This window comes from Pseudoalteromonas sp. SWYJ118 (assembly GCF_015864505.1).
Lineage (GTDB): Bacteria > Pseudomonadota > Gammaproteobacteria > Enterobacterales > Alteromonadaceae > Pseudoalteromonas > Pseudoalteromonas arctica.
In genome coordinates this window covers 56,200-103,841 of record NZ_JADYXC010000017.1, presented here as the reverse complement: position 1 = coordinate 103,841, position 47,642 = coordinate 56,200, and the positions used below count along the sequence as shown (strand labels likewise).

The following is a 47,642-nucleotide window of genomic DNA, read 5'->3' as shown; positions in this document are numbered from 1 at the left end:
CATCACATTGAGATAATGCTTTTTCAACAGCTTGAACTTTAAATTCTTGTGTAAATCGACGTCTCATTTTATCTGCCTCTATTAAAAGTTAGAGGCGACAACTATCCTGACACAGGGGGTTGTGAATAAATCACTTATACAGGCTTTGCTTGTCACGCTAACAAGACAACCGTAAATCTATACCTTGGGCGGTAGAAGCAGAGCTTGCTCGCGTGAGAAGCGCTGCTTCTAATCACTATATTAGGTAATTACTTAGCTTTGTATTTAACCATGCTCTTTTCGACTTCGTTTAGACGCAGGTAATTTACTACTTAATATAGCCAAACATAAAATAGTCATAAACAACATTGAGTTTGCACCGGCTTGCAAAGAATAATCTACCAACGAGTGCAGCAGCATATCTATAATTGCAATGGCACAACCAAAGGCAACACCCTGAAACAGCGCTGTTTTACGTTTTCGCATAGTAGCAATACATAACCATAAACAATAAAGTATAAGTGAGCCCAGTGCGGCTGTAGTGGGTATCCCAAGCTCTACTGCAAACTGCACGTAATCGTTATGGGCGTTATCGTAGTAACCAGAATAAGGCTCAGACTGATACGCCGGAAACGCAGTATAAAATGTACCACCACCAGAGCCCAATAAAGGCTTATCTAAAATGAGGGGTATTGAATCACGAACAACTTCGTCGCGGGTTTCTGATGAAATACTGGTTTCGCTAATACGCTGTTTAACTTTTTCTACATCAAATATAGCGCCAATAATAATTAAATCGATTATAAAAAAACTAACTATAAGTAGTTTAAACGCTTTAGGTTTTTGCCTGTAAATAAAAAACGCGAGTAAGCTAACAACCATTAATGCAATAAAAAATGCCGAGTTACCCATACGGCTACGCGTTAAAATTAACGCAACAATAATAATAATTAACGAAATACGTAAAATTATTTTTGAGCTTAAAAGTATTTCAGCCCACGCACGAAGCGTTTGCTTTAATGTTTGTTTGTAATCGCTAGTAGAACGCTTTAATTCGCTAACTAAAACACCAATACCTAAACATAAACATAAAGCTAAAAAGTTAGCCAAAAAGTTAGAGTAAGTAAACGTGCCAATAGCACGGTCGGTATGTTTATAGCCAAATAACGGGCTAATTATATCTGGCGATAAATTTAAATAAGTCGCATATAAAGCTTGAAACACGCCGGCACTTATAATTGCATATATTAAATTTTTAATACGCTTTTCGCTATTGCAATAAATAAGCACAAGCCAACAAAATAAAATCATAAAACTTGTTTTAATAAGCATTTGTTTAGTTTGAAACGGGTCAACACTTACGGTAAATATTTGTACTGCGCATACGCCCGCAACTATACCGAGTACAGTAAATAAGGGCCAAGAATATAAAGGAGGGTATAAAGGGTGCTCGTTATTAATACTGCTGTAAACTAAATGGATAAAAAAGGTAGCACTAATTAATATCCCCATTGCTAAAATTGCCCAAGGGCGGTAACTACCTAATGGTAAGGGCAGCAAAAATAAAATTGCGCAGAGTAAAAAAAATATAAAACGATTCACAGGATTCTCTAAACTAAGAGCCTAAAAAGAAGGGCTAAAAAAATAAGCCATATAAAATAAAACGCAGCCAAAAGGCTGCGTTTTTATTATTTTATTAACGGTTAGTTACCGACTTCAGATATACCTTCATCGCCACCTGTGCCGCCGGCACCTTGTGGTACTGGAGTTGTTGGTAAAGTAACAATTACCGGGGCTACAGGAGTTGGAGCGCCACCTGGGCCAGCTGCTGTTGCTTCAGAGGCAACAGTGGCATCAACGCCAGCGGTAATAGCAGCAAGTGTAACGGTATCGCTGTCAACGCCAGCGGCTACAAGTGCAGCTAAAAAATCAGCAATAAGTGGGCTATCAGCACCAATAGCGTCTACAACTACAGTCATCATAGAATCAACTTGGGCAGCAGTACAATTTGTACATACGCCGTTAATAGCCGCTACTAAGTCTGCTTTAAGCTGATCTGGAGCTGTTTCAGCGGTTACGCTATTTAAAACGTTGACTAAATTAGTCATGCCTTCAGTTTGTACGACTGCATCAGTATCCGTTTGTGCATAACTTGGTAAAACTGTAAGTGCAGATGCACCAGCGATTAAGCTGGCCAATATAAATGATTTCATCTCTTGTCCCTTGGTAGAGTATTAATTACAAAATTTTAGCGCATCGGTGCAAAAAGTAAACTCTTTATTTGCGCCATTATCATTAGTTTTTATTATTTTGGTTGGCGGCATTATTAAATTGCCCTGTACGCCATCGCAACCTAAACCTTCAAGTACCTTTAAAGTTTCAGGTTTTTCAATTAAACAAGCTAAAACTTTAATACCAAAGCCATGACAAATATTATTAACTGTTTGAATAAAAAATTGGCTTTGGGTGTTATCTAATAAATCTTGAATATAGCTACCATCTATTTTTATATATTCAATATCTAACCCTTGTAAGTATCTAAACGAGGTTAAACTAGTGCCAAAGTGTTCAACACACACACTTATGCCAATATCTTTTATTGTATCTATATGTAAAGAGGCAACATGTACGTTATAAAGCAAGCTAATTTCATGCAATTCAAAAACCAAGTTTGTTTTAATAATTGGTTTAGTGTGAGCATAAAGAGTAAGCCATTCAATAAAGTCAGTTGAATACAACGAAGCTTTACTAATATTTAACGCAAATGTATCGTCTGGGTGTTGCTCTTTAACGTTTACAAAGTTACGAATTATTTTTTTGTCTAACTCTTCGGTTAAGTTAAGCTTTTCGGCCATAGCAAATAAATGGCCATTATTAACCTTTTCGCCTTCATGCGTAAAATGAGCAAACACCTCAAAGTAGCACTGCTTGTTTTCTGATTTAGTGCGCTTGACTGGCTGCACCGAAAAGCTAACCTCACCAGTAGCAATAATTGACTGAATAAGCGAACGCCACTCTTTAACACTAAACAAAGTATCTTTATCTACTTTATTTACAGCCGAATCGCCAATAGTACAGCCAGTATCAAGCGCCGAAAGCACACTCCCAATAGATGAGCCATTATCAACACTTACTAACGCTAAGTTAGCAAAACCATTTACGTGTAAGCTGTTTTTCTTTTTACTAAAGGCATCATTTATATCGAGGCGTGTTCTACTTAAAAATTGCATATCGAATGGGACTAAAGCAATAAAAGTACTACCGTTAAGTCTAAATATTTTAGAGTTGGTCAAAGCACCAAACACATTTTGCAAAGTAACGCTTACATCATGTACGTGCTCGTCACCATCTTGGTAACTTACAGTTTGGTTAATATTAGCAAGTGAGGGGAGAGTAACCATCATTGCAGTGATTGGAGTGTCGCTAGTAATGGTGTCAACCACTGAGTTAAAGTGGTTCTCAAACGAACGGCGGTTACCCAGCCCAGTGAGTGAGTCTACATATACTTCATCGGTAAGTGCTTGTGTTTGCTTTGTTAAAGAGTCGAAGGTGCTTTGTAGGTTCATTACCATATTATTTATGGCTTTAGTTACAGTACGCAGCTCGCGCGCAACAGGTATTTCGTCGTTTAATGTAAAGCGTTTACGCGTTACCAGGTGAGCTTGGTTCTCTACTGCTTTTAAAGGTTTAAATACAGCACGTAATATCAAATATGCTACAGCAAGCGACGCTACCAATAATAATAAAGAACCATAAAAGCTGCGTTTAGTATGTTCCCATAGCGTTAAATACGATTGCCCAACATGGCTTGTTACTTCAAGCACTCCAGCCATAATCCAGCCATTGTTTAATTCTGATTGCATAGTCGGGGCTTTAAGCTTTACTGCTGTAATAAACCAATTAGGTACAGACTCAACGCGTTTTGGGCTTGTTAGGTTAAATACCACGTTACTATCGGCGTTAGTAAATTTTATTTGTTTGTAATAACCTGAGTCGAAAATAGCGGTTGCCATGGTTTGAGCAATCATTAAGCTATCTTCTTCAAGGTAGGGTGAAATAGAAAGCCCTAAGCTTGTTGCTGTATCTTGCGCGTGGCTACCCATTTGTGTTTGTAAGTATTGGCGAGTGGTATCAACGTCAGTAATTACGCGTACAAAAAACGAAAGTACCGAAATCAATATAATAAGGCCATATACTTGGGTTTTTAAACTTAATCCATTTTTAAAAAGTCGAGACATAACTCGGTGTTCCTTTATCACTTTTGGCGGGCGCAAGCTCACCTTGTTCAATTCGCTCTAGCATGGTGTTCCAGGCAGAAACACCACGGCTATTTTTTACTTTATTGCCTAACCCTTTTGATTTGGCTAACCATAAACCTTGGCCATTAAAACTATATATAGGTGTTAAATCAGAGCGTTTATTAGCGGGCAGTAGTTTAGTATTAAAGTTACCTAAAACAAAGGGGATTTGATTAGGAGTTTCAATATATATAAGCACCATGTGAGGTTGATTAACTGTTTTTTGACGTACATACATTAAACGTACTTTATCTTCGGGTACGCCAAGCGCTATTAACGTAAAGTATTTGGCAATTACGTAGTCTTCACAATCACCCATACCCACGCCTAAGCTTTCAAGCGGGGTAGCCCAATAATCTTTTTGGTGCCAAAGCTCATCATCGGTTTTGTATTTAATGTGCTTATTAAAAAAGTCATTCACTAAATGGATTTTTTGCCATTCACTTTTGTCAGCCGATTCATCTATAAAACTTAGCCAGTTTTTAATGCGTTTGTGGCCCTCATCACCATACTGTTTTTGAGCGCGCGCAATTATATCGCTATTGCGTAAATACAAAAGCATATCTTGTGCGCATACAAAAAAAGACACTAATAATAAAATGCAAAACCCTAAACGCACAAATGTTCCTTTAAGTCTGTTTTTCCAAATAACCAAACAAGCTAAGCCTAGTATAGTATTGCTAGCTTTGAAAAGGTAGATCACCAAAAAGTATGGGAGTACTAGAATAGTGTGATGAAATCGAATTTCATGCAACATAAATTTAACAAAAAAACAATCAAAAAGTACTCTTTAATTATTGAGTGCATTATTGTGTTGTGTATAATAGCAATCTCACACGGCATGTGAAGCGCTTGAAAAGGGATTTTAGCTTAGTAATTTCTTTTTTTGTTGTTTAGCAAAATAATGAAAGGAATTAAAGTGAAAGTTTTAAAAGCAGTTTTACCTGTAGCTGGCCTTGGTACACGCATGTTACCAGCCACTAAAGCTATCCCTAAAGAAATGCTCTCTCTGGTAGATAAACCTTTAATTCAATACGTAGTTAACGAAGCTGTAGCAGCAGGCATTAAAGAAATTGTGCTTGTTACACACGCTTCAAAAAACTCAATCGAAAATCACTTTGATACAAGCTTTGAGCTAGAAGCCACACTAGAAGCACGCGTAAAACGTAGCCTGCTAGAAGAGGTTCGCTCAATAGTACCAACCGATGTAACGGTAATTTCTGTGCGTCAATCAGCACCACTAGGCTTAGGCCACGCGGTATTAGCAGCGCGTCCAATTGTTGGTAATAACCCATTTGCGATAATGCTACCCGATGTAATTATCGATAAATATAAATCAAATTCAAAAACTGACAATTTAAGCCAAATGATCGACCGATTCGATAAAACAGGCTACAACCAAGTAATGGTAGAGCCCGTACCGCAAGAACAAGTGCATCAATATGGTGTGGTTGATTTAGCCGGTAAAAAAATAAATGCAGGCGAAAATGCTGCAATTAAAAACATGGTCGAAAAACCTAATAACGACGAAGCGCCAAGTAATTTAGCTATTACAGGGCGCTATGTTGTATCTACCGCTATTTGGGATTTACTTGAGTACACCCCACCAGGTGCGGGCGGTGAAATACAGCTTACTGATGCATTATTACAATTACGCCATTTGGAAACTCTAGAAGCATACCATCTAAGAGGTAAGTCACATGATTGTGGTTCGAAGCTAGGTTATATGCTTGCTAATGTCGAATATGCAATGCAATCGAGTCAAATGGGTCAGGAATTTACCCAGCAAGTTAAAAAGCTATTTGCTGTAAGCAACTAATAGATTGAATTATTCAAATTAAGGAAAGTCATGGCTATTAAGATATTGAGCATATTTGGTACGCGTCCTGAGGCTATTAAAATGGCGCCATTGGTAAAAGCATTAAACTTAGCTGATGGTATTGAAGCTAAAGTATGCGTTACCGCGCAGCATAGAGAAATGCTAGACCAAGTTTTAGACTTATTCGAAATTGTACCAGAATACGACTTAAACATAATGAAGCCAGGCCAAAGCTTATACGATGTAACTACAAACATCCTTTTAGGTTTAAAACCTATTTTGGAAGAGTTTAAGCCAGACCTAATACTTGTTCATGGCGATACAAGTACAACACTTTCAGCAAGCCTTGCTGCATTTTATCAACAAATTCCGGTAGGGCATGTAGAAGCAGGCTTACGCACAGGTAATTTAGCATCTCCTTGGCCAGAAGAAGGAAATCGTAAATTAACAGGTGCAATTACAAAACTTCACTTTGCACCAACCGATACTTCACAGCAAAACTTACTTAACGAAGGTGTTAATTTAAGCGACATAGTTATAACGGGTAACACCGTAATAGATGCACTATTACAAGTTGTTGATAAAGTAAAAACAGATGAAGTATTAATAAGTACACTAAAAGCAAAGTTTCCAGAATTAGACGAAAGTAAAAAGTTAATTTTAGTAACAGGCCACAGACGAGAAAGTTTTGGTGGTGGTTTTGAACGTATTTGCGAAGCACTAGCAGAAATAGCACTTGCACATCCAGAGGCGCAAGTACTTTACCCTATGCATTTAAACCCAAATGTACGTGAGCCTGTAAATCGTATTTTAAAAGACGTTAAAAACGTACAGCTTATAGAACCTCAAGACTACTTGCCATTTGTATACCTGATGAGTAAAGCCCACATAATAGTAACTGACTCAGGCGGCGTACAAGAAGAAGCGCCAAGCTTAGGTAAACCTGTTTTAGTAATGCGCGATACAACTGAGCGCCCAGAAGCAGTTGCTGCAGGCACAGTTAAATTAGTAGGCACCGATAAAAATCGAATTATAGATGAAGTTAAAAACCTACTAACAAATCAAGCTGATTACCAAACAATGAGCCGAGCTCATAACCCATATGGTGATGGTAAAGCATGTGAGCGTATTATTTCAAAAATTAAACAACACTTTAACGTGCAATAAAAAGTTTTTTAAAGGATTTTGTAATGACAATTAAAACAGTATCAGTAGTAGGTTTAGGCTACATAGGGTTACCAACAGCAGCTGTAATAGCCTCAAGAGGGATTAACGTTATTGGTTTAGATGTAAATCAAAAAGCGGTTGATACAATTAATGCTGGTGAAATACATATTGTAGAGCCTGATTTAGATATTATTGTACGCGGTGTTGTTTCTACAGGTAACTTACGAGCAACAACGGTTCCAGAAAAAGCTGATGTATTTATGGTTGCAGTACCAACACCATTTATCCATAGCGAAAGCGGTGATCATAAAGCAGATCTAAGCTACATAGAATCTGCAGCTAAAACTATTGCCCCAGTACTCGAAAAAGGCAATTTAGTCATTTTAGAATCAACCTCACCAGTAGGTGCAACAGAGCAGCTAGCACAATGGCTAAGTGAAGCTCGCCCTGATTTATCGTTCCCGCAAGATAAAGGCGATGCAGCCGACATTAACGTCGCACATTGCCCTGAACGCGTATTACCAGGTTATGTACTACAAGAACTGGTATCTAACGACCGTGTTATCGGTGGGATGAGTAAAACGTGTAGCGAAAAAGCAGTAAAATTATATGAAACATTTGTGCGTGGTGAATGCATCGTAACAAACGCACGTACAGCTGAAATGGCAAAACTAACAGAGAATTCATTTCGTGATGTAAACATAGCATTTGCTAATGAATTATCTGTAATTTGTGACAAGCTTAAAATTAACGTATGGGAATTAGTTAAATTAGCTAATCGCCACCCTCGCGTAAATATACTTAACCCAGGCCCGGGTGTAGGCGGGCATTGTATTGCTGTTGACCCTTGGTTTATTGTTGCTAGCTGCCCAGACGAAGCAAAAATAATTAAACAAGCGCGTTTAACAAATGATGCAAAACCGCATTACGTAATAAATAAAATAGCAAAAGCCGCCGACGAATTTAAACGCCCAGTAATAGCGTGCCTAGGTTTAGCATTTAAAGCTGACATTGACGACTTGCGTGAAAGTCCTGCTCTTCAAATAGTACAAGAGCTAGCCACACAAAACGTAGGTGAAATTTTAGCGGTAGAACCTAATATACAAGAATTACCTGAAAAGCTTTCGTCAAAAGGTGTCGAGCTTACAACATTAGAAACCGCACTAGAGCAAGCTAATATTATAGTAGTGCTAGTAGATCACAAACAATTTAAAGCAGCAGATAAAACAGAATTTGCCTCAAAAGTTGTTATAGATACGCGCGGGATAATGTAAGTTAATATGATTATCAGTAAGTTAAATGAAAGTAATATATATGGATGCTCTTCATGCAATTTAAGTCTTTTATTTATAATAAATTTAGCAGTATGTTTTAAAAAGAAGAGCTATGCCTAAACAACATGTAGTGTTAATTATGCCCCTCTCAACTTATGAGTGGGGTACAGAAAATTGTGGTGGAGTCGATAGTGTTTGCCAAATGTTTGCCGAATATTTGGTTAATCATTCCGATACGAATTTTAGGTTTACTATTATTGGGCTCGATCCTCAAAGTAAAACATCCTACACAGGTGAAGTTATTAACTTAGCCGATAACGTGGATTTTATTTGGTTACCAGCATCTAGTAAGCAAACTGGTTTAAAAATTCCAGGTATTCTTTGGCAAAATTGGCATATTCGTAAGTTATTAAAAAAATTGAAACCTGATTTAGTCCATACGCATTTTTGGAGTACATTAATTGGAAGTGGTTTTACAGGTAAAACAGTTGTTACAGTTCATAGTTATAAAAAAATAGCTCGTCGTAATGTTGGGTTTTTTAATAACTTTTTATATGAGAAAGTCATCCCACTAATTTTAAAAGCACGGAGTGACTTTGTTGTTGTCGTAGGTCAGCAGTTAGAGAAAGCATTATTTGAGGATGGCTTCAAACCGAAAGTAATTCATAATCCAATTGATCAGAAATATTTTGAAGCTGGCTATATAAAACGTGAACGAAAAGAAATAAAGTTTGTGACCTGTGCATTATTGACACCAAGAAAGAAGATCGAAGATTCTATCGTTTTATTTAATAAATTAGTCAAAAGTGGACTTGGGTCGTCTCTAATTATTATCGGGCCAGCTGCCGACAGATTATATACTGAGCAACTTAAAAAGCAGGTGACTTCTTTGGGCTTACAAGGAAAAGTGAGTTTTTTAGGTAAGCTAAACAAAAACCAAATTGTTGAACAATACCTTGATGCTGATTTAGGTGTTTTTACTTCTAGCGAAGAGACTTTTGGCTTAGCTCCTTTAGAAATGCTAGCCGTTGGTTTGCCTCTAGTTGCTACTGAGGTTGGCATACTTGAAGATGAAAAAGCTTTCTTTAAAAAAATGGGGGTTTTATATTTCTCAGACTCGCTGAGCCCCGACAGAATTAATAATCTTGTTGTAAAGCATAACGTTGACTACTCGAAACGCGCTCTCGAAACTAAATTCAACATTAAATCGATTTTTAGCCAATATAGTAATTTATATGTAAGAATTTTAGATGAAGTACAATAATGCTTAAATCATTACTCAAATATGCGCCAGTACAAATTTTTGCAGCGATCAGTGTTTTTGCCTTAATTAGCATACATACAAAGTTATTAACGACGACGGAATACGGTATGTTGGCACTAATGCTGCTCACTGTAGAAGTTGTTAGGGCAGTGGCTGCTCAGTGGGTTAATTCTAGTATGCTGCGTTTACTCCCTAGTAAAAAAGAAGAAGAGTATGAGCACTTTGCTGCTATAGCCACTTCAATTATTTTTTGCTGTACGTTACCTGCACTAGCATTAGTCATTTTAGGTTTGTATTTAACTGATTTATTAACGTTTTACACTTTTATAGCTACATTTTTACTATTTTTAACGAAAGCTTTTTATCTGTTCTATTTAGAATTAGCACGAGTTATGGAACGTTTAAATCAATATAGGGTGGCTGTACTAACTCAGTCCATAATGGCTATTGTATTTACAGGAGGGTTGTTGTTTTTTTATCCTGATACATTGTCTGCACTGTGTGCCTTATTTTTAAGTTATATTGCTGCGGGTTCAATCGTATTTAAACCTTTAAAGTTTAGTATAAGTAAACTTAGAACTGCTGACGCTCAGGCTATTTTTTCATATGGTTTACCATTAATGGCAAGTGGGTTGGTAGCAGCCATATCAAGTCGGTTAGATCGTTACTTTATTGCAGATCATCTTAACTTAGCACAAACAGGTATTTACGCCGCTATTTCAAATATTTTACTTGGTATTGGTGCACTTATTTTTATGGTTGTAGCTTTACCTAGTTACCCTGAACTAACAAAAAAAATTAATAATAAGGCTGAATTATATAAAGCTCATGGCGAGTACTTAACTTTATTATGTTTAATTGCATTGCCAGCATTAGTTGGTTTTTGTCTATTAGCAGAACCGATAATGCAACTATTACTTAGTGAAGAATACTTATCGCAAGGTTCAACAATCATTTATATTTTATGTGCAGGAGTATTTGTTGTAAATTTAAAAGCACATTATATAGACCATGGTTTACAGTTTTCCTTAAATACCAAGTACCTCCCAAGAATTAGTGTTTTTTCTTTAGTCGTTAACCTTACTTTATTAATTACCTTAATACCTATTTACGGTTTAATCGGCGCTGCAAGTGCTTTTTTTATCGCGAGTCTGATCTCATTTAGCGTGGCTTTATTTTTATCTATTAAAAAAGGATATAGGTACTCTGTACCACTGCAGGTATATAAAATTATTATTTCAACGGTATGTATGGCTATTTTCCTACCTGAGCTTCGTACCTATAAATTTTTAGTAATGAATATACCGATTTTAAATATTATTTTTGATGTGGTTATTGGTTTATTTTTATTTTTATTGGTACTTACCTCGCTTAATTACAAAAAATGTAAAATATGGATATTAAATAAATGAATAGCCAAACTATATACAAAGTAATGTTTTTTGTTTTTATATCTTCTTTTATATTAGGAGGATACTTATTAGAAAATTTAGGCATAAAATATGTGTCGGAAGGTGGGAACCCTTTAGTAAAAATTCATATTTATAGTTATGTGTTATTATTATCTGTTGCATTTCTTACGCTAAAAAAAGGTATTAGTAAACCGCTAGATAATTTAAGAGAATTAAAAACAGTATGGCTGATAAGCACCATCAGTGTTTTTATTGTAATTATGTATGGATTATATCGATTTGGTACATCAGGGATGGCATACTTAATAGATACAATAGTGTCTGCACTGTTTGCTATATATCTTTTAAGCCAATTAACAAACGAACATAAAGACAAGCTATTAAAATTAGTGGCTTATTTGTTATTCATTAATGCCGTAATTGCTATCTTAGAATTTATATTAGGCAAAACTTTGGTTGAGGCAAGCTTTTTAGGCTTTTCCCATTTTCGTTCAACGGCATTATTAACACACCCATTAAATAATGCATTAATCACTGCTTCTTTAGCTTTATTATTAGTAAATAAAATAAAGGTCCCTGTATTTATTTATTTTACAGCTGTATTAATCTCGCTATTTGCTTTTGGTGGAAGAGGAGCCGCAGGCATGTTTTTAGTTGGTTTCGCCATAATTACTTTACCAAAATCGATACGCTTTTTCACAACAGGTATTAAAATATCAAAACTTAAGTTTGCATTAGGGCAAGCATTTTTTTTACTTACGTTAATAGCAATAATTTTAATTCTTACACTTACACCAGTGGGTGAGCGGATTATAAGTAAACTGTATATAGATGGCAGTGCACAAGCGCGTTTTGATGTGTTTATTATTTTAGAACAATTAAGTATCAGCGAATGGCTGCTAGGTGCTTCAGCTTCAATTATGAATAATATAGAGTTTTATATTGGTATTAATGTAATAGAAAACTATGTAATAGGATGGGTAGTCAGCTTTGGTTTGTTTGGCACTATTTTACTTCTTTTTTCTAGTTTTTTAATATCAATAAAAATGGTTTGGAAAAATGATATTTACATGCAAGTTTCACTACTCATTTTATTCGCTGTATCGTTAACAAACAACGCACTGACCACTAAAACTCCTGTCATTATGTTATTTATTTCGTGTTTATATTTAGTTTATTCAAGGAAGTACAAAAATGATGTTGTATAAAATAGGCTCTTGGTTTTATAAAAATAAAATCCCACTTTTGCCAAGGTTTTTTAATGCTTTAATCCGTTTTTTTCACAACAGTGCTGTTTTTTCAGAGTGTGAAATTGGAAGTAACACTATATTCGCTTATGGTGGAATAGGGGTAGTAATACATAAAAGGTCCATTATAGGCAAAAACTGTGTCATAGGTTCTAATGTCACTATTGGGGGGGAATCTAAATCGATAAACGTTCCTATTATTGGTGATAATTGCTATATAGCAACAGGCGCTAAAATTTTGGGAGATATTACAATTGGAAATAACTGTGTTATAGGTGCAAATTGTGTTGTTGTTAAAGACATTCCAGATAATAGTGCTGTGGCTGGTATTCCAGGTGAAGTTATAAAGTCAAATATTAACCCAAAGAATTATTACTAATGTTTAACAGTAAATTGTATCAAGCGAGTCCTGTTTTTATTCAAAATATAATGCTCAGTGTTAGGGCGTTTATAAGAAAAAAAATGCGGGAAAATAAAAAATGTAACGAACTTACGAATACTCTTATTACACATGAGTATGATGCTGATGCACTGAATAAGTATACAAAAGCCGCGCTTAGTCATGTGATAAAAGAAGCAACTAAAAATGTATCTTTTTACACGTCTGAATTTAGTCAGATAAAAGACTTTCCTTATATAGATAAAGCTATAGTTAATAAGCATAAAAAAGAATTTGTATCCTCTAAAAGAAGTGGACTAGTTATACAAGGCGCAACAAGCGGGACAACAGGGACTCCTTTGTCTATACCACAAAATATGGAGTCTGTAATTGCTGAACAAGCTTTTGTTAATAGAATGATGACATGGGCTGGTTTGGAGTCAGGTGATAAAAAAGCTTGGATAAGAGGGGATATGATTGTTCCCTTAGAACAAAAAAAACCTCCATTTTGGCGATATTCTTATTTTGAAGATACTATTATTTTATCATCTTTTCATATGTTACAAAAAAACTTAGATAGTTATATTAAAGCTATTTATGATTTCAATGTGCAAGTTATTCAAGCTTACCCGTCTTCTATTGTGGCATTGGCAAAATATTTAGAGTCAAATAATAGGTATTACCTAGGTGAGTTAAAATCGATAATCACTTCCTCTGAATCCTTAACCCAAGAAGATAAAGAGCTTGTTGAAAAAAGGTTTAAATGTACGGTATTTGATTGGTATGGTCTTTTCGAGCGTGTAGCTGCAATTGGTAGTTGTGAACATGGGCGATATCATATTTTAGCCGATTACTCTCATGTTGAATTACTGGATGCAGGCGAAGGTCGTCACGAAATTGTAGGCACTAATTTTAATAATGAGTTATATCCTCTCGTACGTTATCGTACTGGAGATCACGTTTATTTATCTGATGAAGAATCGTGCCCCTGTGGTCGGGTATTCCCGATTGTAGACAGAATTGAAGGGCGAGTAGGAGATTATCTTGTTGGTGAGGATGGACAAAAAATCCATATTCTTAATCATATTCCTAAAGGCGTAGAAGGTTTGTTAGCTACACAATTCATACAAAGCTCACATTATGAAATAAAAGTACTTGTTGTGGTTATCCCGTCTTTATTTACCGAAGCTCAACAAGAGAAACTTATTAACAATACAAAAAAACGTTTAGGTAAAAGTATTGCGGTTTCAGTTGAAATAATAGACGCAATTCCTCGTACTAAAAATGGCAAAGTACGGCAGGCTATTTGCTCAATTTAGTTGGAATGCACGAAAAATCACGAAACTATTTTTATTTTTAGTACTAATAATCATAAGGAATTCTAATTACTCTTACTTAATTATAAATACTAACTTCGGCTATTTATATTAAGAATTTAACAAAGAGAATTAGTTCACGGGAGAATCTCATTGAGTAAGAAACATAACTTGACAATAGCTACAGACCTACGTGGTAAAGGAGGTGTGTCGAGTGTTATTAATGTATTGAAAGACGAAGGATTCCTTGCGCGCACCAACTCTAAATTACTAGTTAGCCATGCTAACTTTAATAATTTTAGCGTAGTAAGCCAATTGTTTGTTTTTTCTATATGCGTGATTAGGTTATTGCTTAACTTAATATTTCAAAGCATAGGTGTTGTCCATATTCATATGTCCTCTAGAGGAAGTTATATGCGTAAATCAATACTAATTAGAATTGCTAAATTTTTTAAAGTGAAGGTGATCCTTCATCTTCATAGCGGTGAATTTAAAGATTTTTATAATGATGAATGTAATACACAAAAAAAAGAACATATCCGTAATACATTTAACATGGCTGATAAAGTAATTGTTTTATCCACTCAGTGGCTTAGCTGGTTAAACACTATTTTAAAAGATAAAGGTAAAGGTATTGTTGTTCACAACGCAGTTTCAATTAAACCCATTGAACCTGCACAACGGAGCGAGTTTTTTAATTTTGTATTTTTAGGAAGGTTAAGTGACAGAAAGGGAGTTACTGATTTAATTATTGCCTTTTCTAATGTTCTAAAGCGTTACCCACACTCTCGTTTATTACTAGGTGGTGATGGAGAACTTCAAAAGTTTAAAAGCTTAGTTATAGAGTTGAACTTAAGTCCTTATGTAGAGTTTTTGGGTTGGATATCTGGTGAGGAAAAATTTAATCTACTAAAAAGAGCTGATTCTTATGTACTGCCTAGCTATAACGAAGGCTTTCCAATGGGGATTTTAGAGGCTATGTCTTGCAAGGTTCCAATTATAGCTACGATCGTTGGCGGTATACCAGATGCAATTACATCAGACGAAGAAGGTGTTCTTATCAAGGCCGGCGACGTCGATGAACTCACTCAAGCGATGCTATTTTCAATTGAGTCACCACTTGAGATAAAACGCATGCAATTAAACGCTAAAAGTAAATATCTTTCTAAATTTAGCCCTGAGATTATTATCCCTCAATTAATTACTATTTATGAAGACTTAGATGTAATTTAATGTTCAAACAGAGGGGCTAAAGAAATCATCAGGCAGAGTTAAAAAATAATGATAATATTTTTAGAAACATAAATATTATCATTTACTCACCTAAAAATAGATAGCTCTATGAATATAAGAACTTTTGTAGAACACACTATAATTTTTATCATTATTTAACCAGTTATCGTACAAATCGGCGCTTTAAATATTACAGATAATTGACTAGTAAAAATCAAAAGTAATTAATTATACTATTAATTTACAGAGATAATTTTAGCTGATTGAAGGGTTGCTATTACTCAAAATGATATATTAGTAATAGATATAAATATTATGTTTTAGATTGACCATACACAGGCTAGAGAGGGTGATTTGAAAATTTTTTGTTAGTGGCGAACTGAATTTTTAACAAAAAATAGCAGTTTTAAAAGCTGTCTTATGAGTGAGGAAACCTCAGTTGTAAGGCTAAGGTGTGAAAGGCTGAGTAGGTATGCCTTTACCCCTAATAAATTCGAAAATGAGATTGTATAATTGAACTTCGTACCTAATAATACTAAAATTTAAATTGTAATAATTAATGTGTGTACTATAAAGGATTATAATGAAATTTTTCACTTTTTTTAAGCATAAGTTAATTGAAAATGTAAGATGTTTATACTTAATTAACTTTAATTATAGATATAAAAGTAATATGCATCGCTATAGGTTATCTAAAAATACAAAAAGTAAAGTAGTAATAAATTTTGAAATGAAAGAATTAAAAAGACACTGGGGTTGTTACCCTCTTCAGTATTTTAATCATGACTTTTATTTGAAAGATTGCACGCTTAGCATCGAAGAGATGAAACAATTTATTCCTAGCTACTACTTTTATAGGATCATATTTCCACAATATGATGATTCAAAAGCATTACTTAATATTGTAGAAGATAAAATAGTAATGGATGTTTTGTTTGATGGTATGAATTTTCCAACGGCAAGCGTTATAGCGAAGAAAAAGACTCACTATATTTTTAATTCAAAAGGTATTTCACTTAATAACAACAGTTTTGCAGAATTATTAAGCTTCTCCCATAGTGCTAAATTATTTATTAAACCTGCCAATGGGCGTGGCGGTAGCGGAATTTTAATTGCTAAAAAGCAAGATGGTATATATAAAATTAAAGACTCGGATTTAGAGTTAAACTTTAATTATGTTAGTAAGTTGAAAGGTGATTTTGTTATTGAAGAAGCCATTACTCAACATTTGGATATTGCTGCCGTCTATGCCCACAGTGTAAACACTCTTAGAGTTATTACAAAAAGAAATGCTCAAGGGCAAGTAGAGATAATAGCTACGACGCTTAGGATGGGTTCGAAAGGGAGTGAAATAGACAATACATCTGCAGGAGGGCTTGTTATAGGTGTTGATCTATTGACCGGTTGCGCCTTTAGAGATTATGCGACTCATGAATATGGCCTAGAGCGTTTTTATGAGCACCCAGACTCTGGTTTTAAATTTAAAGATTTAGCAATTCCTAATTGGTTAAATATCCATAATGAAATATTAGAACTTGCGAATAAAAATATAATTATGAATTTAACTGGTTGGGATATTGCTATAACGCATGATGGTATTGTAGTTATTGAAATCAATACATTATTTGGTATTGATGGATTGCAGTCAGCTTTAGGTGGCCTAGAAAAAAAATTCTCTGAAAATAGAACTGTTAAAATGTGAGGAATTAAATTGAAGAGTAAAGTATTGGTAATTAGTGTGTCAAATAAAGGGGCGGGTGGTGTAGCTAGTGTTGTTAGCACATTTATGGAGAATGAATTTTTAAACTCAAAGTATAAAATTAGCTATTTTTTTACAAATAGACCAGGGAGTAATGCTAGTAAATTTATAAGTACGTTGTTTGCTTTTATTTATTTTCCCTTTTTATTAATTTTTAATAGTTATGAAGTGGCTCATATTCATGGCGGCAGTGTGCTCCGTAAAAGCTATTATGCACTTTGGTTAAAGCTTTTTAAAATACCAACTATATATCAAAACCACGCTGCTAACCTTGATACATACTATAAAGGTGCAACAGGTATTAAAAGAGCATATATGGATTATATTTTTAACCTTTATGACCTTCGATTATGTTTAGGTAGTTATTGGAAGCAAACGTTAGGCAAGGTTATGGGAACAAAGTGGGAAGTCCTATATAACCCTGTCCCTGAATTACTATTAAAAAAATCACACCATAATACGTGTAATTTTACATTTATGGGCGAGCTTAGTTCACGAAAAGGGGTTAAAGATTTAATACATGCATTTGCAAAAGCAGAAAACAAAAATGCGCGATTGCTAGTTGCGGGTAACGGTGATGTTGAATGCTTAGCTTTACTCTGCAGCGAACTTGGCATTTCTGAAAAGGTAGAATTCTTGGGGTGGATTAACAAAGAGCAAAAGCTTGATTTGTTAGCGCGAACAGATGTTGTAGTGCTACCAAGTTTTGCAGAGGGCCTACCAATGAGTATTCTTGAAGCTATGTCTGTTGGTTTAGCTGTTATAACGACACCTGTTGGTGCAGTAGAAGATGCTATCACACATAATGTTCATGGCTTATTAGTGCAGCCTGGCAACATCGAACAGATTTCTGATGCGTTGAGTGAGCTGGCGCAGAACTCAGATAAGCGAACTAAATTTGGTGAAGCAGCTAAAGCTAAGTTTTTAGAGTGTTTTCAAGATGATGTAGTAGGTAATACGTTATCGGGTTATTACCAGCAACTAATTGCCAAGGCCAATAAATGAGCAGTCAGATTAACTTAATAACAAAAACCATGTTCAGTAAGGCAAAAAGTAATAGCTATGCAGGCCAAGACCCGTTTGATGGTCTAAACAGTAAACTATTTGAATTATTTCCTCGGTTTAAGAAAGGCATTATAGGGCTTGCTTGGATACAACTTCATAAACGTTTAGCAATTAACTTGCGGCCATTATGTGCTGTGCCCCAAAAGCGCAACCCTAAAGGAATTGGTTTATTTATTTTAGGTTTACTGGAAGACTATAAAGCAACGAACGAGCAACTTTATTTAAATGAAGCGATAGAACTAGCTGATTGGTTGCTAACTCAGCAAAGTGATAAAGCTACTTGGTTGCATAGTTGTTGGGGTTACCACTTTGACTGGAATGCACGCGCTTTTTTTGTACCTAAAGGAAAGCCGAATGTAATTACTACTATTTATGTAGCACAAGCTTTGTACGCATTAAGTGAAATAACCGGCGATAATAAATATAGAGAGCCTGCGCTTGATAGTGCTCACTTTATAGTAAATACGTTATACAAAGAATATGATGGTAAGCAGTTTTTTGGCTACATTCCAGGTGAAAATACATTTGTGCATAACGCAAGTTTGTGGGGCGCTGCATGGGTTGCAAAAGTGGCAACACTTACAAATAATGAACCTTATAAACAGCTTGCTTTAAATGCTGCGCGTCAGTCAGTAAAAGGTCAGGGAGCTGATGGCTCTTGGGTTTATGGAGCTCGCCATCATCATCAGTTTATAGATGGCTTTCACACAGGTTACAATTTAGAAGCATTACGCTTATTGAGTAACGCTCTGGATACAGATGAATTTGAAGAATCTATTAAACTAGGTTTGCAATATTATAAAAAGCATTTATTTGAAGAGGACGGCACATCTAAATATTATCATAATAACCGCTACCCACTTGATATGCATAGTGTATCCCAAGCTGTATTTACCTTATTAAAAGTAGGTAAAACAAAGGATGATTTTGCTATGGCAGAGAAGATAATTGATCGTTCTATTCAAACCCTATATATGCCTAAAAAGCAGCGTTTTATTTATCAAAAAAATAAGTACTTTACTAATAAGGTTGATTACATACGTTGGACTCAAGCATGGGTTTATTATTCATTTGCTTATTTTAATCGTCAAAAAATGAACAGCACAAAAAGTGCGGCTATTGAACAACTTTAAAAACGGACACAGCAATGAAACGTATTGAATTTTTAAAAGCGCCTATGGATATAGCAACAATGGAAGAAACAGTTTCTTTTATTGAAAGTAGAATTGAACAAAAGCAATTTTTGCAGCATGTAGTGGTTAATGTGGCAAAAATTGTAAATATGCAAAAAGATCTTGTTTTAGCTGATTCAGTTAAAGCGTGCGATTTAATAAATATTGATGGTATGGGTGTTGTATTTGGCGCACGTTTTTTAGGGCACAATGTAGCAGAACGTGTTGCTGGTGTTGATTTATTCCATGAACTATTAGCCATGAGTGCAAAGCGAGACTTCCCTGTTTTTTTACTCGGTGCTACCGAAGAGGTTGTAAGCAAAACAGTAGAAAAAGTTAAAGCACAAAATCCAAATTTAAATATAGCTGGATACCATGATGGCTACTTCTTTGGAAATAAAGAGGGGAATGACGAAGAGGCCGTTGTTAATAAAATACGTAAATCTGGTGCAAAGTTATTATTTGTGGCAATTACCTCACCCAAAAAAGAAAACTTTATCAATAAATGGCAAGACAAGCTTGGCGTTGACTTTGTTATGGGGGTAGGCGGCACATTTGATGTGGTTGCCGGTAAAGTAAAACGTGCACCACAGTGGATGCAAAAAGCAGGGCTTGAATGGCTTTATAGAGTAATACAAGAACCAGGTAGAATGTGGAAGCGCTATTTAAAAACAAATACAAAGTTTTTAATACTTTTATTAAGTGAAAAATTTAAAGCTAAAAAAGGAAGTTAGTATGTTTAATGTTATTAATAAAGATAGGGTGACTTATCTCTATAATGAATTTATTGTCAAAATGCTTCACGATAAGGAAAGGAAGCCATTATTACAACAAGTTAAAGAGCTTTACTTGTTGGCGCGAGCGATAAAATATTGGCCTCATAATTATTTTAAATATGATGGATACAAAAAAGGTAAAGGTTTAGACGAAGTTAAACTATATTCAACCGGATTACTTTTTGGTGACTTTAGACAAAAATACTTAAATGATAGCAGGTATACAGTATTTGCTGACGATAAGTTTTTATTTCATAAGTTGATGGCTGATTCTAATATACCAACGGCTAAGTTAATAAATGTAATTTCCCATAATACATATACAAATGAGTCAATAGGTCTCAATGGCGCGAATGCTAAAGATGTTTTAGACGCTATCATTACGCCTGCGATTGTTATTAAACCTGTAATTGATTCATCCCAAGGTGTTGGAGTTAATGTAATTAATGTAAATATAAATGCTATAAAAAAGTTTGAAATGTCGGGTGTTACTTATACCTCAGTAGAGTTATTAGAAAAAATATTCTCTGAATCGCCTTGTAGTTATTTAATTGAAGAAAAGATACAGCAGCATTCATTTAACCAGAGCCTTTATCCTGAGTCAGTAAATACAGTAAGAGTAGATTCCTTACTTTCAAAAGCAGGTGAAGCGATTATCAATTCAGCCTATTTACGCATAGGCAGGAATGGCCGTAAGGTCGATAATTGGTCTGGGAAGTCTGGTGGAATAGGCGTAAATGTTAATACTGAGACTGGAGAATTAAGTTCATTAGGTATCGACTATTGTAAGAATCTATATTCAGAGCACCCAAATACAGGCGCTGTCTTTTCTGGTCTAACGGTTCCATATTGGGATGAAATTATTAATATTGTTAAAAAAGCTGCTTTACAGTTTCCAAACCTTAAATCATTAGGTTGGGATATTGCTTTAACTGAAAATGGCCCTCTAATATTAGAGGTAAATGCCGATTATGATATTTTAGCGCAACAGACTTGCACGCAGGCTTTTGGGGGGAATAGTGTATTTTATTCTGAGCTGATTAGCTACACTGAAAATACTAAATACTTAAAGCATTATATATTTAGTCGCTAATGATAGTGGTACGAAAAATTAATTTTAAGTAAAATTTTATTTTATCTATAAAAACATAGAACAATAGAGGTTATATTTAAACATATACGCTTAAATTTTCTCTCAGGTATGTTGAGTGTTATATCTAAACTAAATTTATACTGTAAAAAGGGCTAGGAATTGTTTTTGTCTTGGCCCTACCTTGAATTTTCGTCTTTATTGCATTTAGTATTTTCAATCCTCCTTCACGCATATATTATTTGTTACCTTATTTGTAATCCGTTTTTTTGATTTTGAAAAAGAGAGTCAAAAGCTATATGTTTGTGTTTGACAACTTTTAACTTCACGTAGATCGTGCTGCTGGTGATATTAATTTAAAAGGTTTGTATAGTGTCGGCTATAACCGCTAACCTAGCTGGTTAAATAGTAATACTTATCACTCAATTACTATCAAGTGAATGTTGGCTTTTTTATTGTTTATATTAATAAAATTATATAACGTTTTTATATTTTAAGAATAAGTAAGGTTTACATTTGTCGAAATTAAAAGCAGATCCAACTATCCGTAGTTTACTAAATCGTATGCCTAGTGATGTGCAAGATAGCTTTACTGAAGATCAGCTAGCTCATTTAAAAGTGGCAATAGGTGCAAGGCAGTGGGGTAAGCATGCTGTTGATTGCAGAGGGGTATTCAAGTTTTTTAAATACAGATACTATTTTGTTATACTGGCTGGTCGAAACAGGCGAGAACTTAGTAAAAAAGAGCAAAAAATAGCAGCTATATCGCAGGCCATCACCGTATCTATATTTAGTTTATTTGTTATTACAATTTTTCTGCTTATTATTTATTTAGTTAAGTCGGCTTTAGGTATTGATATATTTAGTAATTACTCATTTGGAGTATGGGCGTGGTTTAAGGAGCTGTTTAAATAAAAATAATATGCTTCTGTTTAGGGGTGGTTTGCAAATGTTTACTGAAGTTTATATGAGTTTATATTTGTTTTTTTGTGTGTCAGCTCCTCGCTACTTAAAGACATTTTGCATACTATTGCTATATAAATTCATCCTTAAAGTTGAATACTTTAGTATGATGCTGTAACATTTGCCGCATAGTTTTGTGGAGCTAAGTTCACTTTTAAAGATAGCTATAGGGAATTCATAGTATGACATCTTCAAGGACGTTTAAGCCCAATGGCTCGTCGGATGCAAATTTTTATCGTTTGTTCGATATTTTTGCACTGTTTTTAGCCTTTCAATGCTCAGCTTTGTTCTACAGTTTTGAGCTCACTCCTATTTATATGGTTTCAGTCTTAACCGTTGCTTTAAGCTTTTTATACTGTGCTGAAATATTCTCCGCTTATCGCTCCTGGCGTGCTGGTAAATTTAGAACTATGGTGCTTTGTGCTTGGGGCTCCTTATTTGCTGCATTTTTTGTTTTATTAGTTATATCGTTTGCATTTAAGTTTACTGAGTCGCTTTCGCGTATTGGCCTAGGATTGTGGTTTTTGTTAAGTGTAACTTTTTTATATGCTTGGCGCCTTGCTGCATACTTATTTAAAAGAAGTAGACGTAAACTAGGGTTAAATTTGCGCAATGTTGCCATTGTTGGCGCTACCGAGTCAGCAGTACATTTATATAACGAGATTACTAAAAATGACGAACTTGGCTTTAATTTTTTAGGTTTTTATGACGACAGGCAACCAGAACGCCTTTTTGAAAACTCCACAAAACACGATGTTGCAGGACGTATTCAAGATGCGGTTAATGCAGCGCGTAATGGTGAAATAGGCGTGTTGTATATTGCATTGCCAATGAAGGCTGATAAACGCATTGCCGATATTTTATTACAGTTAGGTGATACAACGGTTGATGTGCATATAATTCCTGACTTTTTAATATCTAACTTAATACATGCTCGTATAGAGCATGTGGGGGATGTTGACACATTAAGTGTGTTTGAATCACCGTTTATAGGTGCTCGTGAATTTATAAAGCGTACTGAAGATATAGTTGTTGCCTCTATTATTTTAATGCTGATTTCTCCTGTACTTGTTGCAATTGCGTTTGCTGTTAAATTTACCTCAAAAGGCCCTGTGATTTTTAAGCAAGACCGGTACGGGCTTGATGGACGTAAAATTAAAGTATGGAAGTTTCGTTCAATGAGTGTTACCGAAAACAGTGCAGTGGTAACGCAAGCCACAAAAAATGATGTGCGTATTACACCTTTAGGTGGCTTTTTACGCCGCACAAGCCTTGACGAATTACCGCAATTTATAAATGTTTTAAAAGGCGATATGTCGATAGTTGGGCCAAGGCCTCATGCGGTTGCCCATAATGAGGAATACCGTAAAAAAGTAGAGTTTTATATGTTTAGGCATAAAACAAAGCCAGGTATAACAGGCTGGGCTCAAATTAACGGATGGCGCGGCGAAACTGATACGCTGAACAAAATGGAAAAACGTGTTGAATTTGACTTACATTATATTAAGCACTGGTCGTTATGGTTTGATATAAAAATTATTTTTATGACAATTTTTAAAGGATTTAAGAATGCGAATGCATACTAAAACACTTGCACCTATATTTGCTTTGTTAAGTGTAGGGGTTGCAGCACCTGCAGCTGCTAATTTAAAACCAGGTAGTTTTATAACTAAAGATGGCGCCGAAATCACGCCAACGTTACAAACGGGTATAAGCAGTAATAATAACTTTTTTAGCACTCCAGAAAATGAAGAGTCGCGTACAATTTGGACCATTACGCCTAATATAAAGGCAGCTATTGAAGACGGCCCCGATAGTTATAACCTTGATTTAGGTACGAGTAGTTCGTTACATAATAAAGATTCTGACGATAATTTTACTCAAGTTAATATAGGAGCTGGTGTACATAAGGAGTTTACTAGTCAACATCGTTTAGATGTTAATGGCAAAGCCGACTGGCTTTATGAACCGCGTGGTAGTGGTTTAACTGAAGGTCTTGGCGATACAGTCAATGAGCTTGTGAAATATCAGCAGCAAAATTTTATAGCACGCTACGAATACGGTGCGCTAAGCTCAAAAGCGCAAGTTGCTTTAAATGCTGGCTTTTATAGTAAAAAATATCAAAATTTTAGAGCCGTGTCGCAGTTTCGTGATTACGATAAATCATTAATTGGTATTACTGGTTATTATAATACTCAAGCTGCTACACGTACCTTTTTAGAAGTTAAGCAAGAAAATTACCGTTACGACTTTTTAGCTAGCAGCGGTATATCACGTGACTCAGATGACGTAAAAGTGTTAATTGGTATGGAATGGGAAGCAACCGCACTTACCTCAGGTTCATTTAAATTGGGTTATCAAAATAAAGATTTTAGCGCCAATGAGCGAGAAGGCTTTAGTGGTTTAAGCTGGGAAGCCGGGGTTAACTGGCAGCCACTTAGTTATTCTACAGTGCAATTAACAACAAGTCGCTCAGCTAAAGATCCGCTAGTACAGGGCGATTATATTAAAGAAAGTACTTACGGTATTAATTGGACACATAGCTGGAGCGATTATTTAAGCTCACTTGCGGGTATTAATTACATTGATGAGCAATATACGGGTGATATTGGCCGTAAGGATAAAACTAAAAGCGCACGCTTAGGGTTAAACTATGTTGCGAGTAACTTTGGTATGGTTTCTACTTATGTAGATTTTATTGATAAAGACTCTACCCAATCTGCTATTGAGTTTGACCGAGTAGTTGTAGGTATTAATTTTACGTTTGCTTTAAAGGCTAATTAATGAAGTTTATTTTTAGTTTAACGCTGCTATTTTTAAGCAGCGTATGTTTTGCTCAATCTGCGCAAAGTTATGTAATAGGCGCAGGAGATAAGGTTGAAATTAAAGTGTTTGGTCAGCCCGATCTAGAGGTAACTGCACTTTTAGGTAATAGCGGAGAAGTTAACTACCCATTTTTAGGTAAAGTAAAACTTGCGGGGCTTAATACGTCTGAGATTGAGCAAGTTATAACGCAAGGCTTAAAGCCTGAGTATTTAATAAATCCCAATGTATATGTTCAGGTTATTGAGTACCGCCCTTTTTATATTCATGGTGAAGTTAAAGAGCCTGGCGCTTATCCTTATCAACCCGCGATGACAGTTAATCAAGCGATTGCGCTTGCCGGTGGTTTAACTGAGCGCGCCTCGATTGATAAAATATACATATTTAAAGAGCAAACTAAACAGCAGCAACAAAAAGGGAATTTAAATAGCCAAATTGCAGCGGGCGATACCATAAAAATAGAACAACGCTTGTTTTAAGCAGTTAACAAGGCAGTAATTAATGAACCAAACAAATGAAAACCTGAGCAATAATGAAGAAATTATTGATTTAGGATCTTACCTCAATGTAATTAAACGTGCCAAATGGCGTATTTTGGGTTTTGCGACTGTAGTTACCTTACTAACTATAATGGTAGCCCTCACGTTAATACCTAAATATGTAGCGACGGCTACTTTACTTATCGAAGCGGAGCAAACTAAGGCAGTAAGTTTTGATGAAATTTATGGGCTAGATTCGACTAAAAAAGAATACTACCTTACTCAGTTTGAGGTTATTAAATCTGACAGTATTGCTCGTGAAGTAATTACTAAGCTTAATTTAAAAGCGCATACAGACTTTATAGCAAAACCCTCTCTTTTAAGTGAGCTTAAAGCTACAGTAAAAGAGCAACTGCCTTTTTTAAATAAAAAAGAAGTAACTGTATACGCCCCTGAAGAGCAAGCTGAGCGCGAAATGTTAGATTTGCTGGCTGCCTTTAAATCGCGTCTTTCGATATCTCCTATCACTAAAACTCAATTAGTAAGAGTGGGCTTTGAGTCGAGCGACCCTAAATTAGCAGCACTTGTGGCTAATACTATTGGTGAAGTGTATATAGAAAGCCAAATGCGCGCAAAAATGGGGATTACCCAACAAGCTTCTAGTTGGTTAAATACACGCTTATCGCAATTACGCATTCAGCTTGATGACTCCGAGGTACGTTTACAAGAATACCGAGAGCAGCAAAAATTAGTTGATATTGAGGGGATAGCAGGGCTAGCCACGCAAGAGCTTGAGCAAATATCTCAGCAGTTAATTGTTGCCCGTAACGAAAAAAATAACCTTGAAAGCATTAACCGTGTAATAAGAGAGTATGGAAATAATAATTTAGAGCTTTTAGGCAGTATGCCAGAGATTACATCGCATAGAGTAATACAGGACGTAAAACGTGAAGTTATATTAGTTGAGCGTAAGTTAAGTGACTTAGGCGAAGTATATGGCCCTAAGCATCCTCGTATGATTTCCGCTAATGCTGAGCTTGCTACTGTAAAAAATAACTTAAATAAGCAAATTAAGGGACTTATTACCGGTATTGAAAAAGAGCTAAACCGTATAACACGTACGGTTAGTGCGCTTGAGCGTGATTTAGTTAAAATACGTGCTGAATATCAAGATATCACGCGTAAAGAAACTCAATATAACCAGCTAAAGCGTGAAGTAGAGACCAATCGTAATATATTTAATACGTTTTTATCTCGCTCTAAAGAAACCGAAGTAACAAGTGATTTTAGCTCGGCAGCTGCGCGCTTTACTGACAGAGCTTATGCCCCGAAAGATCCAAGTAAACCGAATAAAAAGTTAATTGTTATATTAGCTTTTGTAGCAAGTTTTGGTTTTGCAGTAGTTATGAGCTTTATATTTGATGCACTTAACGATACAGTTAAAACTAAAAACGATATTGAAAGTAAGTTAGCGCAGCGTATGCTTGGGCTTTTACCACATGTGCAAACACCAAAAAATAGCGTGTTTCCGATACACGCTTATCTTGATGATAATTATAGGCGATTTGCAGAGTCGGTACGTACGTTCAGAACTAGTTTACTATTAACTCAGTTAGAGCGCGATCATAAAGTAATAGCCGTAACATCAAGTGCTCCGGGTGAGGGTAAAACCACAACCTCAGCTAATTTAGCTATGTCGCTTGCGCAAATGGGTAAAGTTTTATTAATTGATGCTGATTTACGCAAACCAAGTATTGCTAAACGCTTCGATATACCGGTATTTCATCCGGGGTTAAGCAATTTAATTATAGGCACTGAGCAGTTAAGTGAGTGTGTACATATTGATGGGCAATCGGGCGTCGCTATTATGCCTAGCGGCCAAATACCAGGAAACCCGCTAGAGCTTTTATCTAACTCGCGCTTTAGTGAGGTGCTTACTATATTAAAAGCTGAGTACGACCATATAATTATAGATACACCGCCTACACAGGCTGTAAGTGATGCTTTAGTGATTGCACAAAGTGTAGATTCGGTAATTTATGTGGTTAAGTCGGATATTACACGAATTAAACCGATTAAAGCGGGTATTGAACGTCTGTTTGAATCTAAAGCCCATGTTGCAGGTATTGTGCTTAACCAAGTAGATATGAGTAAAAGTAAAGACGAGCATAGCCATGGTTATTACGACTATTATGATTACTCGCAAAAACCTGAACAACCTAATGCATAGTTAAATGCAAATCTATGATTGATATTCATTCTCATATTTTGCCAGGAATAGATGATGGCGCTAAAGATTTAAGTGATTCTTTAGCGCTATTGAATATTGCACAAAATGATGGAATAACCCATATGGTTGCCACGCCACATATACATATTGGGCGATTTAATAATTCGGTTTCGCAATTGTATAGCGAGCTTGCTAATTTAAAAGCACAGGCATTAGTAAATAATATTGGTATTAAACTAGCAGTGGCCGCTGAAGTTAGGCTTGATGTAGAGCTAATGAGTTTAGTGCTTGGTAATAAACTCCCGTTTATTGGTACACTTAATTCAGTAAATTATTTATTATTAGAACTCCCGCATTCGCATGTCCCCCAAGGCTACGATAAGTTTATAAATTGGCTAGCTAAACAAAATATAAAAGTAATTATTCCTCACCCTGAGCGTAATCGCGATATTCAAGTAAATCCTTTTTATATTGATCGTTTAAAGCAATTAGGTTGTGATTTTCAATTAACAGCTTCAAGCATTGAAGGTGCATGGGGCGAAACTGCAAAAAATATTAGTATAGATATGCTAAAAAAGGGTTTAGTAACTTATGTTGCATCTGATGCTCATTCAGTTAAGCGTAGGCCTCCTATTTTGAGTAAAGCTAAAAAAATAGTGAGCGAGTTGATTGGTGAAATTGAAGCGCAAAATTTGTTTTTTAATAATCCACAGCGTTTAACAGAGTCTTTATTTAATGAATAATTTAAATATGAAACGACTTACTCAAATAATTTTGCTTGCAGTTATTACTTTAATTATAAGCTATCAAAGCTTACAAAGTATGCGCGCAAATACATGGTACTTTAATGCGCTCAATATTTTAAAGCAGCCGGTTAGCTTAATTACTTCTGAAGAGTTAAAGCTTGCAGAGAGTGCAATTAACCTTTCAACAGCAAAAGAGCCTACACACCCTCATTACTGGCAACTTAGTGCATATATAAAAATGCTCAATTTAGCTGTAAATAGCGGCCAAAATAATAATAAGCTTTTGGTTTACCAACAAGCAGAAAAAGAGCTGTTAAAATCATTAGAGTTAAGGCAAACATGGTCAGAAACGTGGATTGCACTAGCGCAAGTAGTTAGTTATCAAGAAGGTCCGACAGAGCACGTATACGAGTATATTCAGCAGGCCAAAAAATTCGGGCCGTACAAGTTTGATGTGCAGCTTGGTATTATTCAAATAGCTCTAATGAACTGGCAGCAACTCCCTCCAAAGTATAAAGCATTGTATGTTGCTGAGCTTAACTCTGCAGTTAAGTATGGTAATGAATTTTATGAGATTTTTAGGTTGGCAAAAAAAATTAATCGTCTACCTACAGTGTGTTTATCGCTGCAATTCGGTTCTCATTTTAAAGCAATTAGAAGTAGTTATATTTTTAAAGATTACTGCGGGTAAAATAACTAATTGGTTATAGGTAGATAATATTGAATTCGAATTTCCAGCAAGCTGGGTTTTTATTTTTTTAAATCAAAATTATAGAGTCATAAAAGGAGTTTTGAGTATGAGGTTTATTGGATTGGATGGTTTGAGAGGGTTAATGTGTCTTTGGGTAGTTATTGGACATTCTATAACGATGGCTGGCCTCGAATTAGATAAAGACTCTTTCTTTGGTAAGGTACTTGGTAAAGGTTTAGCCGTAGATGTTTTCTTTATAATAAGTGGATTTGTAATTACTTTATTACTATTAAGTAAGGATGTGCCTTTTAGTAAATATATTAAGCAAAGAGTACTGAGAATTTTTCCTGCGTATTTATTATTTTTGTTTTTATCAGCTTTGATACTTAATGAAACTGTGTTTGTACTCCAAAACTTTCCTGAGGACATAGAGAAAACTGCGGATAGGCTAAAATATGCAACAGCCTCATTAAAAGACTTTAAATTGCACTTTTTTACTCATTTATTCATGCTTCATGGGATCACTCCATCGTTCATTCTTAGTAATCCCACATACACCATAATGGGCCAAGCTTGGAGCTTAACACTTCAATTTCAATTTTTTATTCTTGCACCACTTTTTATATTTATTTTGCGTAAACATGTTTGTTTTCTTGTCTTATTTGTTATGTTGATTTTGGCTTCAAGTCAATTCTTTTTTGGTGTGATGAGGCATAGATCGTTCTTTTTAGTTAATTCCAATATGTTTTTTGTGGGTATGTTTAGTGCAATTCTATTAAATTTTAATAAAATGAATAAGCTAACAAATACAAACTTTTATTCTGCTTTAATTATTTTCTTACTTTCTATATCAATTTACCAATGGGTTAATGATCGATTCTTCGGGATCATACCTATCATGATTTGGTCAATTTGTTTTTTTATAGAGGTTTCTGCGACAACCTCTCCGCTACAATCTTTTTACAGAGTTATTTTAACTAATCGTATTTCAATATTTTTAGGCAATATATCTTATTCAATGTATTGCAGTCATATGTTTTTTCTTTACGCTGTTTCATATGTTTTAATTAAAAGTAATACTGATTTGGCGTTTTACACTCCTATTATGCTCATAGCCCCTTTTTTATTTACTGTTGTTGCATCGTATTTTTCGTATGAATATATAGAAAAATACTTCATTACATTTGGTAAAAATACGAAAAAAAATAATGTTCAACAGCGCGCTATTTGATCTATTGTTATTAGTAAACGGATATGTAAAAAGAGAGTGTATGTGGAGGTAAAAACAATACCTTAAATTACTTTAGTCTTTGTTAAAAAGCTCTAAAGTAAATCGTTTTAAGGTTTGTTAAACGTATTAAAAATGCCCAGAGCTTTTGCTGCTCTGGGCCATAAAGTGACTCTAAATTGAGTCTAGCGTTAACTAAAAACTTTCTGGTTCATTAGGGAGAAGAAGAAAGTATTTAAAAGTGTAGTAAAACCACCTAAAAAAGCATAACTAATTTTGCCACTTAGTTGCATTTGGCAATAAAGGATTAGATTAATTATGCTTATTCTATACTTTAGTTTAACCCCAGCTTATTAACTGCGTATTTTGCACTAGATCTCGTGGTAGTGAATTTTTAATCTTATTTTTTTGCCATTTACCCAGCCCGATAGGGCAACCACACAGCGTTAAAACTACTTCACCTATTGTTTGAGTTGCCTCAGTTAAGCGTATATCTTTACCTTGAAAATAATCATTTGCTTGCTCGTTATTTAACGCGTAAATATTAGTTTTACACTCATTGCCAAATACGGTTGCAAATTCGTGCGTTAGTCTCACGCCATTTTTATGAATAACGCCAATCTGAATACCTAAACGAGCATATTTAATTTTGTTTTGTAAGGCTCCAAACCCCTCAGGAAATAACCACAGTTCTTTGTCGCGCTGCATTAAGTTGCCTGGCAGGGTAGTTATCCCAAAGTGTTTTTTAAGCGATTGCATAAACGCGGCACTTTGCTTTTTATCAAACTCGTTAAACGGGAATGCGCCTTTTTTAACAGTTTGATTTGGGTTATCGCAACTTGCGTGCTTTTTAAATTTAGCAATAAAAAAGCCTTCGCTATCGAATGTTTGCGGCCATACATGTAAATAGCCTTCATTTGTGGTGGCTTTGCTTGCACCTTCAAATAAATCACTTAGTGACTCAGGCGCAATATAGTCGCCAAATTCACTGAGTAAATAATCGCACACTTGTTGGTTTTCGAGCGGGGTAAGTGTGCAGGTTGAATACACTAAGGTACCACCTGGCTTTAATGCGTAAAAAGCGCTTTTAATTAAGTCTTTTTGTACTTGGGCTATTTGTATGTTTGATTCTATTGACCAATTTTTGAGTGCATCGGCGTCTTTACGTACTGTGCCTTCGCCAGAGCAGGGTGCATCTAACAATATGCTATCAAAACATTCAAACATGTAGTTGCCAAATATAACGCCATCAAAATGCGAGAGTGCACAGTTACCAACGCCCATACGTTTGAGTGTTGCGCTAAGTACCTTTAAACGAGATGACGAAAGCTCATTTGCAACAAGCACGCCTTGGTTATTCATAAGTGCTGCAAGCTGCGATGTTTTAGAGCCTGGTGCTGATGCCATATCAAGCACGATGTTATTTTGAGAGTCTGCGAGTTCAATGCTTTGCTTTAATGCCATAGGGGGCAACATTGAACTTGCTTCTTGTACGTACATAGCACCGCTTAGATGTAAGTCGGTATTACCTAGGGCTAGGTTTTGCTCTTCATCGCTTGGGCGTTCTAACCAAAAACCTTCGCTGCACCATGGGATTGGGATTAGTAGCCAATTTTTTTTAGTGGCACGTTTTACAAATTCTTCAATGCTAATTTTTAAAGTATTAACGCGGATAGATTTTCTGAGTGGTCTGCGACACGCATTTAAAAAGTCATCTAAGTTTAGATGCGCTGGTAAATAGGTTTTTACGTCATCAATAAAGTGCTCAGGAATAAAAGTGTTGGCGTTCACGCGTTAGCTCATACTATAAAAATAAAGCGCGATAATAGCATTTATGCGAGGTGTTTTCAGCGCTAAAAAGCGTAACATCTGATTTATTACGCTGTCGACACTTCACTGTTTTAGTCCATTGTAAAACCATTTTTATGCGACTTTAGGTTAATAGTGTCGACAATGGGTGTGTTTTTTAGCCATTTTGATAGGTTTAAGGGTTGACATGATTTTTTAATAAGCCCATAGTAACCACATTAATTGTCGACAATCTAAAAAATAACTTATGACACACACATTTTTAAACGAAGCGCCTATAACTACCGCATCAGATCAAGTATTTGTAGATATGCGCCGTGAGATTGTTGAAGGCAGCATAGTTCAAGGCAGTAAAATATCAGAACCTGAGCTTGCCAAACGTTATGGTGTAAGCCGTGCAACGCTTAGAGAGGCGTTAAATCGCCTAGAAAGTTGCTACCTTGTTGAGCGTAAAGCTAACGTAGGTTGCCGAGTAGTTGCCCTTACTGCTGAGCGTTTGATTGAAGTTTATCAAGTTCGTAGTTCGCTTGAAGGCTTGGCATGTAGACTTGCTGCCGACAATATGGAACCCGAAGAAGTAAAAGGCTTAAAGCAATTACTTAATCAGCACCTACAAACACAACGTGTTAAAGAGGGCGAATCTTATTATCAAGAAGCCGGCGATTTAGATTTTCATTACCGTATTATTCAAGGCAGTAAAAACGCGCATTTAATTCATTTACTGTGTAATGAGCTCTATCAATTAATACGCATGTACCGTGTACAAATGGGCATGGTGGGGCCGCGTGTATCAAAAGCGTTTGATGAGCATTTAGCTATTATTAACGCGATTGAAAACCACGATGGCGAACTGGCCGAAATGCTTATGAAGCGCCACATAAGTGCATCGCAAGCAAATATTCAAACCAAATTTGATGTATACCAATCAGTATAAGTATTCGAACAATTTAACGGATTAAATAGTCCTATAACGTCGTTAAGAATTTTTTATTTAGAACCACTAAACATAAAAATTATTGCCTAGTTACAGAACGATTTTCTTATCGTTAAATAGACCTCATACCCATAATGATTGGTATGAGCTGCTAAAAGTTAAGCAGAGCAGTTAAAAAGTCACAATTACAGATTAAAACTATAAGTTACTCCACGTAGCAACCGTTCAAAGTGAGGAGAAAGTAATGTCAGCAGGATTAAAATTTAAACACGCTATTGCCAATAACCGCCCGTTACAAGTAGTAGGTACTATTAACGCCTACACAGCGATGATGGCTGAAAAAATGGGTCACCAAGCTATTTACCTCTCAGGTGCCGGTGTTGCAAACGCCTCGTTTGGTATGCCTGATTTGGGTATGACAAGCCTTGATAACGTGCTTGAAGATATTCGTCGTATTACGGGTGCGAGCGATTTACCACTACTTGTTGATGCCGATACCGGTTGGGGTGGGGCGTTTAACATTGCACGCACAGTAAAAGAAATGACTAAAGCCGGTGCGGCGGGTTTTCATATAGAAGACCAAGTAGCGCAAAAGCGCTGTGGCCACCGTCCTAATAAAGAGATTGTAAGCCAAGGTGAAATGGTTGACCGCATTAAAGCAGCAGTTGATGCAAAAACCGATAGCGATTTTTACATTATGGCCCGTACCGATGCATTTCAAAAAGAAGGTTTAAATGCCGCGATAGACCGTGCAGCTGCCTGTGTTGAAGCCGGTGCTGACGCGATTTTTGCAGAAGCCGTACACGACCTTGCAGACTATCAAGCGTTTGCAAAAGCGATTAATGCACCCATTTTGGCAAACATTACTGAATTTGGCCAAACACCTATTTACACTAAAGAGCAGTTAAGTGATGTAGGCGTTGAAATGGTCCTTTACCCACTCAGCGCATTTAGAGCCATGAATAAAGCAGCGCTAAACGTGTATTCAGCAATTATAAATGAAGGCTCGCAACAAAGCCAAATTGAAAATATGCAAACGCGTTCAGAGCTTTACGACTTTTTAGATTACCACACGTACGAGAACACACTCGATACACTTTTTTCATCAAAATCTGACAAATAATAATTATTAGAACAGATATCACACACAAATTTAAGATAGGAGAAAATCATGGTAGATAAAGCATTAGGTGGCGCGGGTTTACGCGGACAAGTAGCTGGTCAAACAGCATTGTGTACTGTAGGACAAAGTGGTTCTGGCTTAACGTATTGTGGTTATGATATTAGTGAACTGGCCGAAAAAGCGCAGTTTGAAGAAGTGTCTTTTTTACTTTCACGCGGTGAGTTACCTACAACAAGCGAATTGGCTGAGTATAAAGCAAAGCTAAAAAGTTTACGCGGCTTACCCGATGCGCTTAAAACCGTGCTCGAAAACATTCCTAAAGACGCGCATCCAATGGATGTAATGCGCACAGGTTGCTCTATGTTGGGTAACCTTGAAACAGAGCTTGATTTTAGCCAAGCCAATGATGCAATTGATCGTATGGTTGCTGTATTCCCAAGTATTATTTGTTACTGGTACCGCTTTACACATGATGGCGTACGCATTGAGACTCAAACAGATGACGACTCTGTCGGTGCACACTTTTTAACGCTATTACATGACAAAGCACCTAGCGAGTTATTTGCACAAGTGATGAACGTATCACTAATTTTATACGCAGAGCACGAGTTTAATGCTTCTACATTTGCGGGTCGCGTGTGTGCATCAACGCTTTCTGATATTCACTCTTGTGTAACAGGTGCGATTGGTACGCTACGTGGCCCACTTCATGGTGGTGCTAACGAAGCCGCTATGGATATGATTCAAGGTTTTACAAGTGCTGAGCATGCTGAGCAAGAAGTAATGGGCATGCTTGAACGTAAAGATAAAATAATGGGCTTTGGTCATGCTATTTATCGCGAATCTGATCCACGCAATGTAATTATTAAAAAATGGTCTGAAAAACTAGCGGCAGAGGTAGGCGATACCGTGCTTTACCCTGTGTCTGTTCGTTGTGAAGAGATTATGTGGCGCGAGAAAAAGCTGTTTTGTAATGCCGATTTTTTCCATGCATCTGCTTATCATTTTATGGATATTCCGACTAAATTATTTACGCCAATATTTGTAATGAGCCGTGTTACTGGTTGGACTGCGCATGTAAAAGAGCAACGCGCTAACAACCGTATTATCCGCCCAAGTGCCGATTACACAGGCCCTGATGCACGTAGTTACACACCAATAGAGTCACGTTAAAAAATGGGTGAGCACGTATGTGCTCACTTTTTTATTGCACATAGCCACTAGCGAGCAGTTTTTCTCAAACTTTTCATTAAACACGCTAGCTGTGAGCAAACACCGTCACCAAATTAGCGAACCCTTACCATGACCATAATTAATAACACCCAATACCGTAAACCCTTACCGGGCTCAAATGTCGACTACTACGATACCCAAGAAGCCGTAGATGCAATTAAGCCAGGTGCATACGCCACGCTACCTTATTCATCACGTGTATTTGCCGAAAACCTAGTACGCCGATGCGACCCTGCCATGTTAACCGATGCACTTAATCAGCTAATTGAGCGCAAGCAAGATTTAGATTTCCCTTGGTATCCGGCGCGCGTAGTATGCCACGATATTTTAGGCCAAACGGCACTTGTTGATTTAGCAGGGCTTCGTGATGCAATTGCAGCTAAAGGCGGCGATCCGGCAAAAGTGAATCCTGTGGTACCCACGCAGTTAATAGTGGATCATTCACTAGCGGTAGAGCATGCTGGTTTTGATCCTGATGCATTTGAAAAAAACCGCGCCATTGAAGACAGACGAAATGACGACCGTTTTCACTTTATAAACTGGACTAAAACTGCCTTTAAAAATATTGATGTTATTCCACCGGGTAACGGCATTATGCATCAAATTAATCTTGAAAAAATGTCGCCGGTTATTCAAAATCGAGATGGCATTGCATTTCCAGATACTTTAGTTGGTACCGATAGCCACACACCACATGTTGATGCACTGGGCGTTATTGCCGTGGGCGTAGGTGGGCTTGAAGCTGAAAGTGTAATGCTTGGCCGTGCTTCTTATATTCGCTTACCCGATATTGTCGGTGTTGAGCTAACAGGCAAACGCCAACCTGGTATTACCGCAACCGATATTGTGCTCGCCATTACTGAATTTTTACGTGAGCAACGTGTTGTATCTACTTATTTAGAGTTTTACGGTGAAGGTGCTGATGCGCTTACTCTTGGTGACAGAGCAACCATTTCGAACATGACGCCTGAATTTGGCGCAACTGCAGCTATGTTTTATATCGATGATAAAACAATAGATTACTTGCGTTTAACTGGCCGCGAAGAAGAACAAATAGCCCTTGTAGAAAACTACGCAAAAACAGCGGGCCTTTGGAGCGATAGCTTAAAAACCGCAAAATATGAGCGTGTGCTTAAGTTTGATTTATCAAGCGTGGGGCGCAATATTGCGGGTCCATCGAATCCACACCGCCGTGTATCGACAAGCGATTTAGCTAAAGAAGGTATTTCGGGCATTGTTGAAAATGAAGAAGGCTTAATGCCAGACGGCGCATGTATTATTGCGGCTATTACTAGTTGTACCAATACCAGTAATCCACGCAATGTAATTGCCGCTGCACTCCTTGCCCGTAACGCAAATGCTAAGGGTTTAATGCGCAAACCTTGGGTTAAAACCTCATTAGCACCAGGCTCAAAAGCGGTGCAATCATACCTTGAAGATGCAAACCTACTAGCAGAGCTTGAGCTACTTGGCTTTGGCATTGTTGGTTTTGCGTGTACTACCTGTAATGGTATGAGCGGGGCGCTTGACCCTATTATTCAAAAAGAAGTAATCGATCGCGATTTATACACTACAGCGGTGCTTTCGGGCAATCGTAACTTTGATGGACGCATTCACCCTTATGCTAAGCAAGCATTTTTAGCGTCACCTCCTTTAGTTGTTGCGTACGCCATTGCAGGCACTATTCGCTTTGATATTGAAAAAGGAATACTAGGGCAAGATCAACAAGGCAACGATATTACGCTTAAAGATTTATGGCCGTCAGACGAAGAGATTGATGCAGTAATTAAGCAAAGCGTTAAGCCAGAGCAGTTTAGAAAAGTATACGAGCCAATGTTTAATTTAACCGTAGATTACGGTGAAGATAACGACCCACTTTACGACTGGCGCCCAGAAAGTACGTACATTCGTCGCCCTCCTTATTGGGAAGGTGCACTTGCGGGTGAGCGCACAATGACCGGTATGCGTGCGCTTGCAGTTCTTGGCGATAACATTACAACCGATCATTTATCGCCATCAAACGCAATTATGGCAAGTAGTGCTGCTGGTGAATACCTGACCAAAATGAACGTGCCAGAGGAAGACTACAACTCGTATGCAACGCACCGGGGCGATCATTTAACAGCGCAGCGCGCAACATTTGCAAACCCAAAACTACTTAATGAAATGGTACTGGACGAAAACGGCGAAGTTAAGCAAGGCTCTTACGCACGCTTAGAACCACAAGGCACTAATACCCGTATGTGGGAAGCAATCGAAGCCTACATGGAGCGTAAACAACCGCTTATTATTGTAGCTGGTGCCGATTACGGGCAAGGTTCGTCGCGCGATTGGGCAGCAAAAGGCGTAAGACTTGCAGGCGTTGAAGTAATAGCAGCTGAAGGTTTTGAGCGTATTCACCGTACTAACCTAATTGGTATGGGTGTTTTACCGCTTGAGTTTAAAGCAGGCACAACGCGTAAAACTCTAAAGCTGGATGGCAGTGAAACGTACGATGTAGCAGGCGATTTAAAACCAGGTGCCACCGTTAATTTAAGTATTACTCGTAAAGACGGTGAAGTACTCACTGTGCCTATGAAGTGCCGTATCGATACCCAAGAAGAGCTTTCTATTTACGCGGCTGGTGGTGTGTTACAACGCTTTGCACAAGACTTTTTAGAAGCAGCACAATCTGCATAAGGGCAAGCATTATGTTTAAACCGCAAATTAAAGTGCCTGCAACCTATATGCGTGGCGGCACCAGTAAAGGTGTGTTTTTTAATTTAACTGACTTGCCAAAGCCTGCTCAAGTAGCAGGCGAGGCGCGCGATAATTTATTACTGCGCGTTATTGGCAGCCCCGATCCGTATGCTAAGCAAACGGATGGCATGGGCGGTGCTACATCAAGTACCAGTAAAACCGTAATCTTAAGTAAAAGTGAGCAAACTGACCACGATGTTGATTACTTGTTTGGTCAAGTGGCGATAGATAAACCTTTTGTAGATTGGAGCGGTAACTGCGGCAACTTAACGTCAGCAGTGGGTGCTTTTGCCATTAGTAATGGTTTGGTCGATAAAAGCAGAGTACCTAATAACGGTGTTGCTATTGTGCGTGTGTGGCAGGCTAATATTAAAAAAAGCATATTAGTGCATGTCCCCATGACAAATGGCGAAGTACAAGAAACCGGCGACTTTGAGCTCGATGGCGTTACTTTTGCTGCAGCTGAAGTAAAACTTGAATTTATTGACCCAGCCGATGGCGATGGCGCGTTATTTCCAACAGGTAACGTAGTTGATGACTTAGAAGTACCCGGTGTTGGTACTTTAAAAGCAACAATGATAAATGCAGGTATTCCTACCATATTTATTAACGCCACTGATATTGGTTATACCGGCACAGAGCTGCAAGACGATATAAATAACGATGTTGCAGCGCTTAAAAAGCTTGAAACCATTCGTGCTTATGGCGCTGTTAAAATGGGCTTAATCACTAACATTAGTGAAGCGCAAGCTCGCCAACATACGCCTAAAGTTGCGTTTGTTGCATCGCCTTTAGATTATAAAGCGTCTAGCGGAAAGCTTATTGAAGCTGCAAATATTAACTTACTCGTACGCGCTATGTCGATGGGTAAACTGCACCATGCCATGATGGGGACAGCTGCTGTTGCTATTGGCACTGCTGCCGCGATTGAAGGCACACTCGTAAATATAGCCGCTGGTGGTGGTGCATTAAGTGAAGTTAACTTTGGTCATCCGTCGGGCACGTTAAAAGTAGGTGCTGAAGCTAAAAATACTGCAGGTAATTGGCAAGTTACTAAAGCAAGTATGAGCCGAAGTGCACGTGTACTAATGGAAGGGGTTGTAAGAGTTCCTCAGCAATAACTGACTAAATCACACCAAACTAAACATTTACTTTAGTTGAGTAAACAATTTATCTAAACGTTTGCTTAGCTAAAGTAGAATTAGTTAATCCTCGATATAAACAGTTCTTTTTCATTAATTCATCTAATTTCCCTCTTATTTAGCTTTCATCCATCGCATTTACTTGAAGTATATAATTAACAAACTAGATTATATGTAATATTCATTTAATAAAGTGGATATATTGTATCAATACGTGATGGTTCTTTATGAGTGTCTACAGGTTATTGAATAATTTAGATGCTGATAAAGAAGTAGCCCGTGAAATAAGATAAATACTTCTATAAAATGTATAAATATGTAGCATAACTATATAGCTTAATGGTATTTTTAATGTTCTGGTAACAAAGGTTATGATTGTGTTCCTGTTTTACGTTTTTAAACATAAAAGATTTACATAAACTACTATCTACTAAACTAATTTCAGATACCCATTCCAGGCTCTCAAGGAGAAATAAATGGTAAAGCGTACGATCAAATTTACACCTATTGCAGCTTCAGTTGCACTAACACTAGGCTTAACAGCATGTGGTTCGGACAATGACAGAAACATTCCTGTTACACCGGTAGAATCTTTTACTGCAGCAGGTGATGCACAGTTCAACATTGAAGTAACTGGTAAAGCAGTTAAAGGTTCAATGAAAAATGCAGTAGTAACTGTAATGACTTTAGATGCATCTGGTCAAAGCGTTCCTGTTGCGTTTCGCTCAGCTGCTTCAGCAGAAGCAGAGTCTTTTTCTGAAGAAGCACTATCACAAAGTGCTGCTGATGCTGCAGTAGAAGCAAGTAAAATTGCTGCTAACCCTGAAGTATTAACTGATGAAAGCGGCCGTTACAGCATCTACTTAGATGATGACTTTACTGGACCAGTTTACATTACTGTTAAAACGTCTGCAGAAGGCGATGATAGCTTTTTACGTTGTGATGCTTACGTAGGTTGTGGCGATTACGATGTAGCGCCAGAAGAAGATGACGTAAATGATGGCGATACTGCGATTGAGTTTGGCGAATGGTACAAAACTGACCTAGAGCTTTCAGTTGTTAAATTTGTTCCAGCTGTTGAAGCAGATACATCTGGAGTAAGTGGTTCTGCAGGCGATGCTAATGTAGAAGCTTCTTATAAAGCTAATGTTACTTTCTTAACATCGTTAGTGGCGGCTCTTCTTCTTGACTCAGGTTCAAGTGTAGATGAAGACGCAATTGCTAAAGCAAGCTTAGATACTGTTGTACAAGTAATGGGTCAAGACGCTGCACTTTTACTTTCAGCTATTATTGGTGATTTATCTAACGGCGGCGCTGTAGATTTAAGTGATGTTGATGGCGAAGAAGAACTTACTGACGGTATTTTAGCAATTGCACAGCTTTCATCTTCAATTCAAGGTTTACCTTCAATTGGTGATGTAATGAGCAGCATTAAAGCTGGTATTAAATCAGGCCAGTTTAAAGGTAATGCTGATGCTAGCATTGCAGCAATAGCGACAATGTTACAAACAGCTATTACAAATACTGCAAATGTTTTTGTTGCCATTGCTACTGGTACTGAAGATGACATTAAAACTGCATTAGAAGCCGCTTTCGCAGCAAAAATCCCAGCTCCTACTGCTGGTGAGATAGTTGCATTTGCTGCTAACTCAGCTGATGTTGCTAAAAAAGCAAAAGCTGCTAAAGATAAAGCTGTTAAAAATGGTGCAGCAACTGATGCGAGCCTTGCAGCCGCTGCAGTAAAAGTTAAAAAAGCACTAGAAGTAATTGGTTGTACTGGTGCAGAATGTACAGTTGGAGATGATTTTTATACAGCTCTAGCAGCTGCTTTAACAGTAGAAGTTACTGCTTCTCAAACTGCACTTACTGCATTAGAAATGAGCATTGAAACAGCTCAAAGCTCACTTGCAGATGTTCAAGCAATGGGTGGCGATGCTCTTACAGCTGATAACGCAGCTGCATTTGTAAGCGCTGTTACATTACTGAAAAATGAAGCTACTACGGCTGATTTAACAGCTAAAGCAGACTCTATTTTTGTTAAATCACAAGGCTATGTAACTGCTGCAAAAGCGTTAGTTACTCAAAGCTCTGATTACCAACAAGTTCTTGATTCTGCAACATCGTTGCAAACAGATGCATCTGTTGCTGTAACTGACACCGCTGCATACGACGCGGCACTAGCTGCACTAGTAGCTGAAGCTGAAGCAGCGATTACAGAGTTTGATGTGGCTCTTGCTGCTGCAAAACTAGTTGCTGAAGACACTGCAGACGTTGCTGATGAGAAAAAATCAGTAGCAGACACAGCTGAAGCGGCTTCTACTAGCGCACTTGCTAACGCAGAAAATGCAATGGTAGATACAGCTGCAAACGCAACAGAAGCTCTTGAGCTTGCAATGACTGCCGTTACTGCTGCGTCTGATTTTGCTGCTGCTGTTGATGCACTTGAAATTGCTATTGAGCAAGCACTTGTTGCTGCTAATGCCTACCTAGAACTTGAAGGCGAAGGCGCACAAGCAATGATTGATGCGCTTACAGCTATGCAAACAGCTGCTGTAGCTCAAGGTGAACTAGCTAGCGAGCAATTTGTAACAGCTTATAATCTACAGCTTGCTGCTGAAACTGCAGTTGCAAAACTTGAAGTACTAACTTCTGTTAAAGCTACATCAGAGTCATTATCGACTATGACTGTGCTTACAGGCACTGGTGCTGATGCAGTTGCTGATGCAGCAGACATTCTTGCAGACGTAATTGATGAATTAGCTGAAATGGGTAATAACTCAGGTACAGGCACATCAACTCGCAATGCAGATTGGGATTATACTTACAGCTTAGATGATCTTACGCTAATGCTTAGCAATGCTACTACAGGTGAGATGATTAATGCAGCGGCTTCTTATGAAGGCGACAAGCTTGTTGTTGCTTGGGGCGCTACATTAAAAGGTGAGAATGACGTATCTGTTGAGCTTGTTACTGCTGCTACACAAACACAAGCACTTACAGATTGTGTTGATTTTGCAGCCGGTACAATTGATGCTACTCAAATCGATTCATGTTTAGTATTTACTTTTGATGGCGCAGTAACTGCTGACAATGTAGATGATGCAGAAATCATAATGACTGAAACGGCTAACCATGTTGAAATCATGGATGGTGATTCTGGCTTCACTGGTATGTTAAGTATTACAGCTGATGATGCAACAGATTCAGGCTCTATTACATTAGAGGGTGTTTCTGGTGATGTAGACTTTAAAGTAATGACTACATACCTTGACAGCGACATGGAAGAAGCAAGTGCTTTAACTATTACAGTAAATAATGCAATGGGTTACACGTTGTCTATTACTGGTAATGAAAGTGCAGGTTACACTGGTGACGTTATGGCTATGTACAATGAGATGATGATGTCTTTTGGTACTGCAGCTAAAACAACAAACGGTCTTTCAATTACTTACATTGATGGTGACGTAGTTGATTACACTGATGTTGATTTAATTGATTCATCTAAGTAATATTTAAACTATAAAAGGGGAAAGCAGCGCTTTTCCCTTTTTTTATAGAAAGCGATTAAATTATGAAAAAAAAAATTCTCTTGTTAGGATTTTCAACAGCTTTTATTTCTCCTCTTGCTTCCGCAGATAACCAATTTCAAATTTTTACCCACTTTGACGCAGAAATTTATACAGAAGCACAACCAGTACAAGCCTTTGTAGATGATTTTGATGCTCCATTAAAATCGGGTGACAGTGCATTCACCTATAATATATTTGAAGTAGGTGTTGGCTACGGTAATTTTAAGGTAGGTTTACAAAGTCGTTACGACTATGTTCTTAACTTTGATCCTGATACAGCCAAATATACTCATACCGAAAAAAATGATCTAGAGTTTGAAGATAGATTTTATACATATTACCTTGATGCTAAACAAGCAACGTCTAACGGTGTATTTGTATCTTATGATTTTAAATTTTTAGATAAAAATGCATTAACAATAACACCTAAACTTTCTGTTTTTGCCAGCTCGCACTATCAAGATGCCACTGTAAATGGTGAAATTTATAGTGATGAAGTTGAAGGCGCTGTAACTGTCGATTACAACTTTTCAAAAGACATATTATTTAAAAAGTTTTCACCTTCACAAAAACCTGAAGGGCTTGGCTATAGCCTAGATATTTTTGCTGATTGGCAAGTAAATGATGAGCTTCAAGTTGGTTTTAGCGTAAAAGATTTACTCTATAAAACAGAGTACGAAGACAGCGGCTCTGTAAAAGGTCAAACTACTGAAATTCCATTTAGCGAAGATGACAACGGCGATATTATTACTCAGCCAACAGTTTCATTAAAAACATCTGCATTTGGAAATACGGTATCTCATGATTTAGAAATGGAAATGCGACTACAAGCATTTGCCGATTACAGAATAAACGACCGATTTTCGACTCAGTTAACTTTAAAACGTTACGACAAAGACACGTTCAGCCAATTAAAAGGCCGTATACACTTTTGGGATCATTGGAAAGTACAGGCAGGCTATGAGACAAAAAGTGAAGCATTTTTAGTTGGTATAGAAAACGAGTATTTTGGTCTTAATTTACAAACTGATAGCCTAGATTTAGATAAAGCCTATTATGCTAATGTGAATTGGTACGTGAACATTAAGTTTTAAGGAATGAAGATGTTAAAACAAATTATACCCTTAGGGGTAGCTATTGCATTGGTAGGTTGTGGTTCTTCATCAGACAGTGACAGTTCAGAATCTGTTGCAGTGAGTGAGATTGCTACATCTTCTTCTGTGAGTTTTTATGTATCTAATTGGCAATCACCACAGGGCACGCTTAATGTTTTAGATAGCGACGGGGTGGTGCAAGAATCAATTGAAGTCGAAAACATCAATACTGCGAGTGTAAGTGTAACTCCACTTACTTTTAATAGTTTTGAGTTTATACCGAGTGATACTGCTCTACCTTGTCCTCGCTTTACAGGTTGTGGCAGAACAGTTCGTGGTGATGTAAATGACTTAAACGCAAACCGTTTAATAGACTACCAAGAATTGACAGCCGTTACTCTTAATTACAAAGCAGATGCATTTAGTGCACCAGGTGTAAATACGGTTTATTTATCGCCATTGAGTAAAGCAATTACAGATGAAGGCTTTAGTGCTACGCAAGCTAGTTTATCAGCCACGCCTTTTTATCATTTAACGCACAGCAATTTAAATGCAAGTGTTGAAGCAGAAATGGTTACTAATGCATTTACTTACGCGGCAATTTTAGCTGGTGTTGCTGATAGTTCGTTTAGTGTTGAAAGTGCTTTTAATGCATTTACTAACTTAGAGACTGACCAGCAAGCATGGCAAGATTATAGCGATTTAGCAGCGCAGTATGTTACAGATAACTTATTTAGCGACCAAGGTAATGCTTTACTGCAAAATGTAGCTGGTCAAGTTAAGCAAACGATTGCAAGTGTAACTACATTTACAAATTGGCAGGCTCGCTCAACAGAAGTTCAAAGCTTAGATTCAAGAGAGTTACTTGTTGATACACGAAATATTATAGGTGCAGCAAGACTTCAAGAAAAAAGCTATTCAGATGAATTAGACGCAAAATTCGCTGAGCTTGAAAGTGCGTTTGATGAAGACACACAAAGAACACTTGATGCACTTACTAATGCTTTAAACGAAGTTATTACAAATTATTCACCACTAGCTGATGGCTCTACACCATCAGGACAATATAAACTTCGTGACTTAGATATTGATTACAGCCAATCACCTTATACTTGGGCTATAACTGGCACATATGATGATTTACCTATAACAATTGATTTATCAATTCCAACATTTAGAGTAAGTGGTGTATTAGGTAATAAAATTGAAGGTGTAATGAGCGCAACAGTCACAAATGGTGCTACGGTTTTAAGTGTAGATGTAAGTGAACTACTGATTCAATTTGACGGCATAGATGCACAAAGTGAATTAAACCCAGAAGCCGATACAGGTATTACACAGGTAACGACCAATGTAATTATCAATAAAGCAGCTGGTAAACTTGAAGGTGACTTGTCACTAAACTTAAATCGTTTTGTTAATTCATTAGGTGAAGAGTCTACGACGTTATCTACTTTTGATTTTAATGGCGATTACGTAAGTGACATTCAGAGCACTGCATTTCATATTACAGCAGTAGAGGCTTCGCCTTTTATTGGTGAAGATAATGACGATTTAGCATTTACTTTTGAATTAGATTTTCCGTTGAGTGGTGCAAGCGATTTTAAGTTTGCTTACGTGGGCGATGTTGAAAACTTATCAGAACTTACCTCTACAGATATATTTGTTAGTATAAAAAACCGTGCGCTAGATTTACGTATTCGTGATGTTAGTGGCAACATTAATCTAATAGCGAAAGGCGAAAATGGACGTTGGTTAGATGTAAAACAAAAGGGCCGTAATTACAGTGGCGGTTTATATTTTGGTGATACTAAAATAGCTGACGTTACAGCAGTACGTGGTATTCCTGGTGTTTTATTTCCAAATGGTGAGTTTGAATCGTTATTTTAATCATTAGTTAAGTGGTTTTAGAAATATTCAAAATCCGATATTAGTTTTCTAGTATCGGATTTTTAATGCTTGTTATATTAGTTAAATGCGCCTGAATCAAGGTAGCTGCCGATCCCGAGTGTAAACATCCATATCCCCCATAAACTGTGCTCAATAACGCACACGACGGTTGAGCGGCTTTGTGCGTAGGTATAAGCAAACAGTAAGCCACCTAAAAATGCTAAACCTACTGCAATCCAATTTGCATACACAATATGCGCCAGCGCAAATACAGTTGCACTAATTATTATACGCACGGCTTTTTTTGGCATAATTCGTTTATAACGATGAAAAAAGTAGGTTCTGAATATTAACTCCTGAGGAATAACCGACAGTATTGGGTAGAGCAACAACAGTAAAAGCCAATCATTAAACGAGTTGCGGGGTAGGGTAAACCAGTTACCTTGATGAATAATCCCGTAAAACATCCCCGAGAACAGCGCACCTAAAAAAAAGAAGCTAAACACACGCTTTTTAACTGCAGAAAATTGCCCAAGGCTTGTGAGTCTAAAACGCTTAAAATGAGGATCGCTAAGAAGCAACATACAACACACACTCATAAGTATAATAAGCGCAGGAATAAGCCAATTAGCTAAATGCTCGCGCAATCCAAAGCCCAATAAGGGTAGCAATACAAAAATGAGGGTAAATTCAAACCAGCGATATTGATTGGCGTTCAAGGTCGTCTCAACTTACTTTTTTAATAAGCTATCAAGCTAAGACGACACTTTTATGACGAGGGGGCTTACTTTACGGGTTCTTCTTCACTAGGGAGGTATTTGTACAAGGCAATAATGGTTACAAAAATACTCACAAAAGTAATACCCATTAAACCAAATACTTTAAAGTTAACCCAAAAGTCGAGTGAAAAATTATATGCAATATAAATGTTTAGTGCTGCGATGCCAGCAGTAATTACAACCCACATTAGGTTGAGCTTATTCCATAAAGGCTCAGGTACAACAATGGCTTGTTTTGTATCATTAGCATTTTCGAGTATTGAACTAAGCGCTTTTTTAACGAGATTTTTTTTAAGTGCATAACGGCTAATAAGTAACGTTAAACTTAAACCTGCGTATATCAGCGTTGCTTTCCATTTAATGTATTGCTCATCGTGAAGTACTAGCGTTAACGTACCAAACACGGCAGCAATGCCAAAAAATATCCACTGACGAGTAGGCACAGAGCCATGTTTAAAGTAGCTATAAGCAACTTGAATGAGCGTAGTTGCCATTAATAAACCGGTAGCCCAGTAAATATCGACTAGCTTAAAAACTGCAAAAAACAGTATGAGTGGGATGTATTCAATTAATGCGTGCATAGCTTACCTAAATTATACAAAAAAGAGTCAAAGGCTTTTTACCACATAAAGCTTAACAACTACAAGGTTGACTTGTTGCCCTGTAACCCTTAGCCTGCGTGGCTTTATTGCCAATTTGGTTTGGTATTTTTTATATCATCATATTCCCACGCTTAACCAACACTGATTTGGCGTGTATTTAGGAGCCTAAAATGAATAAAGCAGAACTCGTTGCTGCCATTGCACACAAAAGTGAATTAACAAAAAAAGATTCTCAAGCGGCGCTTTCAAGCTTGCAAAAAGTAATTACTAAATCGCTTTCTGAGGGCGATCAGGTTCAAATTAATGGCTTTGGTACGT

38 protein-coding genes (1 of these 38 running past the window's edge) are annotated in these 47,642 nt (G+C 37.0%); 31 read left to right on the top strand and 7 right to left on the bottom strand.

Annotated elements, in window-relative coordinates; genetic code table 11:
- Nucleotides 1-264 precede the first annotated feature (264 nt).
- The 4 genes from I6F48_RS15345 to I6F48_RS15330 form a co-directional block, all read right to left on the bottom strand.
- Entirely contained in the window at nucleotides 265-1,581 is a 1,317-nt protein-coding gene (locus I6F48_RS15345) for an O-antigen ligase family protein (protein ID WP_197119780.1), read from the bottom strand.
- Nucleotides 1,582-1,682: 101 nt separating this feature from the next.
- Nucleotides 1,683-2,192 (bottom strand): hypothetical protein, encoded by a 510-nt coding sequence (locus I6F48_RS15340; protein WP_165727333.1) that lies wholly within the window; start codon nucleotides 2,190-2,192, stop codon nucleotides 1,683-1,685.
- Between the two features lie 21 nt (nucleotides 2,193-2,213).
- Nucleotides 2,214-4,217: a bifunctional diguanylate cyclase/phosphodiesterase gene (locus I6F48_RS15335; protein ID WP_197119779.1), complete on the bottom strand. Its 2,004-nt coding sequence runs from the start codon at nucleotides 4,215-4,217 to the stop codon at nucleotides 2,214-2,216.
- On the bottom strand, nucleotides 4,201-4,896 hold the full coding sequence (locus I6F48_RS15330) for a transglutaminase-like cysteine peptidase (RefSeq protein ID WP_197119778.1): 696 nt from the start codon (nucleotides 4,894-4,896) through the stop codon (nucleotides 4,201-4,203). Before I6F48_RS15330 ends, I6F48_RS15335 begins: the two co-directional genes overlap by 17 nt.
- Before the next feature lie 300 nt (nucleotides 4,897-5,196).
- On the opposite strand from I6F48_RS15330, the gene galU reads away from it, so the two are divergent.
- The 22 genes from galU (at nucleotide 5,197) to I6F48_RS15220 (ending at nucleotide 30,413) form a co-directional block, all read left to right on the top strand.
- Nucleotides 5,197-6,096: a UTP--glucose-1-phosphate uridylyltransferase GalU gene (gene galU, locus I6F48_RS15325; RefSeq protein WP_197119777.1), complete on the top strand. Its 900-nt coding sequence runs from the start codon at nucleotides 5,197-5,199 to the stop codon at nucleotides 6,094-6,096.
- A 30-nt stretch (nucleotides 6,097-6,126) separates the two neighbouring features.
- Nucleotides 6,127-7,263: a non-hydrolyzing UDP-N-acetylglucosamine 2-epimerase gene (gene wecB / locus I6F48_RS15320; protein WP_197119776.1), complete on the top strand. Its 1,137-nt coding sequence runs from the start codon at nucleotides 6,127-6,129 to the stop codon at nucleotides 7,261-7,263.
- 23 nt (nucleotides 7,264-7,286) lie between these two features.
- Entirely contained in the window at nucleotides 7,287-8,537 is a 1,251-nt protein-coding gene (gene wecC / locus I6F48_RS15315; RefSeq protein ID WP_197119775.1) for a UDP-N-acetyl-D-mannosamine dehydrogenase, read from the top strand.
- 112 nt (nucleotides 8,538-8,649) lie between these two features.
- On the top strand, nucleotides 8,650-9,801 hold the full coding sequence (locus I6F48_RS15310; RefSeq protein ID WP_197119774.1) for a VpsD family glycosyltransferase: 1,152 nt from the start codon (nucleotides 8,650-8,652) through the stop codon (nucleotides 9,799-9,801).
- Nucleotides 9,801-11,213: an oligosaccharide flippase family protein gene (locus I6F48_RS15305; protein ID WP_197119773.1), complete on the top strand. Its 1,413-nt coding sequence runs from the start codon at nucleotides 9,801-9,803 to the stop codon at nucleotides 11,211-11,213. Before I6F48_RS15310 ends, I6F48_RS15305 begins: the two co-directional genes overlap by 1 nt.
- Entirely contained in the window at nucleotides 11,210-12,421 is a 1,212-nt protein-coding gene (locus I6F48_RS15300) for a VpsF family polysaccharide biosynthesis protein (protein ID WP_197119772.1), read from the top strand. The genes I6F48_RS15305 and I6F48_RS15300 overlap by 4 nt, the downstream gene beginning before the upstream one ends.
- Complete coding sequence (locus I6F48_RS15295; protein ID WP_197119771.1) at nucleotides 12,408-12,839, top strand: serine O-acetyltransferase; 432 nt, start codon at nucleotides 12,408-12,410, stop codon at nucleotides 12,837-12,839. The genes I6F48_RS15300 and I6F48_RS15295 overlap by 14 nt, the downstream gene beginning before the upstream one ends.
- Nucleotides 12,839-14,158 carry a phenylacetate--CoA ligase family protein gene (locus I6F48_RS15290; protein ID WP_197119770.1) on the top strand — a complete coding sequence of 440 codons (1,320 nt, stop codon included), beginning with the start codon at nucleotides 12,839-12,841 and terminating at the stop codon, nucleotides 14,156-14,158. The genes I6F48_RS15295 and I6F48_RS15290 overlap by 1 nt, the downstream gene beginning before the upstream one ends.
- A 150-nt stretch (nucleotides 14,159-14,308) precedes the next feature.
- Nucleotides 14,309-15,388: a glycosyltransferase family 4 protein gene (locus I6F48_RS15285; protein ID WP_197119769.1), complete on the top strand. Its 1,080-nt coding sequence runs from the start codon at nucleotides 14,309-14,311 to the stop codon at nucleotides 15,386-15,388.
- A 583-nt stretch (nucleotides 15,389-15,971) separates the two neighbouring features.
- A complete protein-coding gene (locus I6F48_RS15280; RefSeq protein WP_197119768.1) occupies nucleotides 15,972-17,090 on the top strand; it encodes a sugar-transfer associated ATP-grasp domain-containing protein in 1,119 nt (372 codons plus the stop codon).
- Nucleotides 17,091-17,462: 372 nt separating this feature from the next.
- The gene (locus I6F48_RS15275; protein WP_231615244.1) at nucleotides 17,463-18,152 is read left to right on the top strand and encodes a glycosyltransferase family 4 protein; all 690 of its coding nucleotides are present in this window, start codon (nucleotides 17,463-17,465) and stop codon (nucleotides 18,150-18,152) included.
- Nucleotides 18,149-19,345 (top strand): aspartate-semialdehyde dehydrogenase, encoded by a 1,197-nt coding sequence (locus I6F48_RS15270; protein ID WP_197119766.1) that lies wholly within the window; start codon nucleotides 18,149-18,151, stop codon nucleotides 19,343-19,345. Before I6F48_RS15275 ends, I6F48_RS15270 begins: the two co-directional genes overlap by 4 nt.
- Nucleotides 19,346-19,359: 14 nt before the next feature.
- Complete coding sequence (locus I6F48_RS15265; RefSeq protein ID WP_197119765.1) at nucleotides 19,360-20,118, top strand: WecB/TagA/CpsF family glycosyltransferase; 759 nt, start codon at nucleotides 19,360-19,362, stop codon at nucleotides 20,116-20,118.
- Between the two features lies 1 nt (nucleotide 20,119).
- Nucleotides 20,120-21,253 carry a sugar-transfer associated ATP-grasp domain-containing protein gene (locus I6F48_RS15260; RefSeq protein ID WP_197119764.1) on the top strand — a complete coding sequence of 378 codons (1,134 nt, stop codon included), beginning with the start codon at nucleotides 20,120-20,122 and terminating at the stop codon, nucleotides 21,251-21,253.
- A gap of 513 nt (nucleotides 21,254-21,766) precedes the next feature.
- Complete coding sequence (locus I6F48_RS15255) at nucleotides 21,767-22,165, top strand: 3-phosphoshikimate 1-carboxyvinyltransferase (RefSeq protein ID WP_197119763.1); 399 nt, start codon at nucleotides 21,767-21,769, stop codon at nucleotides 22,163-22,165.
- Between the two features lie 230 nt (nucleotides 22,166-22,395).
- Nucleotides 22,396-23,799: an undecaprenyl-phosphate glucose phosphotransferase gene (locus tag I6F48_RS15250; protein WP_197119762.1), complete on the top strand. Its 1,404-nt coding sequence runs from the start codon at nucleotides 22,396-22,398 to the stop codon at nucleotides 23,797-23,799.
- Nucleotides 23,783-24,997: an outer membrane beta-barrel protein gene (locus I6F48_RS15245; RefSeq protein WP_197119761.1), complete on the top strand. Its 1,215-nt coding sequence runs from the start codon at nucleotides 23,783-23,785 to the stop codon at nucleotides 24,995-24,997. The genes I6F48_RS15250 and I6F48_RS15245 overlap by 17 nt, the downstream gene beginning before the upstream one ends.
- The gene (locus I6F48_RS15240; RefSeq protein WP_197119760.1) at nucleotides 24,997-25,515 is read left to right on the top strand and encodes a polysaccharide biosynthesis/export family protein; all 519 of its coding nucleotides are present in this window, start codon (nucleotides 24,997-24,999) and stop codon (nucleotides 25,513-25,515) included. Before I6F48_RS15245 ends, I6F48_RS15240 begins: the two co-directional genes overlap by 1 nt.
- A 22-nt stretch (nucleotides 25,516-25,537) precedes the next feature.
- The gene (locus I6F48_RS15235; RefSeq protein WP_197119759.1) at nucleotides 25,538-27,745 is read left to right on the top strand and encodes a GumC family protein; all 2,208 of its coding nucleotides are present in this window, start codon (nucleotides 25,538-25,540) and stop codon (nucleotides 27,743-27,745) included.
- Nucleotides 27,746-27,759: 14 nt separating this feature from the next.
- Nucleotides 27,760-28,488, top strand: a complete 729-nt coding sequence (locus tag I6F48_RS15230) for a tyrosine-protein phosphatase (protein WP_197119758.1) — start codon at nucleotides 27,760-27,762, stop codon at nucleotides 28,486-28,488.
- Nucleotides 28,481-29,182, top strand: coding sequence for a VpsP family polysaccharide biosynthesis protein (locus tag I6F48_RS15225; RefSeq protein WP_197119757.1), 702 nt, complete (start codon nucleotides 28,481-28,483; stop codon nucleotides 29,180-29,182). The genes I6F48_RS15230 and I6F48_RS15225 overlap by 8 nt, the downstream gene beginning before the upstream one ends.
- A 106-nt stretch (nucleotides 29,183-29,288) precedes the next feature.
- Nucleotides 29,289-30,413 (top strand): acyltransferase family protein, encoded by a 1,125-nt coding sequence (locus I6F48_RS15220; protein WP_197119756.1) that lies wholly within the window; start codon nucleotides 29,289-29,291, stop codon nucleotides 30,411-30,413.
- A 336-nt stretch (nucleotides 30,414-30,749) separates the two neighbouring features.
- On the opposite strand, the gene rsmF is transcribed toward I6F48_RS15220, so the two are convergent.
- Entirely contained in the window at nucleotides 30,750-32,201 is a 1,452-nt protein-coding gene (rsmF, locus tag I6F48_RS15215; RefSeq protein WP_197119755.1) for a 16S rRNA (cytosine(1407)-C(5))-methyltransferase RsmF, read from the bottom strand.
- Between the two features lie 265 nt (nucleotides 32,202-32,466).
- On the opposite strand from rsmF, the gene I6F48_RS15210 reads away from it, so the two are divergent.
- From I6F48_RS15210 to I6F48_RS15175, 8 genes are all read left to right on the top strand, one after another.
- Nucleotides 32,467-33,153: a GntR family transcriptional regulator gene (locus I6F48_RS15210; protein ID WP_197119754.1), complete on the top strand. Its 687-nt coding sequence runs from the start codon at nucleotides 32,467-32,469 to the stop codon at nucleotides 33,151-33,153.
- A 244-nt stretch (nucleotides 33,154-33,397) separates the two neighbouring features.
- Nucleotides 33,398-34,276, top strand: coding sequence for a methylisocitrate lyase (gene prpB / locus I6F48_RS15205; protein ID WP_197119753.1), 879 nt, complete (start codon nucleotides 33,398-33,400; stop codon nucleotides 34,274-34,276).
- Between the two features lie 48 nt (nucleotides 34,277-34,324).
- Nucleotides 34,325-35,449, top strand: coding sequence for a bifunctional 2-methylcitrate synthase/citrate synthase (prpC, locus tag I6F48_RS15200; RefSeq protein ID WP_197119752.1), 1,125 nt, complete (start codon nucleotides 34,325-34,327; stop codon nucleotides 35,447-35,449).
- Between the two features lie 129 nt (nucleotides 35,450-35,578).
- Nucleotides 35,579-38,188 carry a Fe/S-dependent 2-methylisocitrate dehydratase AcnD gene (gene acnD / locus I6F48_RS15195; protein WP_197119751.1) on the top strand — a complete coding sequence of 870 codons (2,610 nt, stop codon included), beginning with the start codon at nucleotides 35,579-35,581 and terminating at the stop codon, nucleotides 38,186-38,188.
- Nucleotides 38,189-38,199: 11 nt separating this feature from the next.
- The gene (prpF, locus tag I6F48_RS15190) at nucleotides 38,200-39,369 is read left to right on the top strand and encodes a 2-methylaconitate cis-trans isomerase PrpF (protein WP_197119750.1); all 1,170 of its coding nucleotides are present in this window, start codon (nucleotides 38,200-38,202) and stop codon (nucleotides 39,367-39,369) included.
- 497 nt (nucleotides 39,370-39,866) lie between these two features.
- Nucleotides 39,867-42,899, top strand: a complete 3,033-nt coding sequence (locus I6F48_RS15185; protein ID WP_197119749.1) for a hypothetical protein — start codon at nucleotides 39,867-39,869, stop codon at nucleotides 42,897-42,899.
- Between the two features lie 62 nt (nucleotides 42,900-42,961).
- A complete protein-coding gene (locus I6F48_RS15180; RefSeq protein WP_024607186.1) occupies nucleotides 42,962-44,053 on the top strand; it encodes a hypothetical protein in 1,092 nt (363 codons plus the stop codon).
- 9 nt (nucleotides 44,054-44,062) lie between these two features.
- Nucleotides 44,063-45,943: a hypothetical protein gene (locus I6F48_RS15175; protein ID WP_197119748.1), complete on the top strand. Its 1,881-nt coding sequence runs from the start codon at nucleotides 44,063-44,065 to the stop codon at nucleotides 45,941-45,943.
- Between the two features lie 77 nt (nucleotides 45,944-46,020).
- Here the strand turns inward: I6F48_RS15175 and I6F48_RS15170 are convergent, their stop codons facing one another.
- Both I6F48_RS15170 and I6F48_RS15165 read right to left on the bottom strand, forming a co-directional pair.
- Entirely contained in the window at nucleotides 46,021-46,662 is a 642-nt protein-coding gene (locus tag I6F48_RS15170; protein ID WP_197119747.1) for a CPBP family intramembrane glutamic endopeptidase, read from the bottom strand.
- A 65-nt stretch (nucleotides 46,663-46,727) separates the two neighbouring features.
- Nucleotides 46,728-47,303, bottom strand: a complete 576-nt coding sequence (locus I6F48_RS15165) for an inner membrane-spanning protein YciB (protein WP_197119746.1) — start codon at nucleotides 47,301-47,303, stop codon at nucleotides 46,728-46,730.
- A 191-nt stretch (nucleotides 47,304-47,494) separates the two neighbouring features.
- Between I6F48_RS15165 and I6F48_RS15160 the strand changes: the two genes are divergently transcribed.
- A protein-coding gene (locus I6F48_RS15160; protein ID WP_007375441.1) for an HU family DNA-binding protein crosses the window boundary here: on the top strand, nucleotides 47,495-47,642 show its 5' portion. The gene runs 122 nt beyond the window's last position; the window shows 148 of its 270 coding nt (coding positions 1-148); the start codon lies at nucleotides 47,495-47,497; its stop codon lies beyond the right edge, outside the window.

Coding starts and splice junctions, on each gene's coding strand:
- I6F48_RS15220 (WP_197119756.1), top strand. CDS start 29,289: ATGAGGTTTATTGGATTGGATGGTTTGAGAGGGTTAATGTGTCTTTGG.
- I6F48_RS15185 (WP_197119749.1), top strand. CDS start 39,867: ATGGTAAAGCGTACGATCAAATTTACACCTATTGCAGCTTCAGTTGCA.
- I6F48_RS15250 (WP_197119762.1), top strand. CDS start 22,396: ATGACATCTTCAAGGACGTTTAAGCCCAATGGCTCGTCGGATGCAAAT.
- I6F48_RS15270 (WP_197119766.1), top strand. CDS start 18,149: ATGAGCAGTCAGATTAACTTAATAACAAAAACCATGTTCAGTAAGGCA.
- I6F48_RS15340 (WP_165727333.1), bottom strand. CDS start 2,192: ATGAAATCATTTATATTGGCCAGCTTAATCGCTGGTGCATCTGCACTT.
- I6F48_RS15235 (WP_197119759.1), top strand. CDS start 25,538: ATGAACCAAACAAATGAAAACCTGAGCAATAATGAAGAAATTATTGAT.
- I6F48_RS15300 (WP_197119772.1), top strand. CDS start 11,210: ATGAATAGCCAAACTATATACAAAGTAATGTTTTTTGTTTTTATATCT.
- prpF (WP_197119750.1), top strand. CDS start 38,200: ATGTTTAAACCGCAAATTAAAGTGCCTGCAACCTATATGCGTGGCGGC.
- I6F48_RS15280 (WP_197119768.1), top strand. CDS start 15,972: ATGAAATTTTTCACTTTTTTTAAGCATAAGTTAATTGAAAATGTAAGA.
- I6F48_RS15225 (WP_197119757.1), top strand. CDS start 28,481: ATGAATAATTTAAATATGAAACGACTTACTCAAATAATTTTGCTTGCA.
- acnD (WP_197119751.1), top strand. CDS start 35,579: ATGACCATAATTAATAACACCCAATACCGTAAACCCTTACCGGGCTCA.
- I6F48_RS15210 (WP_197119754.1), top strand. CDS start 32,467: ATGACACACACATTTTTAAACGAAGCGCCTATAACTACCGCATCAGAT.
- prpC (WP_197119752.1), top strand. CDS start 34,325: ATGGTAGATAAAGCATTAGGTGGCGCGGGTTTACGCGGACAAGTAGCT.
- I6F48_RS15260 (WP_197119764.1), top strand. CDS start 20,120: ATGTTTAATGTTATTAATAAAGATAGGGTGACTTATCTCTATAATGAA.
- prpB (WP_197119753.1), top strand. CDS start 33,398: ATGTCAGCAGGATTAAAATTTAAACACGCTATTGCCAATAACCGCCCG.
- I6F48_RS15230 (WP_197119758.1), top strand. CDS start 27,760: ATGATTGATATTCATTCTCATATTTTGCCAGGAATAGATGATGGCGCT.
- I6F48_RS15165 (WP_197119746.1), bottom strand. CDS start 47,303: ATGCACGCATTAATTGAATACATCCCACTCATACTGTTTTTTGCAGTT.
- wecB (WP_197119776.1), top strand. CDS start 6,127: ATGGCTATTAAGATATTGAGCATATTTGGTACGCGTCCTGAGGCTATT.
- I6F48_RS15295 (WP_197119771.1), top strand. CDS start 12,408: ATGATGTTGTATAAAATAGGCTCTTGGTTTTATAAAAATAAAATCCCA.
- I6F48_RS15245 (WP_197119761.1), top strand. CDS start 23,783: ATGCGAATGCATACTAAAACACTTGCACCTATATTTGCTTTGTTAAGT.
- I6F48_RS15265 (WP_197119765.1), top strand. CDS start 19,360: ATGAAACGTATTGAATTTTTAAAAGCGCCTATGGATATAGCAACAATG.
- I6F48_RS15275 (WP_231615244.1), top strand. CDS start 17,463: ATGGATTATATTTTTAACCTTTATGACCTTCGATTATGTTTAGGTAGT.
- I6F48_RS15335 (WP_197119779.1), bottom strand. CDS start 4,217: ATGTCTCGACTTTTTAAAAATGGATTAAGTTTAAAAACCCAAGTATAT.
- I6F48_RS15305 (WP_197119773.1), top strand. CDS start 9,801: ATGCTTAAATCATTACTCAAATATGCGCCAGTACAAATTTTTGCAGCG.
- wecC (WP_197119775.1), top strand. CDS start 7,287: ATGACAATTAAAACAGTATCAGTAGTAGGTTTAGGCTACATAGGGTTA.
- I6F48_RS15180 (WP_024607186.1), top strand. CDS start 42,962: ATGAAAAAAAAAATTCTCTTGTTAGGATTTTCAACAGCTTTTATTTCT.
- I6F48_RS15310 (WP_197119774.1), top strand. CDS start 8,650: ATGCCTAAACAACATGTAGTGTTAATTATGCCCCTCTCAACTTATGAG.
- I6F48_RS15175 (WP_197119748.1), top strand. CDS start 44,063: ATGTTAAAACAAATTATACCCTTAGGGGTAGCTATTGCATTGGTAGGT.
- I6F48_RS15240 (WP_197119760.1), top strand. CDS start 24,997: ATGAAGTTTATTTTTAGTTTAACGCTGCTATTTTTAAGCAGCGTATGT.
- I6F48_RS15290 (WP_197119770.1), top strand. CDS start 12,839: ATGTTTAACAGTAAATTGTATCAAGCGAGTCCTGTTTTTATTCAAAAT.